This is a genomic window from Micromonospora sp. NPDC023644, assembly GCF_040640115.1.
Taxonomy (GTDB): Bacteria; Actinomycetota; Actinomycetes; order Mycobacteriales; family Micromonosporaceae; genus Micromonospora.
Map to the genome: position 1 here is coordinate 1 of NZ_JBFABA010000015.1, position 57,671 is coordinate 57,671.

The window sequence follows — 57,671 nt, forward strand, 5'->3', positions numbered from 1 at the left end:
GCGACGAGGGCGTGACCGTCCTCAACCAGACCCCCAGCGCGTTCCGCAGCCCCCCGCCCCGCGTCGCCGGCCCCCGCGCGGCACGCCGGCACGCGCCCCACACGCTGGCCGGCCTAGCACGCGGGCGCGCGGCGGAACAGGCCTCTGCCGCATAGTCGACAGCGGCGGGTTGACCCGCCACGCCCGCGCTTAGAGTTACCGCGCTGTCGCTCTCCGCTGCGGGACTGGGGATGGTATGCCTCGACGCTGGGTCACCGTGGCCGCCTGCCTGCTGGCGCTGGTCGCGCTCGCCTGCGAGGGCGGCGGGGAGCCGGGCTCCCGGCCGCCACGGGAGACGCCGTCGGCCGGCGCGCCCGGCGGCATCGCCGCCCTGGGCGACTCGATCACCGCCGGCTTCGGGTCCTGCCTGGTGCTCGTCTCCTGCCAGCGCAACTCCTGGTCCACCGGGGACGGGCTGCGCGTGGACAGCGTCTACCGGCGGCTGCTCGACCGGAACCCGGCGATCCGGGGCCGGGCGCACAACCACGCCAGCCCCGGGGCCCGCGCGGCCGCGCTGGAGGGGCAGGCCCAGCGGGCGGTACGCGACCGCGTCGACCACGTCACCGTGCTGATCGGCGCCAACGACGTGTGCCGGGGCGGCGTCGAGGCGATGACCCCGGTGAAGCAGTTCCGCGCCGAGGTCGACCGCGGCCTGCGGGTGCTGCGGCAGGGCCGGCCGAAGGCGCGGGTGCTGGTGGTGAGCGTCCCGAACCTGCACCGGCTCTGGGAGGTCGGGCACACCGACGCGCGGGCGGTACGGGCCTGGAAGCGGGGCGTCTGCCCGGCGCTGCTGGCCAACCCCACCTCGACGGATCCGCTCGACCGGGCCCGCCGGGCAACGGTCCGGGAGCGGATCGCCGACTACAACGCCCAGCTCGCCGCGGCCTGCCGGGCGTACGGCTCGCGCTGCCGGCACGACGGCGGGGCGGTGCACCGGGTGCGGTTCGACCTGACGCTGGTCAACCCGCTGGACTGGTTCCACCCCAACGCCGCGGGGCAGGACCGCCTCGCCGACGTGGCGTGGCGCGCCTCGGGCCTCGGGTCCTGACCCGCCGGCCGGCCGCACCGGCCCTCACGGACCGGGCGGCGGCGTCGGCAGGCCCGGGCCTAGGTCAGGGGCCGGCGAGGCTCGGGGACGGCGGGTCCGCCGTACTGGCGGTAGAGGGCGTGGGAGCGCCCGGCGAGATCCTTGGTGGCCGACGAGTTGGCCCAGGTGCCGAGGACGATCGCCGCGCCGGGCACCACCTTGGCGAAGACGCGCTTCGCCGCGCGCACCCCGGCCATCTGGGCCAGTCGCACGCCGAGGCGCAGCATCACCTTGCCGAGCGGGTTCTGCCCCCCGCCGCCGAAGAGGGCCCCGGCGCGCTCCCGGCCGGCGGCCACCCCGAGCGCGAGCCGGGCGCTCTCGGCGACCTTGTGCACCTTCTGCAGCACCAGCAGGTCGGTGGCCCGGTCGCCGTGCAGCGGGTCCACGCCGTACGCGGCGGCGACGTGCAGCACCATCCGGGCCTGGGTCCAGGCCAGCACGCCGACGTCGATCACGGCACCGGGCAGCCCGGCGGCGCCCGAGACCGCCCCGGAGAGCCGGGCGTGGTTGACGAACTTGCGTACCGCCTGGTCCGCCAGGGCCTCGGCGGAGACCCCGGGCTGCTCGGCCCGGGCCCGCGCGGCCCACTGCGCCGCCTCCGGCCCCAGCCGGCGTACGGCCTCCAGGGCGAGGTGCTCCGGGGCGTACTGCGGGTCCTCCCGCATCCGGTCCCAGAGCTTCAGCGGCGGCGCCTCGGTGGCCTCCTGCGTCGGTGCCGGGGCCAAGGCCGGCGGCTGCGGTCCTCCGGCGACGTGCCGGTCGTCGGCGGGCGCGGAATCGGTCACTGGGTCTCCCGGGGGTCGGAGAGGTCGTCGGTGACGGGTCAGCGGCGGTTCTGGAGCTTGGCCGCGAGGCCCTTCAGCTTCTGCTGGGTGCCGGGCTTGGCCAGCTCGCGACGGCCACGGTCGACCATCTGCTGACCCTTGGGCGAGCGCAGGAAGGTGCTGATCCGCTGCATCAGTGACATGTCGTCCTCCAGTCGGTGGTGCCTGTTCCATGTGTACCTCGGAGCGACAACACCTGTACCCCGGATGCCCGAACCGCAACCGTCCACTGTGGTCGGTGGAAGCCTACTGCCCGGCCTCAAGGCACGCCGCGACGACCTTGGTGGCGCGCCACTCGTGCTTGGCGTAGTGCTCCGGGTACGCGGAGATCTGCACCGCCTGGGCGGCGTCGGTGAGCCGCATCTGCTGCCAGCCGGGCACCTGCGCCAGCGCGGAGAGGAACTGCCGGGTGGCGAACTCCGGGTCCATCAGCTCGCCGACCTCGCCCCAGCCGCTGCTGGAGCGCTGCTGGAACAGCCCGACCGAGTCGTGGTCCCACCCGATGCCCTGGTGCGGATACTTCCGGGACTCGGGGAGCACCCCGCTGGCCACGTTGTAGAGGTTGCTCTCCTGCATCGCGGTGGCGACCGCGATCACCAGCGCGCGCCGGGGCATCCCCATCTTGCGCCCGGTCCGCACGATCGCCTCGGCGTTCTCCATCTGGGCGTTGTCGAGCCCGGCGACCGGAGCGGGGTCGACCGGCTTGCGCGTGGTCTTCTTCGGCGCGGGGGTGGTGGTGTCGGGGTCGGCGGTGCGGGTGGGACTGGCGGGGGCGGAGGCGGGGACGCGCTCCAGGCTGCGGGAGGCCGGGTCTGCCTCGGCGCGCTCGGCGAGCGCGGAGGGGGCGGCGGAGGGGGCGGCGGCCGGGGCCGCGTCGGCGGACCCGTCCCGCGCGCCCTGGGCGACGGCGGTCAGCCCGAGGCAGCACAGCACGCCGGTGGCGAGGGCGATCCGGGCGCGGGCCGGCCCGCGCGTCAGCAGGTGGGCGTACGCCCCGGCGGCGCGGAGGGCGGCTGACCGAACGGACGAGGGGGTATCGTCGGAACGGTCCACCGGGTCACCGGGGGCGATCTGGTCCTCGAGGGTGGGGTCGTCACGCATCAGCCGAGGCTAGGCAGGTCGGCACCCCGATCACCTGGGGTGATCTCGTGGCTTTCCTCACGATATGGGCCGGGTCCGGTGGACGACCCTGCCGCCCCGGGCAGCCCCGGGCACGGACCTCGCGGACCGGTCAGACCTCCGGGTCACCCCGGGCCGCCCCGGGACGGTCGGAACGCGGACAAACCCCCGACGGCCGGCCCATGATCCCCAAACTCCCCCGTTCGACCGATAGCCTGGTCGTCCTGACGGTCATCCTTCGTGGCCCGACGATGGGCTTGCGGGCATACGCCCGATTACCGGTCACGTGACGACCCGCGGCGGGGCGCGGCGAGGAATGCACGAGGATGGCGGGTACGTTCCCCGAACCGGGTGCCGTCCCGCACGGCGACCCGTACGCACGACCAGGGAGGTCCGCACCGGTGCTCGACCCACACGAGCTCTACGAGCTCACCGACGATCTGCCCGACCTCGGTCAGCCGGTCCTGATCCAGACCCTCACCGGCTTCGTCGACGCCGGCAGCGCCACCCGCCTGGCCAGGGAGCAGCTGCTCACCTCGCTGGACGCCCGCCCGATCGCCCGGTTCGACGTGGACCAGCTCTTCGACTACCGCTCGCGCCGCCCGGTGATGACCTTCGTCGAGGACCACTGGGAGGCGTACGACGCCCCGGCGCTGGAGCTGCACCTGCTCCGCGACGACGACGAGACCCCCTTCCTGCTGCTCACCGGCCCGGAGCCGGACCTGCAGTGGGAGCGCTTCGTGGCCGCGGTGGCGGGGATCTCCGCGCGGCTGGACGTCCGGCTCACCGTCGGGCTCAACTCGATCCCGATGGCCGTGCCGCACACCCGGCCCGCCGGGGTGACCGCCCACGCCACCCGCCGCGAGCTGATCGCCGGCTACGAGCCGTGGTTGCAGCGGGTGCAGGTGCCGGGCAGCGTCGGGCACCTGCTGGAGTACCGCCTCGGCGAGCAGGGCCGCGACGCCCTCGGTTTCGCCGCCCACGTGCCGCACTACGTGGCGCAGACGGAGTACCCGGCCGCCGCCGAGGTGCTGCTCGCCTCCGTGTCCCGCAGCACCGGGCTGCTGCTGCCCCGCGACGGGCTGCGCTCGGCGGCCGAGGTGGTCCGCGTGGAGATCGACCGGCAGGTCGCCCAGACCGACGACGCCGCCCAGCTGGTGCAGGCCCTGGAGGAGCAGTACGACGCGTTCGCGCGCGGCCGGGGCGAGAAGAACCTGCTGGCCGCCGAGGCCGGGCCGCTGCCCACCGCCGACGAGCTGGGCGCCGAACTGGAGCGGTTCCTGGCCGAGCAGACCCGCCCGGGCGACACCCCGGGCAACTGAGAGCGCCGGCTCGCCCGGCGCGGCCCGGATGGGGCAGGCTGGTCACATGCGTCTGGCGACCTGGAACGTGAACTCGGTGAAGGCCCGCCTGCCCCGGCTGCTGGGCTGGCTGGCCAACACCGGGCCGGACGTCGTCTGCCTTCAGGAGACGAAGTGCCCGGACGGCGCCTTCCCGGTGGCCGAGGTGGGCGAGCTGGGCTACACGGTGGCCAGCCACAGCGACGGCCGGTGGAACGGGGTGGCCATCCTGTCCCGGGTCGGCCTGGCCGACGTGGTGGTGGGCTTCCCCGGGGAACCGGGCTTCCCCGATCCGGAGGCCCGGGCCATCTCGGCGACCTGCGACGGGGTCCGGGTCTGGTCGGTGTACGTGCCGAACGGCCGCGCGCCCGACGACCCGCACTACGCGTACAAGCTGGCCTGGTTCGCGGCGTTGCGGGACGCGGTGGAGGCAGAGCTGACCGGCGGCCTGCCGCTGGCGGTCTGCGGTGACTTCAACGTGGCGCCCACCGACGCCGACGTCTGGGACCCGGCGGTGTTCACCCACTCCACACACGTCACCCCGCCGGAGCGGGCGGCCCTCGCGGCGCTGCGCGACCTCGGGCTCATCGACGTGGTGCCCACCCCGATGAAGGGCCCGCACCCGTTCACCTACTGGGACTACCGGGCGGGCATGTTCCACCAGAACAAGGGCATGCGGATCGACCTCGTGTACGCCTCGGCGCCGTTCGCCCGGGCGGTCCGCTCGGCGTACGTGGACCGGGAGGCGCGCAAGGGCAAGGGCCCCTCCGACCACGCGCCGATCGTCCTCGACGCCGACCTGGTTCCGGCGGTCGAGTCGTTCTGAGCCCCGGCGCCGTGGCTAGGGTGGAGTCATGGCAGTCGTGAAGATCAACGCGATCGACGTCCCTCCCGGCGCGGGCGAGGAGCTGGAGAAGCGGTTCGCCGCCCGGGCCGGGGCGGTGGAGAACTCCCCCGGCTTCCTCGGCTTCGAGCTGCTGCGCCCGGTGGCCGGGGAGAACCGCTACTTCGTCTACACCCGCTGGGAGACCGAGGAGGCCTACCAGGCCTGGGCCGCCGGCCCCTCCCGCGCCGCCCACGCCGGGACGGGCGAGCAACGCCCCCCGGTCGCCTCCGGCGCCACCCTCCTGGAGTTCGAGGTCGTCCAACAGGTCCCCTCCCGCCCCTGACCCCACCCCTCTCCCCCGCTCCCCACCCCTCCCCCCTCTCGATGCGTCGATCATGGGGTTGGCGGCGAAGTCGATCTCGCGCGCTGCCGCCAACCCCATGATCGACGGGGCCGGACGGGTGGGCCGGGCCGGGTGGGAGCCCGGGGTCAGGGGGTGCGGGTGGAGGAGAGCAGGGTGGCGAAGGCGATGATGTTGTCGGCGTAGCCCGTCCGGCCGCCGAGCCAGTCGCCGCCGCAGGTGATCAGGCGCAGGCCCGGGGGGCCCTCGTCGCCGTAGACCCGCTCCGCCGGCAGCCGGTCCTTGGGGAAGTGCTCCACGGAGTCGACCCGGAACACCACGACCGAGCCGTCCGCCCGGGCCACCTCGGCGGTGTCGCCCGGGCGCAGCTTGTGCAGGTCGTAGAAGACCGACGGGCCACGCTTGGTGTCCACGTGCCCGACGATGACCGACGGGCCCGGCTCGCCCGGGGTGGGGCCCCGGTCGTACCAGCCGGTCTCGTCGGCCCGCTCCAGCGGCGGCACGGCGATCGACCCGTCCCGGGCCTGGCCGACGGGGGCAACCGGGGCGGACACCTTGATCGCGGGAATCGACAGGCGCACCGGCCGGCTGGCCGCAAGCGCCCCCCGCTCGCTGCGGGCCGGCCGGTCCTGCCCGGAGCCGGCGGCCCAGTCGAACGGCCCGGCGGTGCGCCCCAGCCCCGCGCCGGTGGCGAAGACCCCGGCCAGCACCAGCACCACGGCCAGCGGTACGGACCAGGGGCGACGTCCGGGCGGCCGTAGGCCCCGGGCCGCCGCGGCGGCCGGCTTCGGGGCGGGCGTGGTGGCCATGACCGGCTCAGCGTCGGGCGGCGCCACGGACGGTACGCGGACGGCGCGCCGCCCGGACCGCGAGCACTATGCCGGTCACGGTCAGCGCGAGGCCACCCGGCAGCAGCAGCCCGCCGGTGAAGCCGTCGGCGCCCCCGCCGAACCCGGTCGCCGGGCCGCGACTGGGCTTCACGGCCTTGACGACCTGGAGCATGGTCGAGGCGGTCTCGCCGTCGCGGCACTCCAGCTTGATCCGGTAGTTGCCGGGCCGGGTGCGCTCCCGCACCATCGGGGCGGCGGTCAGCGTGCCGCCCTGCGGCTGCACCTGCACCCGGCCGAAGGCGTCCGAGACCACGGTGGCGGGGACGGAGTTGTCCCGGCAGCTGGCCCGGATGCCCACCAGGAAGCCGGGCTCGACCGTGCTCGGGCTGACCTCGACGAAGACGTTCGGCCCCGGCGGCCCCGGCTGGGGCGCGCCCGCCCGGGCCAGCGCAGCGACGCCGGACGGCAGGGACGACAGGGCGACACCGGACGACAGAGCGACGGTGGGCGGCGGGGCGGCGATGACAGGCGGCAGGGCGACGGTGGACGGCGGGGCGGCGGGGGCCGGCGCGGCCGCGAGCAGGGGACCGACGACCACGGTCGCGATCGCCAGCGCCACACCGCCGCGGTGCACTGACACGACGCCCCCTCCCGGCGCGTTGGGGCAGTGCCGGGCAACACCAGACGCCCGGTCTGCCGTACGGGATGGATCCTCTCATCCCCGGGCGAACATCACATCCGATTCGGCGCGATCGTCGCGTACCCTCGGGTCGTTGTGACCTTCACCGACTCCCCCGCCGCCGTCCCCGCGCCTGCCGCCCGGACAATCCGGACCTTCCATCCGCGCCGCGGCCGGATGAGCAGCCGCCAGACCGACGCCCTCGACCGGCTCTGGCCGGTCTACGGCCTGCACGTGCCGGAGCGGCCCGGCACGCCGGTCGACCTGGCCGGCCTCTTCGACCGCCGGGCCCCGCTGGTGCTGGAGATCGGTTCCGGGATGGGCGACACCACGGCCGCGATGGCCGCCGCCGACCCCGATCGGGACTATCTGGCGGTCGAGGTGCACACGCCCGGGATCGCCAACCTGCTGGACCTGGTGGACCGGCACGGCCTGCGCAACGTACGGGTGGCCCAGGGCGACGCCCTCGACCTCGTCGCGGGCCTGCCGGAGGCGACGCTGGACGCCGTGCACGTCTTCTTCCCCGATCCCTGGCCCAAGTCCCGGCACCACAAGCGGCGGATCATCCAGCCGGCCCACGTCGCGCTGCTGCGCTCCCGGCTGGCGCCCGGCGGCACCCTGCACTGCGCCACCGACTGGGCCGAGTACGCCGAGGCGATGCGCCAGACCCTGGCCGCCGACCCTGGGCTCGTCGACGCGCACGACGGCTTCGCCCCCCGCCCCGCCCACCGCCCGGTCACCAAGTTCGAGCGCCGGGCCCTGCGGGCGGGCCGCCCGATCTTCGACCTGATCCACCGCCGGTCGTGAAAGCGGGGGCCGCTCCGGCGCCGGAGCGGCCCTTTCCCGCCTCTCCCGCCCGGCCGGTTGGCGCTCGGGGGCATGATCCAGGCACCATGGACGCGCTATGACGCTCACCGCCGCGCTGCCGACAAGCGCCGACCCCGACACCCTCTTCGACGCGTTCGCCGGCTGGGCGAAGGAGCGCGGCCTCGACCTCTACCCCCACCAGGAGGAGGCGGTCATCGAGATCGTCTCCGGCGCCAACGTGATCATGAACACGCCGACCGGGTCCGGCAAGAGCCTGGTCGCGATCGCGGCGCACTTCGCCGCCCTGGCCGACGACCGGACCACCTTCTACACCGCCCCGATCAAGGCGCTGGTGTCGGAGAAGTTCTTCGCCCTCTGCGAGGTCTTCGGCGCCGACAACGTCGGCATGCTGACCGGCGACGCCAGCGTCAACGCCGACGCCCCGATCATCTGCTGCACCGCCGAGATCCTGGCCAACCTCGCGCTGCGCGAGGGCGACCGCGCCGACGTCGGCCAGGTGGTCATGGACGAGTTCCACTTCTACGCCGAGCCCGACCGGGGCTGGGCGTGGCAGGTGCCGCTGATCGAGCTGCCGCAGGCGCAGTTCGTCCTGATGTCCGCCACGCTGGGCGACACCACCCGCTTCGTCGACGACCTGGCCCGGCGCACCGGCCGGCCCACCGCCGTCGTCCGCTCCGCCGAGCGGCCGGTCCCGCTGATCTTCTCGTACGCGATGACGCCGCTGCACGAGACGCTCGAGGAGCTGCTGGAGACGAAGCAGGCACCCGTCTACGTCGTGCACTTCACCCAGGCCGCCGCCCTGGAACGCGCCCAGGCCCTGATGAGCGTCAACGTCTGCACCCGCGCCGAGAAGGACCTGATCGCCGCCGCGATCGGGAACTTCCGGTTCACCTCCGGGTTCGGCAAGACCCTCTCCCGGCTGGTCCGGCACGGCATCGGCGTGCACCACGCCGGGATGCTGCCCAAGTACCGCCGGCTGGTCGAGACGCTGGCCCAGGCCGGCCTGCTCAAGGTCATCTGCGGCACCGACACCCTCGGCGTCGGGATCAACGTGCCGATCCGCACCGTGCTGTTCACCGGCCTGTCGAAGTACGACGGGGTGCGCACCCGACTGCTCAAGGCCCGCGAGTTCCACCAGATCGCCGGCCGCGCCGGGCGGGCCGGGTTCGACACCGTCGGCCGGGTGGTCGTGCAGGCCCCCGAGCACGTCATCGACAACGAGAAGGCGCTCGCCAAGGCCGGCGACGACCCGAAGAAGCGGCGCAAGGTGGTGCGCAAGAAGCCGCCGGAGGGTTCGATCGGTTGGGGGAGGCCCACCTTCGACCGCCTGGTCGAGGCCGAGCCGGAGCCGCTCACCTCCAGCTTCCACGTCAGCCACTCGATGCTGCTCAACGTCATCGGGCGCCCCGGCGACGCGTTCGCCGCGATGCGGCACCTGCTCACCGACAACCACGAGGACCGCGCCGCCCAGCGCCGGCACATCCGCCGCGCCATCGCCATCTACCGGGCGCTGCGCGCGGGCGGCGTCGTCGAGCAGCTCGACGAGCCCGACGAGACCGGGCGGCGGGTCCGCCTCACCGTCGACCTCCAGCTCGACTTCGCCCTCAACCAGCCGCTCTCCCCGCTGGCGCTGGCCACGATCGAGCTGCTCGACGTCGAGTCCCCCTCGTACGCCCTCGACGTGCTCTCGGTGGTCGAGTCGATCCTGGACGACCCGCGCCAGGTGCTCTCGGCGCAGCAGTTCAAGGCCCGCGGCGAGGCGGTCGCCGCGATGAAGGCCGAGGGCATCGAGTACGAGGCCCGCCTGGAACTCCTCGACGGCGTGACCCACCCGAAGCCCCTCGCGGAGCTGCTGGACTCGGCGTACGAGATGTACCGGCAGGGGCACCCGTGGGTGGCCGACCACCAGCTCTCCCCCAAGTCCGTCGTCCGCGACATGTACGAGCGGGCGATGACCTTCACCGAGTACGTGCAGTTCTACGGGCTGACCCGCTCCGAGGGGCTCGTCCTGCGCTACCTCGCGGACGCGTACAAGACGCTGCGCCAGACGGTGCCCGAGGACGCGAAGACCGAGGAGCTGGTCGACCTCATCGAGTGGCTCGGCGAGCTGGTTCGGCAGGTGGACTCCAGCCTCATCGACGAGTGGGAGCGGCTGCGCAACCCCACCGACGCCGCCGAGGCAGCCGAGGCCCTGGACGACCGCGTACCGGCGGTCACCCGCAACGCCCGGGCCTTCCGGGTGCTGGTGCGCAACGCCCTGTTCCGCCGGGTCGAGCTGGCCGCCCTGCGCCGCTGGTACGACCTCGGCGAGCTGGACGCCGCGTCGGGCTGGGACGCGGACGCCTGGGCCGACGCCCTGGAGCCGTACTTCGAGGCGTACGGGGAGATCGGGGTGGGCCCCGACGCGCGCGGGCCGGCGCTGCTCATGATCGAGCAGGGCCGGGAACGGTGGACGGTCCGGCAGATCCTCGACGACCCCGAGGACGACCACGACTGGGGGATCAGCGCCGAGATCGACCTCGCGGCCTCCGACGAGGCGGGCGCGGCGGTCGTCCGGATCACCTCGGTCGGCCAGCTCTAAGCACCATGGCCGTGGCGGGGCCGGCTCCGGCCGGCCCCGCCGTGGCGTTCCGGGTGCCTGCCGGAAGGTATCGCGTTGCCGGGGCGGACCGCCCGGGACTAGGTTGATCCCGTGCCCGCCTCGGACAGGGTGCGCCGCCCGTAGCGGCGGCGCGAAACCCCAGACTCCCGAACGCTCTGCGTTTCCGCTCCGCCGCATCAGCGACCCTTCGCCGGTGTGGCCGTCCGAGCTGCCCGGCTCCGCATGCGACATCCGGAGCCCTTCGTGCACAGTCCCGCATTCACCTGTCCCGTTCCCTGTGACGCCCCCTGCCCTCGCCTTCTCCCGACCGTTGCCGGCCCGGGTCGGTGGTCGCGGTGAACGCACGCCTCACCCTGACCGCGGTGCTGTTGTCGTCGCTGTCGTTTCCGCTGACGATCACCGGGGCGTCCGTCGCGCTGCCCGGCATCCAGCACGACCTCGACACGTCGCTCACGACCGCGCAGTGGGTCGTCAACGGCTACAACCTCTGCTTCGCCGCGTTCCTGGCCTTCGGCGGCTCGCTCGCGGACCTGCTCGGCAAGCGCCGCCTCTTCGCCGCCGGGGTCGCGGTGTTCTTCGCCGGCAGCGTGGCGTGCGTGCTCGCCCGGGACGCCACGGTGCTGAACCTCGCCCGCCTCCTCGCCGGCACCGGGGCGGCAGCGGCGACGGCGACCGGTCAGTCGATCCTCGCCGCGACCTTCGCCGGGCCGGCCCGGGCCCGGGTGTTCGGCGCGCTCGGCGCGGTCCTCGGCGTCGGCCTCGCGTTCGGGCCCACCGTCTCCGGCCTGCTCGTGGACGCGCTCGGGTGGCGGGCCGTCTTCGCGGTCCCCGCCGCGCTGGCGGGAGTCGTGCTGCTGTCGTGCCCCTTCCTGCCCGCCCTGCCCGGTGCCGGCAGGAGGATCGACTGGGCCGGCGGCACGCTGTTCACCGCCGCGCTCGCGCTCCTCATCTGGGTCTTCGTCGAGACACCCGCCCTGGGCGCCTCGCACCCGTCGGTTATCGCCGCGCTCCTGGCCCTCACGGTCTGCGGGATCGGGTTCGTACGGGTCGAGAGGCGCGGCACCGACCCGATGTTCGACCTCGACCTCCTGCGCAACCGGCGCTTCGTCGGGTACTCGCTGGTCGCCGCGGCCATGATGGGACTGCTCGTCCCCCTCCTGGTCTACCTGCCCTCCTACCTCATCGACGTCGCCGGCCTCGACGCCGGGCGGGCCGGGCTCTGGATGCTCATGCTCACCCTGCCCTCGGTCGTCCTGCCCCCGGTCGGGGCGGCGGTCGCGCGTCGCTCGCCCCGCCTGCTCTCGGTCGGGGCGATCGCCCTCAGCACGGTGGGCGTGTTCGCCCTCACCACCGTCGGACCCGACAGCACGCCCCGGTCCCTCCTGTTGCCGCTGCTGCTGATCGGGACCGGTGTCGGCGCCACCACAGGCGTGATCGACGGACTCGCCATCTCCAGCGCACCCGTCGGACAGGCCGGCGCCGTGGCCGGGCTGTTCAACACCGGCCGGCTGGTCACCGAGACCATCGCGCTCGCGGTTGTCGGCTCCACCCTCGCCGTCCTCAGCGGCGGGCACCTCGCCGGCGACGGCTTCACCACCGCGCTGCACGTCGTCGCGGCGGCACTCGCGTGCTTCGGCGGCCTCTGCGCCGTCGCCGTGGCTCTCCTCCTGCGACGACGCGATGCCGGGCGCCCGGAGGTGTGACACCGCTGACGCTGGGCGTCCCGGCGCCCGCCCCGGGCAGGGTCGCGCCGTCAGGAGGTGGTGAGGACGACGAGTTGCCGGGTCGCCCGGGTCATCGCGACGTAGCGGTCGACCGCGCCCTGGAGGCCTTCGCCGAATGCCTCCGGGTCGACGAGGACGACCAGGTCGAACTCGAGCCCCTTCGACAGCTCCGGGGTCAGCGACCGGACGCGGGACGTCGGCTCGAAGGTGGGGTCGCCGATGACGCAGGCGATCCCCTCGGCGTGCGCGGCGAGCCAGGTGTCGAGGATCGAGTCGAGGTCAGCGGCAGCTCCGCGTACGACGGGAACGCCGCTGCCGCGGATGGAGGTCGGCACGTTGGCGTCCGGGAGCGCGGCCCGGATGACCGGCTCGGCCTCGGCCATGATCTCTTCCGGCGTGCGGTAGTTGACGCTCAGGGAGGCCAGGTCGATCCGGTCGAGCCCGATCCGCTCGAGCCGTTCCCGCCACGACTCGGTGAACCCGTGCCTGGCCTGGGCGCGGTCCCCCACGATGGTGAAGCTCCGGGACGGGCAGCGGAGCAGCAACATCTGCCACTCCGCGTCGGTCAGTTCCTGGGCCTCGTCCACAACGATGTGCGCGAACGGGCCGGCGAGCAGGTCCGGGTCGACGCCGGGCAGTGCGGCCTCGTCGACCAGGGCGTCCCGCAGGTCCTGCTGGTGCAGCATCGTCAGCAGCCCCTCACCGTCGTCGTAGGCGTCGGCCTGGATCAGTTCGTCGACGACCGTGGCCAGGCGCGCGCGTTCGGTGGCGACGAAGGCGTCATGCCGGCGCCGGCGTCCGGACGCCTCCGGGTCGCCGAGCCGCTGCCGAGCCGCGTCCAGCAGCGGCAGGTCGGACACCGTCCAGGCCCGGGCGTCGTCGCGCCGCAGCTTCCGGACCTCGTCGGGGGCGAGCCAGGGAGCGCACCTGCGCAGGTAGGCGGGCACCGACCACAGGTCCGCGACGAGGGTGGGCGCGTCGAGCAGCGGCCAGGCGCGGTTGAAGGCCGTGCGCAGCTCCGTGTTGCGCAGCAGCGACCTGCGGACCAGGTCGTCCGGCTCGTCGCCGTCGTACTTCTCCGTCAGGATCGTCAGCAGCTCCTCCCAGACCTCGTCACGCGCCTCGTTGTGCGGGGTGCCGGGCCCCGGCGCCTCGAACGCCTCGGCCCAGTCGTCGGCGCTCAGCCAGATCTCGGACTCGTCGGTCGTGACCGTCATGCCCTTGACCGGCGGCTCCTCGTAGAACCTGACGGCCGCCTCGATCGCCCGCACCAGGTCCGCGGACGACTTCAGAAGGGCCACGTCCGGGTCGGTCTCGACGGTCGCCGCGGCGCCCTCCGGCACGAGGTCCCGCAGGGTGCAGGTCTGCACCTCCTCCTCGCCGAGGCTGGGCAGGACGTCGGAGACGTAGCTCAGGTAGGGCTGGTGCGGACCGACGAACAGCACGCCGCCCCGGCGGTGACCGAGGCGGGGGTCGGCGTAGAGGAGGTAGGCGGTGCGGTGCAGGGCGACGACGGTCTTTCCCGTACCCGGACCGCCGTCGACGACGAGAGCGCCGCGGGAGCCCGCGCGGATGATGGCGTCCTGGTCGGCCTGGATGGTGCCGAGCACGTCCCGCATCCGGGTCGACCGGCTGCCGCCCAGGCTGGCGATGAAGACGGACTGGTCGTCGAGCGAGGCGGCGTGCCCGGTGAACCCGTCCGGGGTGAACACCTCGTCCCAGTAGTCGGTGATCCGGCCGCGGGTCCAGCGGTACCTGCGGCGGCTCGCCAGACCCATCGGGTTGGCGTGGGTCGCGCCGAAGAAGGGCTCGGCCGCGGGCGAGCGCCAGTCGAGCAGCAGCCGACGACCCGCGCCGTCCGTGAGGCCACGGCGTCCGACGTACACGGGCTCGGGATCGTCCGCGCCGACCATGTGTCCGAGGCACAGGTCCACACCGAAGCGACGCAGGGTGCGCAGGCGGGCGGTCAGCCGGCGGATCTCCGTGTCCCGGTCCACCGCCTGCCGGCCCTTGCCGCCGGGCGCCCTGCGCTCGGCATCGAGGCGGTCGGACAGCTCGGCGGCCAACCGTTCGAGGCTCTCCGCGATGGCCGCGAAGTGCTGCTCGTCGCCGGCGATCAGCGACGGGTCGGCCTTGGCGGAGAGGCGCTCGGGAAGGTCGAACGCGCTGGCGGTCGGTGGGTTCACGTCATCGGCTCCGATCTTTGTTCTGGGTCCTGGCCCGGCGCTGCCGCGTGCGTACGCGGGCACGCCGACACCGGGCAGTCGCCGCGCGTACTCCTCGCGCACCCCGCGCCATTGCGCCGAGCGGCCTCGGCCGCAGCGCGAGTTCCACCAGCGGGACGTCGTCCCCGCGCGATCCACGACGACGACGGGCGCATTTCGTGAGGTCCATTTCCGCGGGTCCTGGCCTCGGCCGGTGATTCTGCGGCACGACCCGGGTCTTGCCGCAAGCCCCCCGGTGCGCTATATGTTGAGAAGGGAAAGGAGAGGGTTCTCCTTTCCCTTTGTCGTTTTGCGGTGGCCGGAAATTCCTTCGCGGAACGCGCCACTCACGGCGGCACCGCCGGCCACCAGGAGTTCCGCGGCCTCCGGGACGCGACCGGGAAACGAAACACCCCACCCTTTTCGGCAAGGCCGGCGCGAACGTCGGCGAGAGCGCCGCCATTCTCATGGCGGTTCGCCGCCGCGCCGCACGGGCGTGGGGCGGAATTCGCCAATGCGCCGGCGCGACACCGCGCACGCCGGCGACGGCGCCCCGAGACGGCCCGGACGCCTGAACGAGGTCCCGCCCCTCCGCCACGCGGAAGCGTCCCCCGTCCGTCCGCCACGCGGAAGCGTCCTCCGCCCCGTCCGGGCGTCCCCGTCGCCCTGCCGCGGGGACGCCCGGACGGATGCCGCAGCCCCGGCCCGACCCCTCGCGCAGCCGGGCACGAACGCCCCCGAGAAACCCTGGGAGATGTCACACCCGTCGATTAGAATGTGTGTACTAATCGAGGTCCTGACCTGGGAGGACGCCCGTGACCACGCCCGCCTCCGCCCCACCCACCCCCTACGCCACCCTGCTCGGCTTCACCCGCTACGTCGACCGCACCGGCCCGACGAAGGCCACCTTCGTCGGGGGCCTGCGCAAGCAGCGGGCCAGCCGCTCCGGCTTCAACCCGCACGGCCAGTTCGTCAAGGCGCTCAAGGCCGACATCGCCTTCCACACCGGCGGCACCCACCTCGACCAGGTGGTCGACGTGGTCAAGCCCCGCTGGCGACCGCTCTACCAGGCCCTCGTCCCCGGCGCGACGGCCTGGCTGCACTCCCTCGGCGAGCCGAGGGAGGTCGACCTCGCCCAGACCCGCGACGCGCTCGCGATGCTCGGCGACCTGCCCGTCAAGGTCAACCCCCAGTTCGGCGTACGCCACGCCGACGGCCGCGTCGAGGCCGTCCGACTGCACTTCGACGAGGCGCCGCCCAGCGAGGAGGCGACCCTCGCCGCCCTGCACCTGATGGCCCGGCACATGGACGCGGTGCTCCCGCACGCCGAGCCGGTCCTGGTCGACGTCCGTCGGGGCGAGGCCCACCGCATGCCCGCCGACGCCCGCCCCGAACAGATCGAACGCTGGCTGGCCGGCGAGGCGGCCGCCTTCCGGGCCATCTGGGCCACCGCCGCCTGATCCCTGCCCACCACCCGACCCGCCCGCCCGGTCCGGCCCGACATCGGCCGGGCCGGGCGGGCCCCGCGTCACCCGGAAACGTCCCACGTCCGCCTCCGCCGCGCGGCGGATCACGCGTCGACGGACACGCCCGACAGCCCACATCTCGGGCGGCGGATCGACATGACAACCGACATCGTGAATCATCTATCTTCATGACCACCGGGTCCACGGACGCCCGACCGCCCGCCGAGATCGCCGCGCACGACGAGGATCCCTCCACCGGGGCCCCCGGCCGGCGGGAGCGGTGGCGGTGGCTGCGACACGAATGGACGCTGGCGGTGCTCGGCGGGCTGCTGCTGGCGGTGGCGCTGACCTGGCCGACGATGCGGCATCCGGCGAGCACCATCCCCGGCGACATCGGCGACCCCACGTTGCAGGCGTGGCAGATGGCCTGGGCCGGGCACGCCGTGCTCAGCAACCCGGCCGGTCTCTGGCACTCGAACACCTTCTTCCCCGAGACCTACACGTACGCCTACAGCGACACCCTGCTCGGCTACGCCCCGTTCGGGATGCTCGGCTCGGGCTTCGAGGCCGCCCTGGTCCGGTACAACGTGATGTACGTGCTGGTGCACGCGTTGGCCTTCGTCGGGGCGTACGCGCTGGCCCGGCAGCTCGGGGCGGGCCGGCTGGGCGGAGCGGTCGCCGGGGTCGCGTGGGCGTACGCGCCCTGGCGGTTGGCGCACGCCGGCCACCTGAACATCCTCTCCAGCGGCGGGATCGCGTTGTGCCTGGCGATGCTGGCTCGCGGTCACGGCTGGTCGTTGCGGCACGGGTACCGGCCGGAGCACCGGCGACCCGGGTGGGCCCTGGCGGGGTGGCTCGTCGCCGCCTGGCAGATCAGCCTGGGCTTCGGCATCGGGCTGCCACTGGTGTACTTCCTGCTGGCCGCGGTGCTGGTCGGGGCCGGCGGCTACGGCTGGTCGTGGTGGCGGCGCGGGCGACGACCCGCGTTCGGCCGGCGGCTGCTGGTCGCCGACCTGGCCGGTGGGGCCGTCTTCGGGGCGGTGACGCTGCTGCTGGGGCTGGTCTACCTGCGGGTCGTCGACCTCAATCCGCAGGCCGAACGGTCGCTGGCCTGGACGGAGATGTTCTCGCCGCCGCTGATCGGCTTCGTCACCGCCCCGGCGGACTCGTGGTGGTGGGGCGAGCGGCACGCGGCGGCCCGGGAACAGCTCTCCTGGCCGCCGGAGATGGCGCTGCTGCCCGGGATGGTCCTGCTCGCGTTGGCCGCGGCGGGGTTGTTCGTCTCGGTGTTCCCGGCCCGACACCGGGTCGCGTTGGGGCTCGGTGTGCTCGGCACGGTGCTGCTGGGCCTGGGCGTCACCCTCGGCGGCGACGGCGATCCGGGCTACCTGACGCTGTCCAAGCACCTGCCGGGCTGGGACGCGCTGCGCACGCCGGGCCGGATGATGCACTGGACGAGCCTGCTGCTGGCCGTGCTGGCGGCGGGCGCGGTGACGGTGTTCGCCACGGCGGTGCGGCGGTGGTCGTCCCGGGGCTGGGCCAGGTTCCTGGCGCCGGTGGTCCTGCTGGTGCCCCTGGCCCTGGTCGGGCTGGAGGGGGTCAACCGGACGGCGCATCCGGTGGTGCCGACGCCACCGGCCGCGATGCGTACGGCGGGGGAACCGATGCTGGTGCTGCCCGCCGGCGGCGCGGTCGATCTGATCTTCATGTTGTGGACGACGGACGGGTTCCCCCGGGTGACGAACGGGCTGGCCGGGTTCGAGCCGGTCACCCAGGCGCAGACCCGGGCCGCGACGGCCGCCTTCCCCGACCCGGGCAGCGTGGCGTACCTGCGGGGCATCGGGGTGCGGTCCGTGGTCGCCCTGCCGGGCTGGACCGCCGGCACGCCCTGGGAGGGCATCGCGAACCGACCGTTCGACGGGCTGGGCATCACCCGGGAGGAGATCGATGGTGTGCTGGTCTACCGCCTGTGAAGGCGCGGGGCGGCGCGGCGCGGGCTGGGCACCCACGGGCACCGGCTGGACCCGGTGACGAGGATGCGTCTGTCGGTGGTGGTGCCCTGCTTCAACGAGGAGGCCTCGGTGGAGCGGTTGCACACGGCGGTGACCGCCGCGGTCGCGGAGCTGTCCGACGTCGACGTCGAGGTGGTCTACGTCGACGACGGCAGCTCCGACGGCACCCTCGTGGCGCTGCGCCGACTCGCCGCCGCCGATCCCACCGTGCGCTACACGTCGCTGAGCCGGAACTTCGGCAAGGAGGCGGCGATGCTGGCCGGGCTGGAGCGGGCCACCGGGGACGCGGTCGTCATCATGGACGCCGACCTCCAGCATCCACCGCGCCTGCTGCCCGACATGGTGGCGCTGTACCGGCAGGGCTTCGACCAGGTGATCGCCCGCCGGGATCGGCGCGGGGACCGGTTCGTCCGGATGCTGGCCTCGCGGTCCTTCTACCGGGTGGTCAACTGGTGGATCGACGTGCGGCTGCTGGACGGGGCGGGTGACTTCCGGCTGCTGTCCCGGCTCGCGGTGGACGCGGTGCTGGCGATGCCGGAGTACAACCGCTTCTCGAAGGGGCTGTTCTCCTGGATCGGGTTCCGCACGGTGGTGGTCGCGCACGGCAACCAGACCCGGCAGACGGGCCGGAGCAGGTGGACGTTCGGCAAGCTGTTCAACTACGCGTTCGACGGGCTGCTGTCGTTCAACAACCGGCCGCTGCGGCTGGCGATCTACGCCGGCCTGTTCCTCACCCTGATCGCGGTGGTCTACATGGCCTGGGTGGTCGCGGACGCCGTCGACAAGGGGATCGACGTTCCCGGCTACACCACCATCATCGTCAGCGTGATCGGCCTCGGCGGCATCCAGATGACGATCCTGGGCGTGATCGGGGAGTACATCGGCCGGATCTACTACGAGACCAAGCGCCGGCCGCACTACCTGGTCCAGGAGACCGAGGACCTGGTGACGGAGAGCGGGGAGGCGCCCCGGGTGCCGGACCAGCCGGCGGTGCGGCCGGCCGAGCGGGTCCGGCAGGGCGGGCCGGCCCGCGAGGACCTCCCCCGCTACCGCTCGCTCCGGCGCGCCGCCGGCGAGTCCGTGGCGGGTGACGCGCGGCAGCCGTAGCGGCTGCCGCGCGCGACCGGGGTCAGGCGGTGAGGTACTTCTCCAGGTCGTCGAGGATCTTGTTGGCGGCGCCGACGCCGATGCCGGTCATCCAGATCTCGTCGGAGACGACGTGCGCCTTGCCCGCCTTGACCGCCGACAGCCCCTTCCAGAGCGTCCCGCCGGTGACCTTGGCCTGCTCGGCGGCGGCCTTCTCGCCGTACGCGGTCACGAAGACGACGTCACCGTCGACCTCGCCGATCCGCTCCGGGCTGACCCGGTCCATCCGCCGGTCCTCCTTGCCGGTGAGCTGCTGCCGCTCGGGGCGGCCCAGCCCGGTGTCGCCGACGACGATGCCGGAGAACGAGTCCGGCCCGTACACCCGGATCTCGGTCGGCATGAAGCGGACGATGGAGACCTTGCGGTCGGCCGCGTCGCCGAGCTTGCCGCCGAACTCCCTGGCCCGCGTCTCGTACGTGGCCAGCAGGTCCTTGGCCTGCTGCTCCTTGCCGAGCGCCTTGCCGTCGAAGAGGAAGTTCTCCTTCCAGGTGATGCCGACCTTCTCGGTGAAGACGGTCGGCGCGATGGCGGCCAGCTCGTCGTAGAACTTCTCCTGGCGGAACTTGCTGCCCAGGATCAGGTCCGGCTTGAGGGCGTTGATGGCCTCCAGGTCGGGCTCGGTGAGCACCCCGACCTCCTTGATCCCGGCCAGCTTCTCCTCGCCGAAGTAGGTCGGCCAGCTCTTCGCCTCGCCGGCGGTGGCGGCGCCGACGGGCGTGACGCCCAGGGACAGGGCCGTGTCGATCTTGTCGGTGTCGAGCACGACGACCCGCTTGGGTTCCGCCGGCACCTTGGTGGTGCCCATGGCGTGGGTGATCTCCCGGGTCTCCCCGGTGGTGGTGCCGGCGACCGGGTCGCTCTCACCACAGGCGGTGAGACCGACGCCGAGGGCCAACGCCGCGGTGAGGGCGGCGGCGAGACGACGCATCAGATTCCTTTCGAAGGGTACGAGCCGGTCAGCGGCGTCGCCGCGTCCCCGGCGGAGGGGCGAGCCAGGGAGGGACTGGTGAGCGCGGGCACCACCAGGGGCGCCCCGGTCACCGGGCAGGGCACGACCACGCAGTCGAGGCCGAAGACGTCCCGGACCAGGTCGGCGGTGAGGATCTCCCGGGGCGGCCCGGCGGCCACCACGGCGCCGGAGCGCATCGCGATCAGGTGGTCGGCGTACCGGGCCGCCTGGTTGAGGTCGTGCAGCACGGCGACGACCGTGCGACCCCGCTCGACGCGCAGCCGGTGCAGCAGGTCCAGCACCTCCACCTGGTGGGCGAGGTCGAGGAAGGTGGTGGGCTCGTCCAGCAGCAACGCCTCGGTGTCCTGGGCGAGCGTCATGGCGATCCAGACGCGCTGGCGCTGCCCGCCGGAGAGGGTGTCCACCGGCCGGTCGGCCAGCCCGGTGACGTCGGCGAGCGCCATGGCCCGGTCGACGGCGACGCCGTCGGACTCCGACCACTGCCGCCACCACCGCTGGTACGGCTGCCGGCCCCGGCCGACCAGGTCGGCGACGGTCACGCCCTCCGGCACCAGCGGGCTCTGCGGCAGCACGCCGAGCCGGCGGGCGACCTCGCGGGTCGGCAGGTCCCGGATGGCGGTGCCGTCCAGCAGCACGGCGCCGCGCCGGGGCGTGAGCAGGCGGGCCATGGTGCGCAGCAGGGTGGACTTGCCGCAGGCGTTGGGCCCGACGATCACCGTGAACGCGTCGCCGGGCAGCTCCAGGTCGAGCCCGTCGAGCACGGTCCGCTCGTCGTAGCCGGCGACCAGGTCGCGGGTGGAGAGCATCACGCCTCCTTGCCAGGGTGGGACATCACGAGGACCGCCGCCGGCCGCGGAGCAGCAGGAAGATCAGGTACGGGCCGCCGATGGCGGCGGTCAGCACGCCGGCGGGCAGCTGGGTGGGGGCGAACAGCCGCCGGCCGCCCAGGTCGGCCAGCACCAGCAGCAGCGCCCCGAGCAGCGCGGCGCAGACCAGCGGCGGGCGCTCGGCGCGGACCAGCCGGCGGGCCAGCTGCGGGGCGACCAGGGCGACGAAGTCCACCGCGCCGACCTGGGCGGTGACCATCGCGGCGGCCAGCACCCCGGTGCCGGCGAGGCCGACCCGGCGGGCCACCGGGCGCAGGCCGATCCCCCGGGCCGTGTCGTCGTCCAGGGCGGTGCTGTTCAGCGCCCAGCCGGCCCAGGCCAGCACCGGCAGGAGCGCGGCCAGGGTGAGGGCGATCCAGAGGCTCTCGGTCCAGCCCTTGCCGGCCAGCGTGCCGATCAGCCAGATCTGCGCGCGCAACCCGTCGATCGGGTCGGCGGTGAGCATGACCACCTCGGTCAGGGCCCGCAGTGCGAAGGCGACCGCCACGCCAGCGAGCACGAACCGCTGGGCGGCCAGCCCGTGCCGGGCGCCGAGGACGAACAGCAGCACGGCGGCGACCAGCCCGCCGACCAGCGCCGCCGGCGCCACGAGGACGGCGGCGACGCCGCCGGTCAGGGCCACCGTCGCGGCGAGACCGGCGCCCTGGGTGATGCCGACGACGTCGGGGCTGGCGAGCGGGTTGCGGGCCACGCTCTGGATCAGCGTGCCGGCCACCCCAAAGGCCGCGCCGGCCACCGCGGCCAGCACCAGCCGGGGCAGCCGCAGGTCCAGGACCACCAGGTCGTACGGGGTGCCGGCGCCGGAGAGGGCGCGCAGCACGTCGGCCGGGGCGACGTACGGGGTGCCCAGGGAGAGGCTGAGCACCCCCGCCGCCAGCAGCAGCACGACCAGCGCGGCGGCGACCAGCGCCGAGCGGCGCCGGACCTGCACGGCGACCGGGCCGACCCGCACCAGCGAACGCCCGGGCAGCGCGGTGACGCCGGCGCGGGGACGACCCGCCGGCCGGTCGGTGGTCGGGGCGGCGGCGGTCACGCCGTCACCACCTTCGCGCGGCGGACCAGGAAGGCCAGCAGCGGGGCGCCGATCAGCGCGGTGACGATGCCCGCGGGCACCTCCCCGGGCGGCGCGACGAGCCGGCCAGCGACGTCGGCGCCGAGCAGCAGCGCGGGCCCCAGCAGCGCCGAGACCGCGAGGGTCCAGCGGTGGTCGGCGCCGACCAGGGCGCGGGCCAGGTGCGGCACCGCGAGCCCGACGAACGCGATCGGCCCGGCCGCGGCGACGGCCGCCCCGGTGAGCAGCACCGCGGCGACGCCGCCGCCGAGACGGACCAGCCCGATCCGGTGCCCCAGGCCCCGTGCCACGTCGTCGCCGAGGGCGAGCGCGTCCAGGCCCCGGGCGACCAGCGCGGCCAGCACCAGCCCGGCGAGCACGAACGGCAGCACCTGGGCGGCTACCGCGAGGTCCCGGCCGGTCAGCCCGCCGACCACCCAGAAGCGGTACTCCTCGAAGGTGCGGGCGTCCATGCTGAGCAGCGCGTACACCACGGAGGCGAGACTGGCGTCGAGGGCCGCGCCGACCAGCGCGAGGGTGACCGGGCTGGCGCCCTCGCGGGCCCTGGCCGCGACGGCGAAGACCAGCACGCCGGCGCCGAGCGCGCCGGCGATGCCGAACCAGACGTACCCGGCGAGGGTGCCCACGCCGAAGACGGAGATGGCCAGCACCACACCGAACGACGCGCCGGCGCTGATGCCGAGGATCCGCGGTTCGGCCAGCGGGTTGCGGGTGAGGGCCTGGAAGAGGACCCCGGCGACGGCGAGCGCCAGCCCGACGGCGAGGCCCAGCGCGGTGCGCGGCATCCGCAGCTCCCGCACGATGGTGGCGGCCTCGCCGCCGTCCGGCGCGACCAGCGCGCGCCACACCTCGTCGACGGCCAGCGCCCGGCTGCCGAGCGCGAAGCTCGCCAGCACGGCCAGCAGCAGCACCAGCGCGGCGGCGACGGTGACCGCGAGCCGCCGGCCGCCACGCGCCCGGGGCCGGGCGCCGGCCGGCGTCGGTCGGGTGGCGAGGGTGGTCACGAGGCTCCTGCACGTTCGGGCTTAGGGTCGCCTTACCGTAGCCGAACGCCCTGGCCGGGCCTAACTCGCGGTCGTCGATCCGGGCGGCGCTGACCAGGGCGGACAGCGCCGGATCCGGGCGGCGCGGGGCCCCGGCCGGCCTAGGGTGTGGGGCATGCGATTCGACCAGCACACCGTGGTGCTCCTGGTCCGGCCGGCGGACGCGCCGGAACTGCCGCTGGACGCGGCCGACCGGTTGCAGGACGCCCACCTGGCCCACCAGGCGGGGCTGGTGGAGCAGGGGCTCGTCCTGGCCGCGGGCCCGTTCGTCGACGCCGACGACGAGCGGGTGCGCGGGTTCGTCGTGCTCTCCGTCTCCCCGCAGGAGGCCCGCGAGCTGTACCGGAACGACCCGGCCGTGCGGGCCGGGCGGCTGGGCGTGCGGGTGATGAGCTGGATGGTGCCGGAGGGCAACGTGCGCTTCGAGAACGTGCCGATGCCCCGGTCGATCCTGGAGGCCGCCGCCGGCGACTGACGGCCCGGGGCGTCAGTCGGCCGGTCGGGGCGTGGGCAGCGGGCCGGTCGGCCCGTCGAGCTGCTGGTCGGCCCAGACGTAGGTCTCCGGCAGCAGCTCGGCGACGTGCACCACGCGCAGCGCGTCCATCGGCCCGACGATGACCCGGACCGTGGGGAAGTAGTCGCGCAGCACCTGCCGGCAGCGCCCGCAGGGCGGGATCACCCCGCGCCCCCGGTCGCCCACGGCGACGATCGTCTCCAGCTCGGTGACGCCCTGGGTGGCGGCGGCGCCCACCGCGACCACCTCGGCGCAGGGGCCGCCGGTGAAGTGGTAGACGTTGACCCCGGTGAACACCCGGCCGTCGGTGGTCCGCGCGGCGGCGGCGACCGTGTGGTTCTCGCTGCGGCAGCGCAGCTTGGCGACCGCCGTGGCGGCCTGCACCAGGGCCCGGTCGGTGTCGCGCATCGTCATCCCATCCCCCGTGGCCAAGGTCGGTCGGCGCCCCACTCTAGACCGGTCGCCCGGCCCCGCGCTGGCCCGTCGCGCGACGGCCGACGGGGTCGAGCGGGTCGGTGCGGCGGAGGCCCGGCGGTAACCCGGGGGCGGTCCGGCCGTCGGCTGCCTATCCTTGGCGACGACATGCAGAATCCAGCCGCACCCGCCGCGACCGACCCCGTCCGCGAGCTGCACCGCCGCCTCCGTCCCCTCATGTTCCGCGACCAGCGCCGCCTGCAACGGCGGCTGGACGGGGTACGCAGGCTGCGCGATCCGCAGCGCCGGGAGTCGGCGCTCGGCGAGATCGCCGCCGACGTGGCGCGGGCCGAGGCGGTGCTCGAGAACCGGCGCGCCGCCGTGCCGGTGGTCACCTATCCGGCCCAGCTGCCGGTGAGCGAACGCAAGGACGACATCGCCGCCGCGATCCGCGACCACCAGGTGGTGATCGTGGCCGGCGAGACCGGCTCCGGGAAGACCACCCAGCTGCCGAAGATTTGCCTGGAGCTGGGGCGCGGGATCACCGGCCTGATCGGGCACACCCAGCCGCGCCGGCTGGCCGCGCGTACGGTGGCGGACCGGATCGCCGAGGAGCTCGGCACCGAGCTGGGCGACGTGGTGGGCTACAAGGTGCGCTTCAGCGACCAGGTGAGCGACCGCAGCCTGGTCAAGCTGATGACCGACGGCATCCTGCTCGCCGAGCTGCAGACCGACCGGATGCTGCGCCAGTACGACACGCTGATCATCGACGAGGCGCACGAGCGCAGCCTCAACATCGACTTCATCCTCGGCTACCTGCGCCAGCTCCTCCCCCGCCGCCCCGACCTCAAGGTGATCATCACCTCGGCGACCATCGAGACCGAGCGCTTCGCCCGGCACTTCGCGGGGCCACCCACCGCCGAGGAGCCCGACGGCGTCCCGGCGCCCGTGGTCGAGGTCTCCGGTCGCACGTACCCGGTCGAGGTGCGCTACCGGCCCCTGGTCGAGGTGGCCGAGGGCGAGGACGACGGGGAGGACGAGGAGAACGTCCGGGACCAGGTCCAGGCCATCGGCGACGCCGTCGAGGAGCTGGCCGCCGAGGGGCCCGGCGACGTGCTGGTCTTCCTCAGCGGCGAGCGGGAGATCCGCGACACCGCGGACGCGCTGGCCAAGCTGGTGGAGAAGAAGCCGGCGCTGCGCGGCACCGAGATCCTGCCGCTGTACGCCCGGCTCTCCACCGCCGAGCAGCACCGGGTCTTCGCCCCGCACGCCGGGCGCCGGGTGGTGCTCGCGACCAACGTCGCGGAGACCTCGCTCACCGTGCCCGGCATCAAGTACGTGGTGGACCCGGGCACGGCCCGCATCTCCCGCTACAGCAGCCGGCTCAAGGTGCAGCGGCTGCCGATCGAGCCGGTCTCGCAGGCGTCGGCCAACCAGCGCAAGGGGCGCTGCGGGCGCACCTCGGACGGCATCTGCATCCGCCTCTACGACGAGCAGGACTTCCTGTCCCGCCCGGAGTTCACCGACCCGGAGATCCTGCGCACCAACCTCGCCTCGGTCATCCTCCAGATGACCTCCATCGGGCTCGGCGACATCGCCGCTTTCCCGTTCATCGACCCGCCGGACCGGCGCAACGTCGCCGACGGCGTCAACCTGCTGCACGAGCTCGGCGCGCTGGACCCGGCCGAGGCCGACCCGGCGAAGCGGCTCACCCCGCTGGGCCGGCGGCTGGCGCAGCTCCCCGTCGACCCGCGGCTGGCCCGGATGGTCGTCGAGGGCGAGCGCAACGGCTGCGCCACCGAGGTGATGGTGATCGCCGCCGCGCTGTCGATCCAGGACCCCCGGGAACGGCCCGCCGAGAAGCAGGCCCAGGCCGACCAGGCGCACGCCCGGTTCACCGACCGCGAGTCGGACTTCGTGTCGCTGCTGAACCTGTGGCGGCACCTGCGCGAGCAGCAGCGCGAGCTCTCCTCCAGCGCGTTCCGCCGGATGTGCAAGGCCGAATACCTCAACTACCTGCGGGTACGCGAGTGGCAGGACATCGTCAGCCAGTTGCGCCAGGTGTTGCGTACCCCCGAAGAAGGGCGACCGGCGCGCGACGGCGACGGCGGCGGCCGGCGCCGGGGCGGCGCGGACCTGCCGGAGGAGATCGACACCCCGAAGGTGCACCAGTCGCTGCTGGCCGGCCTGCTGTCCCACGTCGGGCTCAAGGACGCGCAGAAGCACGAGTACCTGGGCGCACGGGGCGCGAAGTTCGCGCTCTTCCCGGGCTCGGCGCTGTTCAAGAAGCCCCCGCGCTGGGTGATGGCGGCCGAGCTGGTGGAGACCTCCCGCCTCTGGGGCCGGGTGGCCGGCCGGGTCGAGCCCGAGTGGGTCGAGCCGCTGGCCCAGCACCTGGTCAAGCGCAGCTACAGCGAGCCGCACTGGGAGAAGAAGCAGGCGGCCGTGATGGCCTACGAGAAGGTGACCCTCTACGGCGTCCCGCTGGTCACCTCCCGGAAGGTCAACTTCGGCCGGATCGACCCGGCGCTGTCCCGGGAGCTGTTCATCCGGCACGCCCTCGTCGAGGGCGACTGGCAGACCCACCACCGGTTCTGGGCCGACAACCAGCGGCTGCTGGCCGAGATCGAGGAGCTGGAGCACCGGGCCCGCCGCCGGGACATCCTCGTCGACGACCAGACCGTCTTCGACTTCTACGACGCGCGCGTCCCCGCCGACGTGGTCTCCGGCCGGCACTTCGACGCCTGGTGGAAGAAGACCCGCCGGGAGCAGCCCGACCTGCTCACCTTCACCCGGGAGCTGCTGGTCAACGCCGGCCGGGTCGGGGTGGACGAGGCCGACTACCCCGACGAGTGGTCCGCCGACGGGGTGACCCTGCCGCTGACCTACCGGTTCGAGCCGGGCACCCCGACCGACGGCGTGACCGTCGACATCCCGCTGCCCCTGCTCAACCAGGTGCCGGCGGAGAGCTTCGACTGGCAGGTGCCCGGGCTGCGCGAGGAGCTCGTCGTCGCGCTCATCCGCTCGCTGCCCAAGGCGGTGCGCCGCAACTTCGTCCCGGTGCCGGACTACGCCCGCGCGGCGCTGGCCGCGATGCCCGCCGGCGAGGAGCCGCTGCTGGACGCGCTGACCCGGCAGCTGCGCCGGATGACCGGCGTCACCGTGCCCCGCGACGCGTGGGAGCCGGAGAAGCTGCCGCCGCACCTGCGGGTCCGCTTCCGGGTGCTCGACGAGGAGAACAAGCCGGTCGCCGAGGGCAAGGACCTGCCGGCCCTGCAACGCCAGCTCAAGGCGGAGGTACGCCAGGTCGTGGCCGCTGCCGCCCCGGACGTCGCCCGGACGGGCCTCCGCACGTGGAGCATCGACGATCTTCCTCGCACCATCGAGCAGGTCCGCGCCGGCTACGCCGTGACCGCGTACCCGGCCCTGGTCGACGAGGGCGACACGGTCGGGGTGAAGGTCTTCGACTCGCCGGCCGAGCAGGAGGCCGCCCACTGGGCGGGCACGCGGCGGCTGCTGCGCCTGACCGTGCCGTCGCCGGCGAAGTTCCTCCAGGGGCGGCTGAGCAACGAGGCGAAGCTGGCGCTGAGCCGCAACCCGCACGGCGGCGTGCAGGAGCTGATCTCCGACGCGGCCGGGGCGGCGATCGACAAGCTGATCGGCGACGCGGGCGGGCCGGCCTGGGACACCGAGGGCTTCGCCGCCCTGCGGGAGAAGGTCCGGGCCGACCTGGTCGACACCGTGGTCGAGATCATGGACCGCGTCCGCCGGGTGCTCGCCGCCGCGTACGCGGTGGAGCAGCGGCTCGGCGCCACGAGGAACCTGGCGGTGGTGGCCGCGCTGGCCGACATCCGGGCCCAGCTCAACGGCCTCGTGCACAAGGGGTTCGTCACCGAGACCGGGTACGCGCGCCTGCCCGACCTGCTGCGCTACCTCACCGCGATCGAGCGGCGGCTGGACCGGCTGCCGGGCAACCCGCAGCGCGACAAGCAGCAGCAGGACCGGGTCGCGGTGGTGCAGAAGGAGTACCAGGAGATGCTCGCCGCGCTGCCGCCGAGCCGCCGGCAGTCGACGGCCGTCCGGCAGATCCGCTGGATGATCGAGGAGCTGCGGGTGAACGTCTTCGCCCAGGCGCTGGGCACCCCGTACCCGGTGTCGGAGCAGCGCATCTACCGGGCGATGGACGAGGCCGAGGGCAGGTAGGGCGCCCCGCCCGCCCCGGCCGGGCGCCGCTGCGGGTCGGGGCGCCGCCGCGGATCAGGGCGCCGCCGCGGATCAGGGCGCCGCCGCGGATCAGGGCGCCGCCGCGGATCAGGGCGCCGCCGCGGACCCGCGCAGCACCCGGAGCAGCACCGGCGGGGAGAGCAGCCGCGTCGGCGGGTCGACGAGGTTCACCACCCGCAGGAACGCCGCGCCCAGCGCCGGGTCCCGGGTCGCCGCCGCGTGCAGCCGGCCCACGTACGCGTTGACCAGGCGCACCCGCGGCGAGCGTCGACCGGGCACCTCGGGGAAGCGCAGGTCGGTGCCGACCGCGATGGACCACGGCCCGTCGATCAGCCGGGCCGCGCCCCGGAAGAAGCGTCGGGCGAGCCGGTCGGACGACCGCCGGAGCAGTCGGCGCAGCAGCAGCGCCTCCAGCGCGGCCACCGTCATGCCCTGCCCGTAGACCGGGTTGAAGCTGCACACGGCGTCGGCCACCACCAGGTAGCCGGCCGGGAAGCGACGCAGCCGCTCGTAGCGCCGCCGCACGCTGGCCGGGAACTTCATCGTCGCCGGAGGGCTCTCGGGCCGCGCCGTACGCAGCAGGTCGGCGATCTGCGGGGCGGCGAGGGTCTCGGCGAAGGCGGCCATCCCCTCGTCGTCGGCCGGCGGCTCCTCGCCCAGCATGCCGCTGAGCGCCACCGCGAACCGGCCCTGCTCCTGCACGGCGACGATGCCGCCCCGGGGCTGGCCGGGCACGGCGTTGGTGAGCGCCCCGAGCAGTCCCTCCAGGTGGTGCGGCTCCCGCCGGTAGGTGCGGGTGAGGTAGGTGACGCCGACCTTGACCCGCTCCTCCGGCGCAGGCCGGTAGCCCAGCTCGGCCAGCCACACGGGGCTGCGGGTGCCCCGGCCGCCGGCGTCGACGACGAGGTCGGCCGCGACGGTGGTCGGCTCCCCGTCGCGGGGGCGCAGCCGCACGCCGGTGACCCGCCCGCGGTCGGCGGTGGTGGTGAGGCCCTCCGCCTCGCAGCCCGACACGATCCGCACCCCGGGCAGGGCGGCCACCCGCTCCCGGACGACCTGTTCCAGCAGCGGCCGGCTGACCCCGAGGGCGACCAGCGGGGAGGGCGCGCGCCGCATCCGGTGGCCGTTGTTGTACCAGTGGACCTGCTCGTGCAGGTCGACCGTGGGCACGCCGCGCGCGGTCAGCTCCGCCGAGATCCCGGGCAGCAGTTCCTCGAACGCCTGCCGGCCCCGGGTCAGCAGGACGTGCAACTGCCGCCCCTGCGGTACGCCCCGGCGGCTGTCCGCCCGCTCGGGCAGCAGGTCCCGGTCCACGACCGTGACCTGCTCGTACGCCTCGGTGAGTGCGCGGGCGGTCAGCAGGCCGCCCATGCTGGCGCCGATCACCACGGCGCTGCCTGCTGCCATGTGGGCAGCGTAGGCGCGCCGGCGGAGGCTGGTCGTCTTCCGTCGTGCGCACCTGGCGCGGGGCGGGGTGGGACCGCGCGGGCCCGCCGGCGGCCTCAGAGCGGCTCGACGCCCGGCGGCAGGTCCCCGTCTCCGGTGGCGTCGCGGACGTACTCCAGCAGTATCCGGCGCAGCTCCCGGCCGGCGTGGGTGGGCACGACGTCGCGGCGCCGGGCGACCGCGATGGTCCGTCGGACGCCGGGCGGGGCCAGCCGGGTGACGCGTACGCCCGGCCGGCGGGCCACCACGATGCCGGGGACCAGCGCGACGCCCAGCCCGGCCTCGACGAAGCTCAGCACCGCGTCCATCTCGCCGCCGTCGACGGCGATGGTCGGCTCGAAGCCGGCCTCCCGGCAGGCCTGGATGGTGGCGTCGCGCAGGTCGTAGCCCTCCCGGAACATCACCATCGGCTGGTCGCGCAGGTCGGTGACGCGCAGCTGGCCGGTCTCCGGGGCCACCGACAGCTCCTCGACCGAGGCGACCACGAGGCTCTCCCGCAGGATGGGGTCGGCGCGCAGCCCGGGGTCGGTGCCCTGGGCCGGCATGATGATCAGGGCCAGGTCGAGGTCGCCGCGGAGCAGGCCGCGGACCAGGTCCTGCGAGCCGCTCTCCTCCACCCTCAGGTCGATCGTGGGATGGGCGTCGCGGAACCGGCGCAGCACCGGCGGGGCGAGCGAGGTGGCGAGGCTGGGGGTGGCGCCGAGCCGGACCCGGCCGCGCCGCAGGCCGACCAGTTCCTGCACCTCGCGGGTCGCGGTGTCGACGTCGGCCAGGATCCGCTTGGCCAGCGGCAGCAGCACCTCACCGGCCGCCGTGAGGGCGATGTTGCCCCTTACCCGCTCGAACAACGGGGCGCCGAGGCCGTCCTCGAGGGCGTGAATTTGCTTACTCAAGGACGGCTGGGTGATGCCGACGATGTCGGCGGCTTGGGTGAAATGTCGTACTTCCGCCACAGCCACGAAGTACTTCAGCTGATGGAGCTGCATCTACATAGCCTATAGCTATCAAGACTGCGAGGTCGATGCATTGGACGACTGAATCAAGTGCTCCTAGCGTCGATCGCGTGGTAGTCACGAGAACTCGGTCGCCCATCCGCTCCAGCGTCGGCCTCAAGGCCGTCATGGCGGTGACGGGCATCATCCTGGTGTCATTCCTGATCGCGCACATGCTCGGCAACCTGAAGATCTTCACGGGGGCGACCTCGTTCGACCACTACGCGCACTGGCTGCGCGAGATCGGCGCCCCGCTGCTGCCGGGCGTGTGGTTCCTGTGGATCATGCGGATCGGCCTGGTGGTGGCGGCAGTCGGGCACATCTGGGCCGCGACCGCCCTCGCCGTGCGCGCCCGCGCCGCCCGCCCGGTGCAGTACGCGCACCGCAAGAAGGTGCAGGGCAGCTACGCGGCCCGCACGATGCGCTGGGGTGGCGTGATCATCCTGCTCTTCGTGATCTACCACCTGCTGGACCTCACCACCGGCACGCTGAACCCCGTCGGCGACCCCGGCCGGCCGTACGCCAACGTGGTGGCCGACTTCGCCCCGGAGCGCTGGTACGTGACGCTCTTCTACACCCTGGCGATCGTCACCCTCGGCTTCCACCTGCGGCACGGCCTGTACAGCGCGCTGCGCAGCCTCGGCCAGCAGAGCCCGCGCGGCGAGCGGCGGGCCCGGGCCGTGGCCCTCGGCTTCTCCGTCGCGCTCTGCGTCGGCTACCTGGTGGTCCCGTTCGCCGTACTCACCGGATTGGTGTCCTGACATGGATCTCTACACCGAGGGCGACCCGATCGCCGACACCAAGGCTCCCGACGGCCCGATCGAGACCCGCTGGGAACGCCGCCGCTTCGAGGCCAAGCTGGTCAACCCGGCCAACCGCCGCAAGATGACCGTGATCGTGGTCGGCACCGGCCTGGCCGGCGGCTCGGCCGCCGCCACGCTGGGCGAGCAGGGTTACCGGGTCAAGAGCTACTGCTACCAGGACAGCCCGCGCCGGGCGCACTCCATCGCCGCGCAGGGCGGCATCAACGCCGCCAAGAACTACCGCAACGACGGTGACTCGGTGCACCGGCTCTTCTACGACACCGTCAAGGGCGGCGACTTCCGCTCGCGGGAGTCGAACGTGCACCGGCTGGCCGAGGTCTCGGTCAACATCATCGACCAGTGCGTCGCGCAGGGCGTCCCGTTCGCCCGCGAGTACGGCGGCCTGCTGGACACCCGCTCCTTCGGCGGCGCGCAGGTGCAGCGCACCTTCTACGCCCGGGGCCAGACGGGCCAGCAGCTGCTGCTCGGCGCGTACCAGGCGCTGGAGCGGCAGATCGGCCTCGGCAACGTGGAGATGAACGCCCGGCACGAGATGCTGGAGCTCATCGTCGTCGACGGCAAGGCCCGCGGCATCGTGGTCCGGGACATGGTCACCGGCGAGATCACCACCGAGTTCGCGGACGCGGTCGTGCTCGCCTCCGGCGGCTACGGCAACGTCTTCTACCTCTCCACCAACGCCAAGGGCTGCAACGTCACCGCCACCTGGCGGGCCCACCGCAAGGGCGCGTACTTCGCCAACCCCTGCTACACGCAGATCCACCCGACCTGCATCCCGGTCTCCGGCGACCACCAGTCGAAGCTGACCCTGATGAGCGAGTCGCTGCGCAACGACGGCCGGGTCTGGGTGCCCAAGGCCAAGGGTGACACCCGCAGCCCCAAGGACATCGGCGAGGACGAGCGGGACTACTACCTGGAGCGGATCTACCCCTCCTTCGGCAACCTGGTCCCCCGCGACATCGCCTCCCGCGCCGCGAAGAACGTCTGCGACGAGGGCCGCGGCGTCGGCCCGGGCGGCCTCGGCGTCTACCTGGACTTCTCCGACGCGATCGACCGGCTCGGCCGCAAGGCCATCGAGGCCAAGTACGGCAACCTCTTCGAGATGTACGAGCGGATCACCGGCGAGGACCCGTACGAGGTGCCGATGCGGATCTACCCCGCCGTGCACTACACGATGGGCGGCCTCTGGGTCGACTACGACCTCCAGTCGTCCATCCCGGGTCTCTTCGTGATCGGCGAGGCGAACTTCTCCGACCACGGCGCGAACCGGCTCGGCGCCTCGGCGCTGATGCAGGGCCTGGCCGACGGCTACTTCGTGCTGCCGAACACCATCGCCCACTACCTGGCGTCCGGCCCGTTCGAGAAGGTCGACGCCACGCACCCGGCGGCCGTGCAGGCCCGCGCGGACGTCGAGGACCGGATCCAGCGGCTGCTGGCCGTCAACGGCGACCGGACCGTGGACTCGTTCCACCGCGAGCTGGGCCAGATCATGTGGGAGCACTGCGGCATGGAGCGCAGCGAGGCCGGGCTGCGCAAGGCGATCGACGAGATCCGCGCCCTGCGCGAGCAGTTCTGGCAGCGCGTCCGGGTGCCGGGCAACGGCGAGGGGCTCAACCAGTCGCTGGAGAAGGCCGGCCGGGTGGCCGACTTCTTCGAGCTGGCGGAGCTGATGTGCATCGACGCCCTGCACCGCGAGGAGTCCTGCGGCGGTCACTTCCGGGCCGAGCACCAGACGCCCGACGGTGAGGCGGAGCGCGACGACAACCGCTTCGCGTACGTGGCGGCCTGGGAGTTCACCGCCACCGGCGAGCCCGCGGTGCTGCACAAGGAAGACCTGAACTTCGAATACGTCCACCCCACGCAGCGGAGCTACAAGTGAACCTGACCCTGCGCATCTGGCGCCAGTCCGGCCCCGAGGACAAGGGTCGGATGGTGACCTACAAGGTCGACGACGTCTCCCCGGACATGTCCTTCCTGGAGATGCTCGACGTACTCAACGAGCGGCTGATCCTCGCCGGCGAGGAGCCGGTGGCGTTCGACCACGACTGCCGCGAGGGCATCTGCGGCATGTGCGGCCTGATGATCAACGGCGACGCGCACGGGCCGCAGCGCGGCACCACCGCCTGCCAGCTGCACATGCGGCAGTTCTCCGACGGCGACACGATCGACATCGAGCCGTGGCGGGCCCGCGCCTTCCCGGTCATCAAGGACCTGGTGGTCAACCGGGGCGCCTTCGACAAGATCATCGCGGCCGGCGGCTACATCACCGCGCCGACCGGCAGCGCCCCCGAGGCGCACTCGACCCCGGTCGCCAAGGCCAACGCGGACGCCGCCTTCGAGGCGGCGGAGTGCATCGGCTGCGGTGCCTGCGTGGCGGCCTGCCCGAACGGCTCCGCCATGCTCTTCACCGCCGCGAAGGTCACCCAGCTCTCGCTGCTGCCGCAGGGCCAGCCGGAGCGCTACACCCGGGTGATCGGCATGGTCGACGCGCACGACGAGGCCGGCTTCGGCGGCTGCACCAACGCCGGTGAGTGCACCGTGGTCTGCCCCAAGGGCATCCCGCTGAACACCATCGGCCGGCTCAACCGCGACTTCCTGATGGCCACCTCGAAGCGGGGCGACAACACCCCCGGTTCCTGACGACCGGACCGGACGGGCGGGCCGCCACACCCCTGCGGGTGCGGCGGCCCGCCCGCTTCCGGTACGGGACCCGTCGGCCGGCCTGCCGGTTCCACCGCCGCCGGCGGGGCCGGGTCGGGACCCCTCGACGGTCCCTGCCGGTTCCACCGCCGCGGGCGTGGCAGGTCGGGACCCCTCGACGGTCCCTGTCGAGCTGCCCCGTCCATGGGACCGCCGCCCATCCACCCAACCGTCCACCCGCCCGCCCCGCAACGCGACCACCCACCCGCGCGACGACCGCCAGCACGCCGGGCAGCTCGGTGACATGACCACCCACCCGGCCGGCCATGCGACCGCCAGCACGCCGGGCAGCTCGGTGACATGACCACCCACCCGGCCGGCCATGCGACCGGCAGCACGCCGGGCAGCTCGGCGACGGACGCACCGCCGGCCCCACCGCACCGCCGGCCCACCCCCCACCGCACGGGCTGCCCCACCGCACGGGGCAGCTCGACAGCGTCCACGCGATAACCCGGCCCACCCGGGCAGAACCGAAACCACAGACCCCGCGGGCCGGACGAATCGGGGAACGGCCGGGCCGGACGGAGGGGGAACGGCCGGGCCGGACGGAGGGGGAACGGCCGGGCCGGACGGAGGGGAGACGGCCGGGACCGGTCGTCCGGTGGCGGCCGGTTCAAGTCGGCACGGGCGGGTAGCACTCCTGGGAGCCGGCAGGAGGGACGACGGGACATGAAGGCGCTGACCTGGCAGGGCAAGCGGGACGTACGGGTCGAGGAGGTGCCCGATCCGCGGATCGAGGAGCCGACGGACGCCGTCGTCCGGATCACCTCGACCGCGATCTGCGGCTCCGACCTGCACCTGTACGAGGTGCTCGGGCCGTACCTGAAGCCCGGCGACGTCCTCGGCCACGAGCCCATGGGCATCGTCGAGGAGGTGGGCCCGGGGGTGACCCGGCTCAAGCCGGGCGACCGGGTGGTGGTGCCGTTCAACATCTCCTGCGGCTCCTGCTGGATGTGCGACCGGCAGCTGTACGCGCAGTGCGAGACCACCCAGGTCACCGCCCAGGGCAAGGGCGCCGCGCTGTTCGGCTACACCTCGCTCTACGGCTCGGTGCCCGGTGGGCAAGCGGAGTACCTGCGGGTGCCGCACGCCCAGTTCGGCCCGATCAAGGTTCCCGACGGCGGGCCCGACGAGCGTTGGCTCTACCTGTCCGACATCCTGCCGACCGCCTGGCAGGCGGTGAAGTACGCCGACACCCCGCGCGGCGGCACCCTCGCCGTCTTCGGGCTCGGGCCGGTCGGCCAGTTCTGCGCCCGCATCGGCCGGCACCTCGGCGCGGACCGGGTCATCGGGCTCGACCTGGTGCCGGAGCGGTTGGCGATGGCCCGCCGGCACGGCATCGAGGTGCTCGACGTCAGCGAGCTGGACGACGTGCCCGGCGCGCTGATCGACCTCGTCGACGGGCGCGGCCCCGACGCGGTCATCGACGCGGTGGGCATGGAGGCCCACGGCGCGCCCCTCGGCAAGCTCGCCCAGACCGCCGCCGGGCTGCTGCCCGACAAGCTCGCCCAGACCATGACCGACAAGGTGGGTGTCGACCGGCTGGTCGTGCTCAAGGCCGCGCTCAAGGCCGTCCGCCGGGGCGGCACCGTCTCCGTCTCCGGCGTCTACGGCGGCGAGGTCGACCCGATGCCCCTGATGGAGATGTTCGACCGGGGCGTCCAGCTGCGGATGGGGCAGTGCCACGTGCGCCGCTGGACGGACGAGATCATCCCGCTGCTCTCCGGCGACGACGACCCGCTGGGCGTGGCGGACCTGCGTACCCACCGGGTGCCGCTGTCGGAGGCGCCGCAGGCGTACGAGATGTTCCAGAAGAAGGAGGACGGCTGCGTCAAGGTCGTGCTCGCGCCGTGACCCGGACGGTGGTCGTGACCGGCGCGACCAGCGGGATCGGCCGGGCGGCGGCCCGGGCCTTCGCGGAACGCGGAGACCGCCTGGTGCTCGCCGCCCGCTCCCCCGTCGACCTCGCCGCGGTGTGCGACGAGTGCCGGGCCGCGGGCGCGCAGGTGCTCCAGGTGCCGACCGACGTCACCGCCGACGGCGCGCTGGCGGCGCTCGCCGACGCGACCCTCGACCGGTTCGGCAGCCTCGACGTCTGGGTGCACACGGCGGCCGTGATGGCGTACGGCCGGTTCGAGGAGACCCCGGAGCGGGTCTTCGAGCAGGTGGTACGCACCGACCTGCTCGCCGCCGCCGCGGTGGCCCGGGTGGCGCTGCGCCGCTTCCGGGCGGACGGCGGGGGAACGCTGATCCTCACCGGGTCGGTGCTGGGGCACATCACGGCGCCGTACATGAGCGGCTACGTGGCGAGCAAGTGGGGGTTGCAGGGGCTGACCCGCACGTTGCAGCAGGAGGCCCGGGAGACGCCGGGCGTGCACGTCTGCATCGTCAACCCGGGCAGTGTGGACACCCCGGTCTACCAGCGGGCCGCGAACTACCTCGGCCTGATCGGCCGGCCCCCGCCGCCGGTCACCACGCCGGAGCGGGTGGCGCGGGCCATCGTGGACTGCGCCGACAAGCCCCGCCGGGAGGTGTCGGTGGGCCGGGTCAACACGGTCATGCGGGTCGGCTTCACCGTGTTCCCCGGCGTCTACGACGCCCTCGTCGGGCCGTTGATGCGGCTGCTCGGGCTGACCGACCGGCCGGTCGCGCCGCACGACGGCGTGGTGTTCGCGCCGGATCCGACCGCCGCCGCGTCGGTGCGCGGCGGCTGGCTGCCCGACCTCGGGCGGGTGGCGCGGGCCGTCGGGGAGTTACCCGGCCCGGTCGCCGCGGCCCTCCGGCGCCGGCTGCGGTGAGCCCTTCGCGGGACCACCGGCGTCGATCGTTTCGCCTAGGGTGGTGGGCCGGCCCACCACGACGGGAGAGACGATTGACTATCCGGCTGAACCGCAGGACCGCGCTGGGACTGGGCACGGTGGCGACGGCGGGAACGGTGCTCGGCGCCGCCGCGCCGGCCGCCGCGGCCCCCGAGGTCGCCGAGCCGGCTCCGGCGACGCCCCAGCAGGCGGCCCGCCGGGTGGCCGAGAGCTACGCCCTCCAGACCGCGCGCGCCGGCGGGAACTGGCAGGCGTACGTCAGCGTCGCCGACCCGGCCGGCGCGCCGGTGGTGGCGGTGTCGGACGAGGCGGACCGGCGGATCGAGGCGTACAGCGTCAACAAGGTCGCGGTGGCCGTGGCGGTGCTCGACAAGGTCGACCGGGGGCTGCTGACGCTCGACCAGCGGGTCGAGGTGACCGCGGCGATCGTGGTGCCCGGCGGGGACGGGATGTTCAGCCTCGACGGGGCCTACCCGAGCTTCGTGACGCTCGGGCACGTGCTGGCCAACCTGCTGACCGTCTCCGACGACACGGCGGTGCGGCTGTGCGGCCTGGTCTGCCCGGCCGCCGAGCTCAACGAGATCCTGCGCGGCAAGGGCTTCCCCAACACGCAGGTGCAGCCGGTGGCCAATCCCAACCGGTTCTTCCTCGGCACCAGCACCCCGCGGGAGACCCACGACCTGCTGCGCGCGCTGGTGGGCGGCACGCTGCTCTCGCCGGCCGGCACGGCGTTCGTGCTGCGGCTGCTGCGCGCCCCCGTCGCGTACACCGACGGGGTCCGGCGGGTCATGTCCTCGGCCGAGCGGGCCCGGGTCGCCACGAAGGCGGGCTGGTACGCCGACGCCCGGCACGAGGCGGGGGTGATCTTCGACACGGCCGGCGCGCCCGTGCTGACGTACGCCCTCTTCGCCGACGGGCAGGCCGAGGCGGACGACTACGGCGCGACCCACCCCGCCGTCGAGGCCCGGGCCCGGATGGGTCGACGCTTCCTCGCCGCGGTCGACCGCCTCACCGGCACCGGCCTGACCCACCGGCCGACCGCGCAGCGGCCCAGCAACGGCGGCTGAGCCGCCCCTCGACGCGTGGGGCCCGCCGGCCCGGCAGGCCCCACCGACCTTCCGGCGCTCCCCTGGTGGCCGGGCTACCGTGGACGACGGGACACGGCGGAGGGACGACGATGGGCGCACCAGCGGAACGCGCGGGACTCGACGGGACGCTCGGGCGGCGGCTGCGCGGGGCGGCCGGGCTGGCCGCGCTGGCCGGGCTCGCGTGGGTGGCCCGGGACGTGCCGGCGGCGCTCGGCGGCCGGCTCACCGGCGCCCGCGCGGAGCGGGCCGCCCGCTCACCCCGGTTCCGCGACGGCACCTTCCACAACCCGGGCGGCACCCGTTCGATGGCCGGCGCCCCCGACCGCAGCCTGATCCGTGAGCTGATCTTCGGCAAGCAGAAGCGCCGGCCGAGCGCCGCCGTGCCGCTGCTGCGCCCGGGCACCACCCCGGCGACCGACGTCGGGCGTGAGCTGAACGTCGTCTGGTACGGCCACGCCTCCGCGCTGATCGAGATCGAGGGGCGCAAGGTGCTGCTCGACCCGGTGTGGAGCGACCGGTGCTCCCCGTCGACCCTGGTCGGCCCACGCCGCCTGCACGAGCCGCCGGTACGCCTCGACGAACTGCCCCCGGTGGACGCGATCCTGATCTCGCACGACCACTACGACCACCTCGACATGGCGACCGTGCAGGCGCTGCTGGGCAGCCAGTCGGCGCCGTTCCTGGTGCCGCTCGGGGTGGGCGCGCACCTGGACCGCTGGGGCGTACCGGCGGAGCGGATCGTCGAGCTGGACTGGTCGGAGAGCCACCGGGTGGCGGGGCTGGAGATCACGGCCACCGCCGCGCAGCACTTCTCCGGCCGGGGGCTGCGCCGCGACGGGACGCTCTGGAGCTCCTGGGTCGTCGCCGGCGCGCACCGGAAGGTCTTCTACACCGGCGACTCCGGCTACTTCGACGGCTACGCCGAGATCGGCGAGCGGCACGGGCCGTTCGACGTGACGCTGATGCAGATCGGGGCGTACGACCGGGCCTGGCCGAGCATCCACATGTTCCCCGAGGAGGCCGTCGCCGCCCACCTCGACCTGCGCGGCGGGCTGCTCGTGCCGGTGCACTGGGCGACGTTCAACCTGGCCCTGCACGACTGGTCCGAGCCGGTGGACCGGATCTGGGCCGAGGCGAAGGCCCGCGACGTCCGGCTGGCCGTGCCCCGCCCCGGGGAGCGGGTGGTGGTGGACGACCCGCCGGCCGTCGACGGCTGGTGGCAGGCGGTGGCCTGACCTGGGCGGACGTGCTGGCGGCGCCGCCCTCAGAGGACGAAGGCGTCGGTCCAGAGCGCCCCGGAGCGGCCCGACAGGGCGTCCAGCATGGCGACCGCCTGTCCGTCGGTGAGCTGGGCGACGAAGTCGACGATCGCCCGCCCGCGGGCCTTGCCGATCCGGTCCGGCGTACGCGGGTGCAGCTCCGCCTCGGCCAGCTCCACCAGGTCGTGCAGGCGGCGCGGCAGCCGGGACTCCTCCTCGGGGTCGAGCAGCCACTCCAGCAGCGCCTCCACCAGGGTGCCCAGCAGCCGGGCCTGCCCCCGCTGGTGCAGGGCCAGGTCGGGCCGGGCCAGCACGAACCGGTGGTGGACGAACTTGAGCACCTGCACCTCGTGCCACTGCGCCGGGGCGAGCAGCACGTGGCCGGACCGGACCGCCGGCTGCTCGACCACGGTGATCGCGTCGACGAAGCGGGTCGTCCAGCGCGCGGAGAACCGGGCCACGTACTGCTCCGCCTCGATCGAGCCGTCGAAGGGCATGGCCAGCAGCCCCTCCACCAGTTCCTCGCGGACGTGCTCGACGGCGGCGGCGAACGCCTCGTCGTCGGCGACCCAGGCGTCCTTGCGGTGCAGTTGCCGGCGCAGCCGCTCGATCGCCGAGCCGGGCCGGCGGGCGGCGGCGGCCAGGGCCGCGTCGGTGATGGCCCGGAAGTGCCCGCTCTCGCGCTGCCAGGCCATCAGCTCGGCGGCCACCGCGCCCTGCTGGAGCACCCCCACCCGATAGAAGTCCTCCACGTCGTGGATCGCGTACGCGACGTCGTCGGCCGTGTCCATCACCGACGCCTCGACGGTCTGCTGCCAGTCCGGGATCCGCCCCACGAAGGGCTCCCGGGCCTGCCGCAGGTCGTCCACCTCGGTCCGGTACGCCCCGAACTTCGACGAGCCGCTGTCCGGGTCGTCCGGCGGCGGGGTGGCGCCACGCGGCGGCGGGTCGAGCAGCCGGGGGTGCGGGTCGGGATGGTCCAGCCGCGTCCACGGGTACTTCAGCAGCGCCGCCCGCACCGCCGCCGTGAGGTCCAGGCCGGTGGTCGCCGCGCCGCGGATCTCGGTGCTGGTGACGATCCGGTACGACTGGGCGTTGCCCTCGAAGCCGTCGGTCAGCCCGAGCCGCTGGCGGGCCAGCCGGTCCAGCACCCGCTCCCCCAGGTGCCCGAACGGCGGGTGGCCGAGGTCGTGCGCGAGCGCGGCCGCCTCCACCACGTCCGGGTCGCAGCCGCCCAGCTTCTCCAGCAGGTCGCGGTGCCGCTCGTCGGCGGTGAGCCGCTCGGCGATGGCGCGGGCCACCTGCGCCACCTTGAGGCTGTGCGTCAGCCGGTTGTGCACGAGCAGGCCGGAGCCGCCGGGGCTGACCACCTGGGTCACGCCGTTGAGCCGGGCGAAGAACGGCGAGGCCACGATGCGGTCGCGGTCGGCCCGGAACGGGCTGGCGGCCAGGTCGCCGAGCGCCCGGGCGCTGCCGCCGAAGAGCCGCCGGGCGCGCGGGTCCACGGGAGGTTCCATGATCGCCACGCTAGCGCAGCGCGGGCCGCGGCGCCGACGGTCACCGCCGGCACGCCGGGCCGGGGGCGGCAGCGGCGCCACGGGGCGAGATGCCGGCACGCCGGGCCGGGGGCGGCGACGGCCGTCGGTCCGGGCCGGCACAATGCAGGGCGGAACCCACACCGAAGGCGGATCGAGATCGTGACCCTCTCTGTTCATCAGCGGATCGCCGAGGAGCTCGGCGTCGCCGAGCGTCAGGTACGGGCGGCCGTGGAGCTGCTCGACGGCGGCGCGACCGTGCCGTTCATCGCCCGCTACCGCAAGGAGGCCACCGGCCTGCTCGACGACACCCAGCTGCGCACCCTGGAGGAGCGGCTGCGCTACCTGCGCGAGCTGGACGAGCGGCGCGCGGCGGTGCTGGAGTCGATCCGCGGTCAGGGCAAGCTCGACGAGGCCCTGGAAGCGCAGATCATGGCAGCCGACTCGAAGTCCCGCCTGGAGGACATCTACCTGCCCTACAAGCCCAAGCGCCGGACCCGGGCGCAGATCGCCCGCGAGGCCGGGCTGGAGCCGCTGGCCGGGTCGCTGCTGGCCGACCCGTCGCAGGATCCCCGGGAGGCCGCCGCCGGCTACGTGGACGCGGAGAAGGGCGTGGCCGATCCCGCCGCCGCCCTGGAGGGCGCCCGGGCCATCCTCATCGAGCGCTTCGCCGAGGACGCCGACCTGATCGGCACGCTGCGCGAGCAGATGTGGTCGCGGGGCCGGCTGGTCTCCCGCGTACGCGACGGGCAGGAGTCGGCCGGCGCCAAGTTCGCCGACTACTTCGACTTCGCCGAGCCGTACCCGAAGCTGCCCTCGCACCGGATCCTGGCCATGTTCCGGGGTGAGAAGGAGGGCGTGCTCGACCTGACCATGGAGTCCGAGGAGGCCGGCGAGGCCGACGCGGTGCCGACCGGGCCGAGCCGCTACGAGGCGGCGATCGCCGGGCGGTTCGGCATCACCGACAAGGGCCGGCCGGCGGACCGCTGGCTGGCCGACACGGTGCGCTGGGCCTGGCGCACCCGGATCCTCATCCACCTCGGGGCGGACCTGCGGATGCGCCTGTGGCAGGCCGCCGAGGAGGAGGCGGTGCGGGTCTTCGCCACCAATCTGCGGGACCTGCTGCTCGCCGCGCCGGCCGGCACCCGCCCCACGATGGGCCTGGACCCGGGCCTGCGTACCGGGGTGAAGGTCGCCGTCGTGGACGCCACCGGCAAGGTGGTCGCCACCGACACGATCTACCCCCACGAGCCGCGCCGGCAGTGGGACGCCTCGATCGAGACCCTCGCCCGGCTGGCCGGGGCGCACGGCGTCGAGCTGGTCGCCATCGGCAACGGCACCGCCAGCCGGGAGACCGACAAGCTCGCCGGCGAGCTGATCAAGCGGTACCCGCAGCTCAACCTCACCAAGGTGGTGGTCTCCGAGGCCGGTGCGTCGGTCTACTCCGCCTCCGCGTACGCCTCCCAGGAGCTGCCCGGGCTGGACGTCTCGCTGCGCGGCGCGGTCTCCATCGCCCGCCGCCTGCAGGACCCGCTCGCCGAGCTGGTCAAGATCGACCCGCGCTCGATCGGGGTCGGCCAGTACCAGCACGACCTGTCGGAGGTGAAGCTCTCCCGTTCGCTGGACGCGGTGGTCGAAGACTGCGTCAACGCGGTCGGCGTCGACGTCAACACCGCCTCCGCGCCGCTGCTGACCCGGGTCTCGGGCATCGGCGCCGGGCTGGCGGAGAACATCGTGCTGCACCGCGACGCGAACGGCCCGTTCCGCACCCGGGCGGAGCTGAAGAAGGTCGCCCGGCTCGGGCCGAAGGCCTTCGAGCAGTGCGCCGGCTTCCTGCGCATCCCCGGCGGCGACGACCCGCTGGACTCCTCCAGCGTGCACCCCGAGGCGTACCCGGTGGTCCGCCGGATCCTGTCCACCACGGGGCAGGACCTGCGGTCGCTGATCGGCAAGAGCACGATCCTGCGGGGTTTGCGGGCCACCGACTTCGTCGACGACACCTTCGGCCTGCCCACCGTCACCGACATCCTCGCCGAGCTGGAGAAGCCGGGCCGCGACCCGCGGCCGGAGTTCCGCACCGCCACCTTCGTCGAGGGGGTGGAGAAGATCGGCGACCTGGTGCCCGGCATGGTGCTGGAGGGCGTGGTGACCAATGTGGCCGCGTTCGGCGCGTTCGTGGACGTCGGCGTGCACCAGGACGGGCTCGTGCACGTCTCGGCCATGTCCCGGACGTTCGTCAAGGACCCGCGCGAGGTGGTCAAGTCCGGCGACGTGGTGCGGGTCAAGGTGCTGGACGTCGACGTGCCCCGCAAGCGGATCTCGCTCACCCTCCGGTTGGAGGACGACGCGGAGGCGGGCGCCGGGCGCGGCGGCCCGGACGGCGGGCGCCGCGAACGCGGCGGGCAGGGCGCGCAGGGCGGACCGCGCGGCGACCGGGGCGACTCGCGGGGCGGCCAGGGCGCCCAGGGTGGTGGGCGCGGCGGCCAGGGCCCTCAGCCGGGGCAGGGCGGCGGCGGGCGCGGCGGCCGAGGTGCCCAAAGCGGCGGCGGGCGCGGCGGTCAGGGCGGTCAGCCCGGGCAGGGCGGCGGGCGCGGCGGGGCGCAGCGGCAGGGCCGTGGCGCAGCGGGGCCCGCGCCGGCCAACGACGCCATGGCGGACGCGCTGCGCCGGGCCGGACTGGCCTGACACGTCAGGGCCCGTGGCGACCCGGAGCGGGCTGTCCGGTGGCGGGCGGCGGGGCGTACCGTCGCGGTCGTGGACGAGGGCGACGGCCTGGAGTGGCGGGAGCGGCAGCGGCGGGCCGTGCGGGCGCACGCGGCGGCCGACGAGCGGCGGCGGGCGGCCGAGCACGCCGAGGCGGCGGAGCTCGTCGCCTGGTTCGTCGCCGAGGCGACCCGGCGCGGGCTGCCCACGGAACGGCTCACGGCCCGGGGCCCCGACGGGCGCGGGAGCTACCGGACGGGGCTGCGCGGCTGGTACGTCGACCGGGCCCGCACCCGGGCCGTCGACGTCGACGGGCGGTTCCACCTGCTGACCGTGGCCGGCGGTCCGCGCGCCCGGCTGTTCGGGGCGGAGCCGCAGCCCAGCCCGCCGCCGCTCGTGGTCGGCGCGGGCGGCCGGGACGGCGAGTCGATCCCGCTGCGCACCCTGCTGTCGCGCCGGCTGGACGCGGGCGACGAGGCGTCCCGAGCGGGATCAGCGGACGGCCGGACGCCCCGATCGGGGTCTGGGCGGGGTCCGGGCGACGAGGCGCCCTGAGCGGGGTCAGCGGGCGGCGCCGCCCGGCCGGCGCGCACGGCGCCGCCGGCCGAGGTGCCACCACCAGGACTGCTGCACCAGCAGCGTGGCGAGGCCGGCGAGCACGATCGCGCAGAGGTTGATCACCAACTGGAGCGCCGAGCCGGACGCCTCGTGCCAGACCCCGTAGGCGACGGCGACGGCCACGTTCGCGGCGGCCGGCACGGTGGTCACCGAGATCAGCACTCCGACCAGGCTGCCGGACTTCTTCGAGGTCAGGGAGAGCATGCCGGCCACCCCGGCGAGCAGGCCGACCACCCAGGACAGCGCGTCCGGCCGCCAGATGAAGTCGGTCAGCGGGCGTTCGGCCTCCAGCATCCCGCGCTCGACCAGCCCGGCGGCGTCCAGCCCCCACGTGCTGAGGACGGTGACCACCATGGCGGCGAGGAAGCCGACCACCAGGGCCTGCACCGACCGGCCGATGACCGGCAGGTTGCGGCGCAGCAGCGCCACGCAGAGCGCCGCCAGGGGGCCGAACTCGGGGCCGACGACCATCGCGCCGACGATGAGGATCGGCTGGTCGAGCAGGACGCCGACGCCGGCGAGCATGGTGGCGACGGTGATCAGCACGAGGTAGGTGGCGGAGAGCTCCGTCTGCTCGCCGGTCTTGGCGGCGATCTCGTCCCAGACCACCGCGTCCGCCCCGCTGCCCGGCGCCTTCCGGGCCGCCCGGCCGGCCGCCGAGGAGATGGCCAGCTCGACGTCGTCGGCCGAGATGGCGCCGCGCTCCTCCACACCGAGCTGCCGCAGCCCGGCCAGCACGTTGTCGGCGCTCTCCCGGACCACGTCGCAGAGGATGAGGTCGCCCGCCGGCTGGCGGGCGGCGCCGGGGAGCACCGCCAGGTGGGTCACCCCGGGATCGGCGGCCAGCAGGTCCGCCACGGCCGAGGACTGGTCCGGCGGCGCGATCACCCTCAGATGCAGCAACGGCTCTCCCCCGCGTCGTCGACCGTCGAGCACTCTACTGCCGGCGCGGGCGCGTCGAGGGGCACGTCTTTCGGCACCGGGCCGCGTCCTGACCGGCCGTTGCGCGGTTGACCTGTCGGGATCGGCGTCGAGTGTCGCGATTTCGCGCTCCCGGCACGTTCATCCCTGTTAGAACGTGTTTGTCGTATGACGCCTGACTCTGCCTGGAGGTCGAGACCTTGCCTGGTTCCGTGAACACGCCGGGAAACCTCACGCAGCGGCCCCGACCGGAGACCCTCAAGCGGGCGATCGACGTGCTGGCGGCCGTGCTGCTGCTCGTACTGGCCGCGCCACTGATCCTCGTCGTGGCGGTGCTGGTGGCGGCGGGACTCGGCCGGCCGGTGCTGTTCCGGCAGCCGCGCGCGGGACGGCACGGCGAGGTGTTCGAGCTGGTCAAGTTCCGCACCATGCTCCCGCCGGATCCGCGGCGGGGCCGGGTGTCCGACGGGGACCGGCTGACGCCCCTGGGGCGGTTCCTGCGTTCCACCAGCCTGGACGAGTTGCCGACGCTGTGGAACGTGCTGCGCGGCGACATGAGCCTGGTCGGCCCCCGCCCCCTGCTGACCGAGTACCTGCCGCGCTACTCCCCCGCCCAGGCCCGCCGGCACGAGGTCAGGCCGGGCGTCACCGGGCTGGCCCAGGTGCGTGGGCGCAACAGCCTGGGCTGGGAGGAGAAGCTGGAGCTGGACGTCTGGTACGTCGACCACCGCAGCCTGTGGCTGGACCTGTCGATCCTCGCCGCGACCGTCCGCACCGTGCTGCACCGCGAGGGGATCTCCGCGGCGGGCTCGGCCACCGCGCCCGAGTTCCTCGGCACGCCCTCGCTCGTCCCGCCCGCCCCGGCACCGGAGGCTCCCCTGGCCGTGCCCGCCGGAGGTGGCCGATGAGCGGGACCATCCACCTGTCCCCGCCCGACGTCGGGCCGCTGGAGGAGTCGTACGTCGTCGCGGCCCTGCGGTCCGGTTGGGTCGCGCCCGTCGGGCCGGACCTCGACGCGTTCGAGCGCGAGGTCGCCACGCGAGTGGGCACCCGCGGGGCCGTCGCGGTGAGTTCCGGTACGGCCGCGCTGCACCTGGCCCTGCTCGGGGTGGGAGTCGGGCCGAGGGACGCCGTCATCGTGCCGACGCTGACGTTCGTGGCGACCGCGAACGCGGTCCGCTACGCGGGCGCCCGGCCGGTCTTCGTCGACTGCGACCCGCATTCCGGGAACCTCGACGTGGCCCTCGTGGACGAGCTGATCCGGACGCTCACCCTGCGGGGGCACCGCGTCGGCGCGGTCGTCCCCGTCGACCTCTTCGGCAGCTGCGCCGACCACACGGCGCTGGCCCCGGTCTGCGCGGCGGCGGGCGTGCCGGTCGTCGAGGACGCCGCGGAGGCCCTCGGCGCGACCCACCACGGCCGGCCGGCCGGCTCCTTCGGGCAGGTGGGCATCCTCTCCTTCAACGGCAACAAGATCATCACCACCTCGGGCGGCGGGATGCTCGTCTCCGACGACGCGGCCCTGCTCGCCCGGGCCCGGTTCCTGTCGACCCAGGCCCGCGAGCCAACGCCGCACTACGAGCACCGCGAGACGGGCTACAACTACCGGCTGAGCAACCTGCTCGCCGCGCTGGGCCGTGCCCAGCTCGTCCGGCTGGACGGGATGATCGCCCGGCGCCGGCACCTGCGCGACCAGTACGCGAAGCTCTTCGCCCCGGTCCCGGGCGTGCGGCTGCTCGGCGTGGAGGACCCCGGCTCCAACTGCTGGCTGACCACCATCGCGGTCGACCCGGAGCGGTCCGGCTGGCGGGCCGCCGACCTGGCCGCCCACCTGGCCGCGCGGGACATCGAGACCCGCCCGGTCTGGAAGCCGATGCACCTGCAACCGGCGTACGCCGACGCCGAGCGCCTCGTCACCGGGGTGGCCGAGCGGCTCTTCGCCGACGGGCTGGCCCTGCCCAGCGGCAGCGCCCTGAACGAGCGGCAGGTCGGCCTCGTCCTCACCGCCGTCGACGAGTTCCTCGCGGCCCGGACCGGAGCGTCGACGGCGTGACGGTCCCCCTGGTGGTCGTCGGCTGCGGCGGGCACGGCCGGGAGGTCCTCACGATCGCCCGGGCGATGGACGCCGCCGCCGGACGGCCGCGCTGGCGGCTGCTCGGGTTCGTCGACGACCGCCCCTCCGAGGAGAACCTGAAGCGGGTGCAGCGGCTCGACGTGCCCTATCTCGGCGGCGTCGCCTGGCTGCGTGACGCGCCCCCGGACGCGCACCACGTCATCGGCATCGGCGACCCGCGCGTGCGGCGGGCGGTCGCCGCCCGGGTCGACGCGTACGGCACGCCGGCGGCGAGCCTCGTGCATCCGGCGGCGACGATCGGGCCGGACGCGGTGCACGGCCCGGGCTTCGTCGCCTTCGCCGGGGCCCGCGTCACCACCAACGTCACGCTCGGCCGGCACGTGCACCTCAACCAGAACGCCACGGTCGGGCACGACTGCACCCTCGCCGACTTCGTGTCGGTCAACCCCCTGGCCGCCGTCTCCGGCGACTGCCAACTGGCGGAGGGGGTGCTGGTCGGAACGACGGCGGCCGTGTTGCAGGGCCTGCGGGTGGGCCGGGACAGCACCGTCGGGGCGGGCGCCTGTGTCGTCCGCGACGTGCCGGACGGCGTCGTCGTCAAGGGCGTGCCGGCCCGTTGACCCGACCCACCCTCGGCGCCACTGACGAAAATCGGTCATCAAACCTGAAAGGCTCCAAAGAGCACGTCCTGGCATGTATCAACTAAAGGAGCCCAAAGCTCCTTCCGCCCTGCGGCGGAAGCGGCCGGAGACGGACAGGAGCACAGATGCCGCCGGAAACAGAGATCACCCGAGGCGGGCAGGGGACGCACCGGGCCAGGGCCCGCCGCCGCACCATCGGATTCCTCGCCACCGACAGCACCGCCTGGGTCGGCGGCTTCGTCGCCGCGGTCTGGTTCCGCTACGAACTCGACCTGGCGCCCGGCCAGCTCGCGCGCGCCGCCGCCTGCGGCGTCCTCGCCGCCGTCGTGCACGTGGCCGTCGCGGCGGTGCGCCGGATCTACTCCGGCCGCCACCCACTGGGCAGCCTCCAGGAGGTGCAGGGGGTCGCCGGGACGGCGGCCACGACGGCCGCGATCATGCTGGTCGGGCTGCTGCCGGCCGGCGTACGACCGGTGCCGGCGAGCACGCCGCTGGTCGGTGGCGCCCTGGCGCTGCTGTTCATGCTGACCGCCCGGTTCACCTACCGGCACCGTCGCGACCTCGCCATGCGGCCGGACGCCCGCTCGTCCAACCCCGTGCTGCTGTTCGGGCTCGGCGACGCCGGGCAGGGGCTGCTCCGGGCCATGCTCGGCGATCCGCGCGGGCGCTACCGGCCCGTGGGCGCCCTCGACGACGACCCCGACAAGCGGGACCTGCGCATCGGCGGGGTACGCGTGCTCGGCGGCCGGCAGGACGTGGCGGCGGCCGTACGGCACACCGGCGCGACGACCGTGATCTTCTCCGTCGCCAACGCCGACGCCGCGCTGATCCGGCAGATCCGCGAGGCCACCCTGCAGACCGGGGCGGCGTTCAAGGTGCTGCCTCCGGTCCGGGACCTCGTCGACCACCGGATCACCGTCCGCGACGTCCGCGACGTGCAGATCGGCGACCTGCTCGGCCGCCGGCAGGTGGTCGCCGACATGGCGCTGAGCACCAACGGGCTCAGCGGCCGGCGGGTCCTGGTCACCGGCGCCGGCGGCTCCATCGGCTCGGAGCTGTGCCGGCAGGTGATGAAGGCGGACCCGGGCGAGCTGATGATGCTCGACCGCGACGAGTCGGCCCTGCACGGCCTGCAGATGTCGCTGGCCGGCCGGGCCCTGCTGGACGGCCCCGAGCTGATCCTCGCCGACCTCCGCGACGACGAGAGAATCCGGCGGATCGTCCGGGAGCGCCGGCCGGACGTCATCTTCCACGCTGCCGCGCTCAAGCACCTCACGCTGCTCCAGCGGCACCCCGGCGAGGCGGTGCAGACGAACGTCTGGGGCACCCTCTCCGTGCTCGACGCGTGCCGCGACGTGGCCCGCTTCGTCAACATCTCCACCGACAAGGCGGCCGACCCGATCAGCGTCCTCGGCTACTCGAAGCGGATCACCGAGCGGCTGACCGCGCACGCCGCCTCCCGGTTCCCCGGCACGTTCCTCAGCGTCCGCTTCGGCAACGTGCTGAGCAGCCGCGGTTCGGTGGTGACCGCGTTCCAGCGGCAGATCGAGCTGGGCCACCCGCTCACCGTCACCCACCCGGAGGTGACCCGCTACCTGATGACGGTGCAGGAGGCGGTGCACCTGGTGTTGCAGGCCGCCGAGATCGGCCGCGACGGGGAGGCGCTGGTGCTGGACATGGGTGAGCCTGTCCGCATCGCCGACCTGGCCCGGCAGATGGCCGAGCAGGCGGAGAGCAGCGTGCCGATCGTCTACACGGGACTGCGCCCCGGCGAGAAGCTGCACGAGGACCTCTTCGGCGCCGGCGAGACCGACACCCGGCCGCTGCACCCGCTGGTGTCGCACGTGGCGGTGCCCGCCCTCGACCCGATGGAGGTCAGCGGCCTCGACCCGTACGACGATCCGGAGAAGGTCGTCGCGCAGCTCGCCCTGCTCTGCGACCACCCGGTCGGGCCGGCCCTCCGCAGCTCGGTGCAGGTGCCCTTGTCCCGCTGACCCCGGGACCCGCACGCGGTGAGGGCCGGCGACCGGAGCTTCCGGTCGCCGGCCCTCGTGGAGCGATTCAGCGGCGGATGCCCGCCCAGTCGTGGTGCCGGCGGACGGTGGAGAGGATGAAGTCGACCACCCGGCGGGAGGTGTCCGGGACCCGGTAGTCGACGGGGCACGGCACGCCCTGGGCGGCGACCTGGGCCACGGTGACCTCGACCGCCTCGACCACGCCCTGCGGGTCGAGCCCGGTCATGATGATCCCGCCCGCGTCCAGCGCCTCGGGTCGCTCGATCGACTCGCGCAGCGTCACGGCGGGGAAGCCGAGGATGGCGGCCTCCTCGCTGATGGTGCCGCTGTCGGAGAGCGTGCAGAAGGCCCTGGTCTGCAGGTGCACGTAGTCGAAGAGGCCGAACGGCTCGTGGAACGCGATGCCGTCGAGGGCCGCCGCGTCCGGCGCCAACGCCTCCAGCCGCTTGCGCGTACGCGGGTGCGTGGAGACCAGCACCGGGTGCCCCCACCGGTCGCGGACGGCCCGGAGGCAGTCGAGCAGGCGCTTCAGGCGGGCCGGCTGGTCCACGTTCTCCTCGCGGTGCGCGCTGACCACGAAGTACCGGCCGGGCGCGAGGTCGAGCTGGCGCAGGACGCCCGACGCGGCGATGTCGGTCCGGTAGTGCTCCAGCACCTCCCGCATGGGCGAGCCGGTGTGCAGGATCCGGCGCGGGTGCAGCCCCTCGGCCAGCAGGTTGCGCCGGGCGTGCTCGGTGTAGACCAGGTTGAAGTCGGCGACGTGGTCGACCAGCCGCCGGTTGGTCTCCTCCGGGACGTTGAGGTCGAAGCAGCGGTTGCCGGCCTCCATGTGGTAGACCGGCACCCGCATCCGCCGGGCCATCAGCGCGGCGATGCAGCTGTTGGTGTCGCCGAGCACGAGCAGCGCGTCGGGCCGCGCCTCGTCGATCGCCGCCTCCATGCCGACCAGCACGCCGCCCAGCACCCGGCCGAGCGACGAGGTGTCCACCCGGAGGAACCGGTCCGGCTCGCGCAGCCGCAACTCCTTGAAGAAGACGTCGGAGAGCGTGCTGTCCCAGTTCTGTCCGGTGTGCACCAGCAGGTGCTCCACCGTGTCGTCGAGCCGGGCGATCACCCGGGACAGTCGGATGATCTCGGGTCGGGTGCCGACCACCGTCATGATCCGGGTCATGCCCGTCCTCCCTCTGCTGCCAGCTTGGTCATGATGTCCTCGAACTGGTCCACGCCCACCCGCAGCGACATGCGCTCCTGGTAGACCCGCCGGGCCCGCCGGCCCAGTTCCGCCCGCACGTCCGCGGACTCGGCCGCCGCGACGGAGAACCGCGCGGCGAGCGCGCGCCAGTCCCCCGGCGGGGAGACCAGGCCGACCCCGGCCGAGCGGACCAGGGCCGCGGCGTCGCCGCCCACGGACGCGATCACCGGGGCGCCGCAGGCCAGGGCGGCCTGCAGCTTCGACGGGATGCTGCCGCGCAGCGCGGGCAGGTCGCGCAGGCAGACCAGCTGCCAGTCGGCGGCCGCGTACAGCGCGGCCATCCGTTCGGCGGGCCGCCGGCCGACGAACCGCACGTTGTCGGCGCCGAGGTCCGCGGCGAGCCGGCGCGCGGCCTCCTCGCCGGCGCCCGAGCCCACCAGCACCAGGTCGATCCGGTCACGCACGGCGGCCGCCGCCCGGATCGCGGTCTCGATCCCCTGCAACAGGCCGATGTTGCCGGCGAACATCACGGTGCAGCGCCCGCGGTGGCCGAGCGCCGCGCGGGCCTCGTCGGTGGCGGGCACCGGCCGGAACAGCGCGTCGTCGGTCCAGTTCCACACCACCCGGACCCGGTCCGGGTCCGCGCCGCGGGCCACGACCAGGTCGGCCATCGCCGGCGAGATCACCACGACGGCGCCGGCCAGGCGGTACGTCGCCCGCATCAGCGCGGCGACGCTCCCCTCCAGCGCCCGGCCCGCCCGACCGGCCGGCGCCATGCCCGAGCCGAGCACCGACTCCGGCCACAGGTCCTGGACGTGCAGCACGATCGGCGTACGCCGGGCCAGGCGGGCCAGTGCCGCCGCGGCGATCGAGGTGGGCGGCGGGTGGTAGACGTAGGTGACGTCGACGCCCGCCAACCAGCGGACGCCGCCCAGCGCGCTGCTGGCCCCGAAGGACAGGTGGCTCAGCGCGCGTCGGGCGGCGGACGTGTCGTGGCTGGGGTAGGCGGGCACCCGCCGGACGGCGACCGGCCCGTCGGTCTCGGTGTGCCGCCAGCGCTGCCGCCAGCCGGGGAAGGTCCGGCCGTGCGGGTAGCTCGGAAAGGTGGTGAGCACCCGCACCTCGTGGCCCCGCTCGGCCAGTTGCCGCGCCAGGTTGCCGGGGATGAACACCCCTTCGGGCGGGTACCACTGGCTGACCAGGCCGATCCTCACGCGGCGACCACCGCGCGCTCCGACCGGGCCGGCTCGACCGGTTCGGGCCAGGTGTCCGGCCGGCCCGGGTCGAACAGCTCGTTCGTCCAGAACATGGTGACCAGCTCGTCGTCGCCGGTGTTGACGAGGTTGTGCACCCACATGGTGGGCATGTCGACCAGCACCGGCTGGTCGCCGGAGACTGCGAACCGCACCACCTCGGTGTCGCCGACCCGGCGCAGGCTGATCTCCGCCGAACCGCGCAGCACCACGAAGCGCTCCACCTTGGCCAGGTGGAAGTGCTCGCCCCGGGTGATGCCGGGACGGGTCGTGGAGCAGAAGGTCTGGCCGCCGCCCCCGTGCGTCTTGACCGTCTCGACCAGCTCGCCCCGCTCGTCCGCCCGGCGCGGCAGCGCCAGCGGGTAGTGCGCCGGGAAGCAGTGCGAGCGGTAGGTGTTGAACAGCCGCACGTCGTGCCGGTCCGCCAGGGCCGGCAGCTCACCCGTGCGGTAGGTGGCGGCGACGTCGGCGAGCCGGTCGGCGAGGGCCCGTACGCCGGTCCGCAGCGCCGGCATGGCCGGGTCCCACGAGCCCCCGGCCGGTACGCCGACGAGCCGGGCCGCCGCGTCGGTGACGTGCACCAGGCTCAGCTCGCGGTCGCCGTGCACCTCCGGCTGCCCGCCCTCGGCGAGCAGCCGGCAGAACGTCGCGACCGCGGAGTTGTAGAACGGCCGGCCGTGCTCCCCGTACAGGTTCGGCAGCAGGACGTCGTCGACGGGCAGGCCCGTGTCGGCCAGGACGCCGGCGGCGGCGGCCTTCGCGTCGCCGTAGGGCGTGCCGTTGCCGGCCTGCACCGAGTTGGCGAAGACCACCGCGCCGGGCGGGGCCGGGCAATGCTTGAGGCCCTGCGCGAGCTGGGCGGCGAGCTGCACGTTGCCGGCGGCCACGTCGGCCGGCTCGCCCCGGTTGACCCCGGCCAGGTGCAGCACCCGGTCGACGCCGTCGAGCTTCGCCGCGACCCGCTCGGGGTCGGCCAGGTCGGCCCGGGTGACGAGGACCGGCTCCGGCCAGCCGAGGACGCGCAGCAGCACCCGCACGTGCCAGCCGAGGAAGCCGCCGGCGCCGGTGACCGCCAGCCTCAGCACGCCAGCACCGGGTCCCGCAGGGCCAGCTCCGCGCGGACCTCCGGCAGCGTCTTCAGCAGCTCGACGATCTCCGGTACGCCCAGCCGCGGCGCGTTGGCGGAGTTGAAGTCCTCCGGCGGCCCCTGGTCCAGCTCGCCCTCGGAGACGTAGAGCGCGTAGTTGAGGTCGCGGGCGTCCAGCGGCACCCGGAGGAAGTCGCCGAAGTCGTCCGCCTGGGCGAGTTCCTCCCGGCTGGCCAGCGTCTCGTCCTGCTTCTCGCCGTGCCGTACGCCGATCATGTCGAGCTTGGCGGGCACGTCGAAGAGCTCGCAGACCGCCTCGGCCAGGTCGCCGATGGTGCAGGCGGCGGCCTTGCGGATGAAGATGTCGCCGGGCCGGGCGTGCTGGAAGGCGTGCTCGACCAGCTCCACCGAGTCGGCCAGCGACATCAGGAAGCGGGTCATCTGCGGGTTCGTCACCGTGGGCGCCCGGCCCGCCTTGACCTGCTCGATGAAGAGCGGGATCACCGAGCCGCGGGAGTACATGACGTTGCCGTACCGGACGCAGGAGACCGTGGTCGCGCTGTTCGGGTTGTTCCGGGCGTGCGCCTGGGCGACCTTCTCCATCATGGCCTTGCTCATCCCCATCGCGTTGACGGGGTGGACGGCCTTGTCGGTGCTCAGCACGACCACGGAGCCGACGCCGTTGCGCTCCGCCGCCTCGACGACGTTGGCGCTGCCCAGGATGTTGGTCCGCACCGCCTCCAGCGGGAAGAACTCGCACGAGGGCACCTGCTTGAGGGCCGCCGCGTGGAAGACGTAGTCGATGCCCCGGCTGGCGCGCAGCACCGAGTCGTAGTCGCGCACGTCCCCGACGTGGTAGCGGACCCGGTCGTCGCCGAGCAGCCGGCGCATGTCGTCCTGCTTGGCCTCGTCGCGGCTGAGCACCCGAACCTCGCCGACGCCACGGTCGAGGAGCCGGCGCACCATCGTCTTGCCGAAGGAACCCGTGCCGCCGGTGATGAGTACCCGGCGGCCGGTGGTCGAATACGTCACTGGTTGCTCCCCGTCTCGGTTCTGGGATCGCGACGGCCGCGCGCCGCAGGTCACGGGGCGGCGGTCACACCTCGCGCAACGAGCCGGGCCAGGGGCGGGAAACGGTTAAACGGGACGAACGGGCAGCGCACGCACGACCAGCCCGCGTGGCGTCGCGCCCGCTCACGAGTTGGCGGAAACCCCAATAAGGGGCGTTTTTTACTTGCTATAACTTCACGGTGCAATTTCCATCAAAGCCGGCAGCTGATGGCGAGTACGCCCTCGACGGCAGCGTCCGCCCAGACGAGCGCGCCCCGGGCCGCGCGGCCGGCGTCTGGGCTCCCCTCAAGCTCGCCACCGGATACCTGCTGGGAACCTTCGCCCTGTTCCTCACCATCGGACGGGCGGCGGAGAGTCCCAACCTGGTGCGTTTGACACTCTTCGTCCTCGCCGCTGTCGCCGCGCTCTGCCTCGGCTACACCGCCTACGTACGGCAGCAGGGCGGCAAGAGGGCGGCGCCCCTTCGCGGCCTCGCGGCTCGACGGGTTCCCCGTCCCCTGGTGGCCGTCTGCGCCACCTACGTCCTGCTGTTGGGGATCGCTCAGCTCGGCTTGATCGGCGTATCCGGCCCGACGGAGTTGCTGCACGCCGTGACCCACCCCGGCGAACGGTACTTCCACCAGTTGCAGCAGGAGGGACAGTTCTCCCGACCGGTGCAGGTGCTGACCCTGCTCGCGGTGCTCTATCCCCTGCTCATCCCCCTCGCGGTCTGGTTCTGGGCCAGCCTCGGCAGGCCGCTCCAGCTGTACGTGCTCGCGAGCGTCGCCACGTACGCCCTGTACTACATGGCGATCGGAATCCTCAAGGGCTTGGGCGACCTGCTGATCTGGTGGGGAGCCAGCTACCTCCTGGTGCTCGCCCGCCGCACACTGGGACCAGGCCGGTCGCGGCCTGCCGGCCGGACGAGCCGATGGCGACACATGGCGGCCTGCGCAGCCATGCTGTTGGCCTTCGTCGGGTACATGTCGTTCAACCAGATCGACCGGGCCAGGAGTTCCGGACAGGGAGTGGTCGTCGCGGGCAACCCGGTGGTGGCTCGGCTGGTGGGCGACGACCTCGCCGCAGGACTGGCGGTGACCCTCTCCTATCCGACCCACGGTTACCTTGGGCTGAGCCACAACCTGAGCGTGCCCTTCGAATGGACGCGGGGCATGGGCGCGGCACCGGCGCTCGGCAGCTACCTCGAGCAGTACACCGAGCTGGACCCCAGGTACAGCGAGCGGTACACCGCGCGCACGGAGGCCGCAACGGGGTGGCCGGACGGCATGTACTGGTCGACGATCTTCCCGTGGCTCGCCTCGGACCTGACCTATCCGGGGTCCATCGCCTTCATGGCCCTCGTCGGATGGTTCCTGGCGAAGTTCTGGTGGGAGGCGGTCCGGCAACGACGCGTCCTGTCCATGGCGCTGTTCTGCCAGCTGGCGCTGCTGGTCGCCTTCGTGCCCGCCAACAACCAGCTCGGCCAGACCCGGCCGGCACTGATCGCCTTCGTCTCCCTGTGCGCGCTGTCCGTGGTGGACCGGGTCCGGCAACGGATCGCGCTCGCCGCATCGCAGGGACAGACGGGTGGCGTTGGCCCGCCGGTCGCCGCCCGACCGCGTGAGGCGCCACCACACCGTCTGGTCCCTGTCGGCAGGTGACTCCGGCGCGTTCTCGTGCACGGCGGGGAGCAGGCATCGAGCCATCTTCCGGAAATGACCACATTGCCACCATCGCCCTGATAGAACTGGTGCGCCAGCGTCCGGTCCACCGGATGCGCGACCCGCGAGTCACCGGACGGCAGTGGAGCCGCCCTCATCAGGGCAGAGGAGAGCCGTGTGGCCAGTCCCCTCGGAGCCACGACAGCGGCGGTGGCCCGCAGCACACGGTTGTCTGACCCGCTCGGTCCTACGCCCGTGCGCGCACCTGGCAGAGGAACCGACCTGCCGGGGATCACGCTGCTGTGCGTGGCCGCGTTCATGGCAGCATGGTCGCAGGATCACCCCCATCTCTGCGCCGCGCTGATAGTCGGCACGATCGTGTTCAGCGGGCGTGTCCCACGGCTGCGCGCCGCCGACGGCATGGCCCTGTTGGTCGCCCTGTGGGCCGGCGCCACCACCATCTGGAGTACGGACAGCGGCGCGTCCGCCCGCGCAACGCTCAATTACGCCTCCGCGGCGCTTCTCTTCATCGCGGCCCGGCATGTGGTCGTCCGCATGTCGTCGGTGTTCCTGGTCGCCGCCTGCTATCTGGCCGGCTGCCTCGTCCGCGCGTGGGGCGTCGTCAGACAGGCGATCACCGGCGATCTGCCGCAGCGCACCGATGCCCTGGACCTGACCGTCCGCTTCGGGGTGGAGGGAATCAACTTCAACTTCACCGCGTACACCCTGGTGACCGGTGCGCTGATGGCGTCGCTGCTACTCACCATCGGTGGCCAGCGTCGCCTCACCAGGCTCCTGATGCTCGCCCCGCTGCCGGTGCTGGCCTGGGGGGTGCTGCTCAACGGCACGAAAGGTGCCCTCGTCGCGCTTGTCCTCGTGCCCGTCTACCTGGCCGTGAGCAGGGTGCTGCCCGGGGCCGCACTGGCCGTCGCGGCCGTCGCTGTCCCGGCTCTTCTCGTGCTCGTACCCCTCGGGCTGGGCCAGGATTTGCTGCTCGGGTTCGACACCAGTTTCGGGCAGCGGACCACAGGTGACCTGTCCGGTCGGCTGCTCATCTGGCCCGATGCTGCCGCGACCTGGTCGGACTCCCTGTTGCTCGGCGTCGGCGCGGGAGCGTACCCGCTCATCAGTCCCTTCGGAGTGGGCGCTCACAACCTGCTGTTGACGGTCGGCAACGACCTGGGCCTGCTGGGCCTGCTCGGATACGTGGCGGTGTTCGCGCTCGCACTCGGGGCGTATGCGAGGCGCTTCCCGGCCGCCCGTCGACGGGCCGGCCTCTACGTCGTGACGCTCTTTCCGATCTGGCTGACCGGGCACTGGGAGGTCGCTCTGGGTGCCTGGCTCACCCTGGGGCTGCTGACCGTACTGCCGACCGGGCACAGTGCGACGTCGACGGGGGTCGGCCGGCATCGCCGGCACCGGGGAAGTCAGGTGTGGTGGCCGGCCGTCGCCCCGGTGGCTGGCCGGACAACCGCCTGACCGTCCTCGCGCCCGCCCGAGACCTGGCGCCACAGTGCCACGTACCGGTCGAATACGGCGGGCAGCGCGTATTCGGCGACTGCCTTCCTCCTGGCCCGTTCACCGA

General features: G+C 73.9%; 47 protein-coding genes (1 of these 47 running past the window's edge). 27 read left to right on the forward strand and 20 right to left on the reverse strand.

Annotation, left to right across the window (positions count from 1 at the left end; all coding sequences use genetic code 11):
• Nucleotides 1–235 precede the first annotated feature (235 nt).
• Entirely contained in the window at nt 236–1,087 is an 852-nt protein-coding gene (locus AB0G08_RS14260) for a GDSL-type esterase/lipase family protein (protein WP_358087219.1), read from the forward strand.
• A gap of 59 nt (nt 1,088–1,146) precedes the next feature.
• Here AB0G08_RS14260 and AB0G08_RS14265 read toward each other — a convergent pair whose 3' ends face one another.
• From AB0G08_RS14265 to AB0G08_RS14275, 3 genes are all read right to left on the reverse strand, one after another.
• Nucleotides 1,147–1,851: an EcsC family protein gene (locus AB0G08_RS14265; RefSeq protein WP_358087398.1), complete on the reverse strand. Its 705-nt coding sequence runs from the start codon at nt 1,849–1,851 to the stop codon at nt 1,147–1,149.
• 98 nt (nt 1,852–1,949) lie between these two features.
• Nucleotides 1,950–2,093, reverse strand: a complete 144-nt coding sequence (locus tag AB0G08_RS14270) for a hypothetical protein (protein WP_358087221.1) — start codon at nt 2,091–2,093, stop codon at nt 1,950–1,952.
• A 103-nt stretch (nt 2,094–2,196) separates the two neighbouring features.
• Complete coding sequence (locus AB0G08_RS14275) at nt 2,197–3,051, reverse strand: peptidase M23 (protein WP_358087222.1); 855 nt, start codon at nt 3,049–3,051, stop codon at nt 2,197–2,199.
• Nucleotides 3,052–3,470: 419 nt separating this feature from the next.
• Between AB0G08_RS14275 and AB0G08_RS14280 the strand changes: the two genes are divergently transcribed.
• Genes AB0G08_RS14280 through AB0G08_RS14290 form a run of 3 tightly spaced genes read left to right on the forward strand, consistent with a single transcriptional unit; the run spans nt 3,471 to nt 5,578 of the window.
• Nucleotides 3,471–4,391 (forward strand): PAC2 family protein, encoded by a 921-nt coding sequence (locus tag AB0G08_RS14280; RefSeq protein WP_358087224.1) that lies wholly within the window; start codon nt 3,471–3,473, stop codon nt 4,389–4,391.
• A gap of 46 nt (nt 4,392–4,437) precedes the next feature.
• Entirely contained in the window at nt 4,438–5,235 is a 798-nt protein-coding gene (locus AB0G08_RS14285) for an exodeoxyribonuclease III (protein WP_358087226.1), read from the forward strand.
• 28 nt (nt 5,236–5,263) lie between these two features.
• A complete protein-coding gene (locus AB0G08_RS14290; protein WP_357877058.1) occupies nt 5,264–5,578 on the forward strand; it encodes an antibiotic biosynthesis monooxygenase in 315 nt (104 codons plus the stop codon).
• 146 nt (nt 5,579–5,724) lie between these two features.
• Here the strand turns inward: AB0G08_RS14290 and AB0G08_RS14295 are convergent, their stop codons facing one another.
• Nucleotides 5,725–6,405 carry a class F sortase gene (locus tag AB0G08_RS14295; protein ID WP_358087228.1) on the reverse strand — a complete coding sequence of 227 codons (681 nt, stop codon included), beginning with the start codon at nt 6,403–6,405 and terminating at the stop codon, nt 5,725–5,727.
• Nucleotides 6,406–6,412: 7 nt separating this feature from the next.
• Nucleotides 6,413–7,060: a hypothetical protein gene (locus AB0G08_RS14300; RefSeq protein WP_358087400.1), complete on the reverse strand. Its 648-nt coding sequence runs from the start codon at nt 7,058–7,060 to the stop codon at nt 6,413–6,415.
• Between the two features lie 222 nt (nt 7,061–7,282).
• Between AB0G08_RS14300 and trmB the strand changes: the two genes are divergently transcribed.
• The 3 genes from trmB (at nt 7,283) to AB0G08_RS14315 (ending at nt 12,238) form a co-directional block, all read left to right on the forward strand.
• Entirely contained in the window at nt 7,283–7,912 is a 630-nt protein-coding gene (trmB, locus tag AB0G08_RS14305; RefSeq protein ID WP_358087230.1) for a tRNA (guanosine(46)-N7)-methyltransferase TrmB, read from the forward strand.
• A gap of 97 nt (nt 7,913–8,009) precedes the next feature.
• Nucleotides 8,010–10,514 carry a DUF3516 domain-containing protein gene (locus AB0G08_RS14310; protein ID WP_358087232.1) on the forward strand — a complete coding sequence of 835 codons (2,505 nt, stop codon included), beginning with the start codon at nt 8,010–8,012 and terminating at the stop codon, nt 10,512–10,514.
• A gap of 356 nt (nt 10,515–10,870) precedes the next feature.
• Nucleotides 10,871–12,238, forward strand: a complete 1,368-nt coding sequence (locus AB0G08_RS14315) for an MFS transporter (RefSeq protein ID WP_358087233.1) — start codon at nt 10,871–10,873, stop codon at nt 12,236–12,238.
• A 50-nt stretch (nt 12,239–12,288) separates the two neighbouring features.
• On the opposite strand, the gene helR is transcribed toward AB0G08_RS14315, so the two are convergent.
• A complete protein-coding gene (helR, locus tag AB0G08_RS14320) occupies nt 12,289–14,445 on the reverse strand; it encodes an RNA polymerase recycling motor ATPase HelR (protein ID WP_358087234.1) in 2,157 nt (718 codons plus the stop codon).
• A gap of 833 nt (nt 14,446–15,278) precedes the next feature.
• Here helR and AB0G08_RS14325 point away from each other — a divergent pair.
• The 3 genes from AB0G08_RS14325 (at nt 15,279) to AB0G08_RS14335 (ending at nt 19,048) form a co-directional block, all read left to right on the forward strand.
• Nucleotides 15,279–15,923 carry a hypothetical protein gene (locus AB0G08_RS14325; RefSeq protein WP_358087236.1) on the forward strand — a complete coding sequence of 215 codons (645 nt, stop codon included), beginning with the start codon at nt 15,279–15,281 and terminating at the stop codon, nt 15,921–15,923.
• Nucleotides 15,924–16,117: 194 nt separating this feature from the next.
• Complete coding sequence (locus tag AB0G08_RS14330; protein ID WP_358087237.1) at nt 16,118–17,902, forward strand: hypothetical protein; 1,785 nt, start codon at nt 16,118–16,120, stop codon at nt 17,900–17,902.
• A gap of 54 nt (nt 17,903–17,956) precedes the next feature.
• Nucleotides 17,957–19,048, forward strand: a complete 1,092-nt coding sequence (locus AB0G08_RS14335; protein ID WP_358087239.1) for a glycosyltransferase family 2 protein — start codon at nt 17,957–17,959, stop codon at nt 19,046–19,048.
• A gap of 22 nt (nt 19,049–19,070) precedes the next feature.
• On the opposite strand, the gene AB0G08_RS14340 is transcribed toward AB0G08_RS14335, so the two are convergent.
• Genes AB0G08_RS14340 through AB0G08_RS14355 form a run of 4 tightly spaced genes read right to left on the reverse strand, consistent with a single transcriptional unit; the run spans nt 19,071 to nt 23,020 of the window.
• Nucleotides 19,071–20,015 carry an iron-siderophore ABC transporter substrate-binding protein gene (locus tag AB0G08_RS14340; RefSeq protein ID WP_358087240.1) on the reverse strand — a complete coding sequence of 315 codons (945 nt, stop codon included), beginning with the start codon at nt 20,013–20,015 and terminating at the stop codon, nt 19,071–19,073.
• Nucleotides 20,015–20,863 (reverse strand): ABC transporter ATP-binding protein, encoded by an 849-nt coding sequence (locus AB0G08_RS14345; RefSeq protein WP_358087242.1) that lies wholly within the window; start codon nt 20,861–20,863, stop codon nt 20,015–20,017. Before AB0G08_RS14345 ends, AB0G08_RS14340 begins: the two co-directional genes overlap by 1 nt.
• A 25-nt stretch (nt 20,864–20,888) precedes the next feature.
• Nucleotides 20,889–21,977, reverse strand: coding sequence for an iron ABC transporter permease (locus AB0G08_RS14350; RefSeq protein ID WP_358087243.1), 1,089 nt, complete (start codon nt 21,975–21,977; stop codon nt 20,889–20,891).
• Nucleotides 21,974–23,020 (reverse strand): iron ABC transporter permease, encoded by a 1,047-nt coding sequence (locus AB0G08_RS14355; RefSeq protein ID WP_358087245.1) that lies wholly within the window; start codon nt 23,018–23,020, stop codon nt 21,974–21,976. The genes AB0G08_RS14350 and AB0G08_RS14355 overlap by 4 nt, the downstream gene beginning before the upstream one ends.
• Nucleotides 23,021–23,174: 154 nt before the next feature.
• Here AB0G08_RS14355 and AB0G08_RS14360 point away from each other — a divergent pair, with 154 nt between their 5' ends.
• Nucleotides 23,175–23,534: a YciI family protein gene (locus AB0G08_RS14360; protein ID WP_358087246.1), complete on the forward strand. Its 360-nt coding sequence runs from the start codon at nt 23,175–23,177 to the stop codon at nt 23,532–23,534.
• A gap of 12 nt (nt 23,535–23,546) precedes the next feature.
• On the opposite strand, the gene AB0G08_RS14365 is transcribed toward AB0G08_RS14360, so the two are convergent.
• Nucleotides 23,547–23,987 (reverse strand): cytidine deaminase, encoded by a 441-nt coding sequence (locus tag AB0G08_RS14365; RefSeq protein ID WP_358087248.1) that lies wholly within the window; start codon nt 23,985–23,987, stop codon nt 23,547–23,549.
• A gap of 168 nt (nt 23,988–24,155) precedes the next feature.
• Here AB0G08_RS14365 and hrpA point away from each other — a divergent pair, with 168 nt between their 5' ends.
• Nucleotides 24,156–28,190: an ATP-dependent RNA helicase HrpA gene (gene hrpA / locus AB0G08_RS14370; protein WP_358087250.1), complete on the forward strand. Its 4,035-nt coding sequence runs from the start codon at nt 24,156–24,158 to the stop codon at nt 28,188–28,190.
• Between the two features lie 108 nt (nt 28,191–28,298).
• On the opposite strand, the gene AB0G08_RS14375 is transcribed toward hrpA, so the two are convergent.
• Together AB0G08_RS14375 and AB0G08_RS14380 are read right to left on the reverse strand one after the other, a co-directional pair.
• Nucleotides 28,299–29,618 (reverse strand): FAD-dependent monooxygenase, encoded by a 1,320-nt coding sequence (locus tag AB0G08_RS14375; protein ID WP_358087252.1) that lies wholly within the window; start codon nt 29,616–29,618, stop codon nt 28,299–28,301.
• Between the two features lie 95 nt (nt 29,619–29,713).
• Entirely contained in the window at nt 29,714–30,643 is a 930-nt protein-coding gene (locus tag AB0G08_RS14380) for a LysR family transcriptional regulator (RefSeq protein WP_358087254.1), read from the reverse strand.
• Nucleotides 30,644–30,678: 35 nt separating this feature from the next.
• On the opposite strand from AB0G08_RS14380, the gene AB0G08_RS14385 reads away from it, so the two are divergent.
• The 7 genes from AB0G08_RS14385 (at nt 30,679) to AB0G08_RS14415 (ending at nt 39,312) form a co-directional block, all read left to right on the forward strand.
• Entirely contained in the window at nt 30,679–31,410 is a 732-nt protein-coding gene (locus AB0G08_RS14385; protein WP_358087256.1) for a succinate dehydrogenase cytochrome b subunit, read from the forward strand.
• 1 nt (nt 31,411) lies between these two features.
• On the forward strand, nt 31,412–33,349 hold the full coding sequence (locus AB0G08_RS14390) for a fumarate reductase/succinate dehydrogenase flavoprotein subunit (protein ID WP_358087258.1): 1,938 nt from the start codon (nt 31,412–31,414) through the stop codon (nt 33,347–33,349).
• Nucleotides 33,346–34,110 (forward strand): succinate dehydrogenase/fumarate reductase iron-sulfur subunit, encoded by a 765-nt coding sequence (locus AB0G08_RS14395; protein WP_121395570.1) that lies wholly within the window; start codon nt 33,346–33,348, stop codon nt 34,108–34,110. The genes AB0G08_RS14390 and AB0G08_RS14395 overlap by 4 nt, the downstream gene beginning before the upstream one ends.
• Before the next feature lie 729 nt (nt 34,111–34,839).
• On the forward strand, nt 34,840–36,024 hold the full coding sequence (locus tag AB0G08_RS14400) for a zinc-dependent alcohol dehydrogenase (protein WP_358087260.1): 1,185 nt from the start codon (nt 34,840–34,842) through the stop codon (nt 36,022–36,024).
• On the forward strand, nt 36,021–36,968 hold the full coding sequence (locus AB0G08_RS14405; protein ID WP_358087262.1) for an SDR family NAD(P)-dependent oxidoreductase: 948 nt from the start codon (nt 36,021–36,023) through the stop codon (nt 36,966–36,968). Before AB0G08_RS14400 ends, AB0G08_RS14405 begins: the two co-directional genes overlap by 4 nt.
• 74 nt (nt 36,969–37,042) lie before the next feature.
• Entirely contained in the window at nt 37,043–38,056 is a 1,014-nt protein-coding gene (locus AB0G08_RS14410) for a serine hydrolase (protein ID WP_358087264.1), read from the forward strand.
• Nucleotides 38,057–38,166: 110 nt separating this feature from the next.
• On the forward strand, nt 38,167–39,312 hold the full coding sequence (locus AB0G08_RS14415; RefSeq protein WP_358087266.1) for an MBL fold metallo-hydrolase: 1,146 nt from the start codon (nt 38,167–38,169) through the stop codon (nt 39,310–39,312).
• A 29-nt stretch (nt 39,313–39,341) separates the two neighbouring features.
• On the opposite strand, the gene dgt is transcribed toward AB0G08_RS14415, so the two are convergent.
• The gene (gene dgt, locus AB0G08_RS14420; RefSeq protein WP_358087268.1) at nt 39,342–40,853 is read right to left on the reverse strand and encodes a dGTP triphosphohydrolase; all 1,512 of its coding nucleotides are present in this window, start codon (nt 40,851–40,853) and stop codon (nt 39,342–39,344) included.
• Between the two features lie 180 nt (nt 40,854–41,033).
• Here dgt and AB0G08_RS14425 point away from each other — a divergent pair, with 180 nt between their 5' ends.
• Both AB0G08_RS14425 and AB0G08_RS14430 read left to right on the forward strand, forming a co-directional pair.
• On the forward strand, nt 41,034–43,556 hold the full coding sequence (locus AB0G08_RS14425) for a Tex family protein (RefSeq protein WP_358087269.1): 2,523 nt from the start codon (nt 41,034–41,036) through the stop codon (nt 43,554–43,556).
• A gap of 69 nt (nt 43,557–43,625) precedes the next feature.
• Nucleotides 43,626–44,129 carry a hypothetical protein gene (locus tag AB0G08_RS14430; RefSeq protein WP_358087271.1) on the forward strand — a complete coding sequence of 168 codons (504 nt, stop codon included), beginning with the start codon at nt 43,626–43,628 and terminating at the stop codon, nt 44,127–44,129.
• 6 nt (nt 44,130–44,135) lie between these two features.
• Here AB0G08_RS14430 and AB0G08_RS14435 read toward each other — a convergent pair whose 3' ends face one another.
• Nucleotides 44,136–45,095: a DUF389 domain-containing protein gene (locus tag AB0G08_RS14435; protein WP_358087272.1), complete on the reverse strand. Its 960-nt coding sequence runs from the start codon at nt 45,093–45,095 to the stop codon at nt 44,136–44,138.
• 230 nt (nt 45,096–45,325) lie between these two features.
• Here AB0G08_RS14435 and AB0G08_RS14440 point away from each other — a divergent pair, with 230 nt between their 5' ends.
• From AB0G08_RS14440 to AB0G08_RS14455, 4 genes are all read left to right on the forward strand, one after another.
• Nucleotides 45,326–46,021 (forward strand): sugar transferase, encoded by a 696-nt coding sequence (locus AB0G08_RS14440; RefSeq protein ID WP_358087274.1) that lies wholly within the window; start codon nt 45,326–45,328, stop codon nt 46,019–46,021.
• On the forward strand, nt 46,018–47,166 hold the full coding sequence (locus tag AB0G08_RS14445) for an aminotransferase class I/II-fold pyridoxal phosphate-dependent enzyme (RefSeq protein ID WP_358087276.1): 1,149 nt from the start codon (nt 46,018–46,020) through the stop codon (nt 47,164–47,166). The genes AB0G08_RS14440 and AB0G08_RS14445 overlap by 4 nt, the downstream gene beginning before the upstream one ends.
• On the forward strand, nt 47,163–47,807 hold the full coding sequence (locus AB0G08_RS14450) for an acetyltransferase (protein ID WP_358087278.1): 645 nt from the start codon (nt 47,163–47,165) through the stop codon (nt 47,805–47,807). Before AB0G08_RS14445 ends, AB0G08_RS14450 begins: the two co-directional genes overlap by 4 nt.
• A 146-nt stretch (nt 47,808–47,953) precedes the next feature.
• A complete protein-coding gene (locus AB0G08_RS14455) occupies nt 47,954–49,822 on the forward strand; it encodes a polysaccharide biosynthesis protein (RefSeq protein ID WP_358087280.1) in 1,869 nt (622 codons plus the stop codon).
• 67 nt (nt 49,823–49,889) lie between these two features.
• Here AB0G08_RS14455 and wecB read toward each other — a convergent pair whose 3' ends face one another.
• The 4 genes from wecB to AB0G08_RS14475 are packed head-to-tail and all read right to left on the reverse strand — an operon-like array spanning nt 49,890 to nt 54,407.
• Nucleotides 49,890–51,014: a UDP-N-acetylglucosamine 2-epimerase (non-hydrolyzing) gene (gene wecB / locus AB0G08_RS14460; protein ID WP_358087282.1), complete on the reverse strand. Its 1,125-nt coding sequence runs from the start codon at nt 51,012–51,014 to the stop codon at nt 49,890–49,892.
• Nucleotides 51,011–52,249: a glycosyltransferase family 4 protein gene (locus AB0G08_RS14465; RefSeq protein WP_358087284.1), complete on the reverse strand. Its 1,239-nt coding sequence runs from the start codon at nt 52,247–52,249 to the stop codon at nt 51,011–51,013. The genes wecB and AB0G08_RS14465 overlap by 4 nt, the downstream gene beginning before the upstream one ends.
• Nucleotides 52,246–53,373, reverse strand: a complete 1,128-nt coding sequence (locus AB0G08_RS14470; protein ID WP_358087286.1) for an NAD-dependent epimerase/dehydratase family protein — start codon at nt 53,371–53,373, stop codon at nt 52,246–52,248. The genes AB0G08_RS14465 and AB0G08_RS14470 overlap by 4 nt, the downstream gene beginning before the upstream one ends.
• Nucleotides 53,367–54,407: a polysaccharide biosynthesis protein gene (locus tag AB0G08_RS14475; RefSeq protein WP_358087288.1), complete on the reverse strand. Its 1,041-nt coding sequence runs from the start codon at nt 54,405–54,407 to the stop codon at nt 53,367–53,369. Before AB0G08_RS14475 ends, AB0G08_RS14470 begins: the two co-directional genes overlap by 7 nt.
• A gap of 218 nt (nt 54,408–54,625) precedes the next feature.
• Between AB0G08_RS14475 and AB0G08_RS14480 the strand changes: the two genes are divergently transcribed.
• Nucleotides 54,626–56,086 carry a hypothetical protein gene (locus AB0G08_RS14480; RefSeq protein ID WP_358087290.1) on the forward strand — a complete coding sequence of 487 codons (1,461 nt, stop codon included), beginning with the start codon at nt 54,626–54,628 and terminating at the stop codon, nt 56,084–56,086.
• A 306-nt stretch (nt 56,087–56,392) separates the two neighbouring features.
• Nucleotides 56,393–57,565 (forward strand): O-antigen ligase family protein, encoded by a 1,173-nt coding sequence (locus AB0G08_RS14485; RefSeq protein WP_358087292.1) that lies wholly within the window; start codon nt 56,393–56,395, stop codon nt 57,563–57,565.
• Here AB0G08_RS14485 and AB0G08_RS14490 read toward each other — a convergent pair.
• Nucleotides 57,514–57,671, reverse strand: the final stretch of a protein-coding gene (locus tag AB0G08_RS14490) for a glycosyltransferase family 4 protein (RefSeq protein WP_358087294.1). Its footprint extends 976 nt past the window's final position; only the last 158 of its 1,134 coding nucleotides appear in the window; its start codon lies beyond the right edge, outside the window; the stop codon is at nt 57,514–57,516. The genes AB0G08_RS14485 and AB0G08_RS14490 overlap by 52 nt on opposite strands.

Bases quoted from the DNA above. Each gene is read 5' to 3' on its own strand.
- AB0G08_RS14260 (WP_358087219.1), top strand. From the start codon at position 236: ATGCCTCGACGCTGGGTCACCGTGGCCGCCTGCCTGCTGGCGCTGGTC.
- AB0G08_RS14270 (WP_358087221.1), bottom strand. From the start codon at position 2,093: ATGTCACTGATGCAGCGGATCAGCACCTTCCTGCGCTCGCCCAAGGGT.
- AB0G08_RS14275 (WP_358087222.1), bottom strand. From the start codon at position 3,051: ATGCGTGACGACCCCACCCTCGAGGACCAGATCGCCCCCGGTGACCCG.
- AB0G08_RS14285 (WP_358087226.1), top strand. From the start codon at position 4,438: ATGCGTCTGGCGACCTGGAACGTGAACTCGGTGAAGGCCCGCCTGCCC.
- AB0G08_RS14290 (WP_357877058.1), top strand. From the start codon at position 5,264: ATGGCAGTCGTGAAGATCAACGCGATCGACGTCCCTCCCGGCGCGGGC.
- AB0G08_RS14295 (WP_358087228.1), bottom strand. From the start codon at position 6,405: ATGGCCACCACGCCCGCCCCGAAGCCGGCCGCCGCGGCGGCCCGGGGC.
- trmB (WP_358087230.1), top strand. From the start codon at position 7,283: ATGAGCAGCCGCCAGACCGACGCCCTCGACCGGCTCTGGCCGGTCTAC.
- AB0G08_RS14310 (WP_358087232.1), top strand. From the start codon at position 8,010: ATGACGCTCACCGCCGCGCTGCCGACAAGCGCCGACCCCGACACCCTC.
- AB0G08_RS14330 (WP_358087237.1), top strand. From the start codon at position 16,118: ATGACCACCGGGTCCACGGACGCCCGACCGCCCGCCGAGATCGCCGCG.
- AB0G08_RS14340 (WP_358087240.1), bottom strand. From the start codon at position 20,015: ATGCGTCGTCTCGCCGCCGCCCTCACCGCGGCGTTGGCCCTCGGCGTC.
- AB0G08_RS14345 (WP_358087242.1), bottom strand. From the start codon at position 20,863: ATGCTCTCCACCCGCGACCTGGTCGCCGGCTACGACGAGCGGACCGTG.
- AB0G08_RS14360 (WP_358087246.1), top strand. From the start codon at position 23,175: ATGCGATTCGACCAGCACACCGTGGTGCTCCTGGTCCGGCCGGCGGAC.
- AB0G08_RS14365 (WP_358087248.1), bottom strand. From the start codon at position 23,987: ATGACGATGCGCGACACCGACCGGGCCCTGGTGCAGGCCGCCACGGCG.
- hrpA (WP_358087250.1), top strand. From the start codon at position 24,156: ATGCAGAATCCAGCCGCACCCGCCGCGACCGACCCCGTCCGCGAGCTG.
- AB0G08_RS14375 (WP_358087252.1), bottom strand. From the start codon at position 29,618: ATGGCAGCAGGCAGCGCCGTGGTGATCGGCGCCAGCATGGGCGGCCTG.
- AB0G08_RS14380 (WP_358087254.1), bottom strand. From the start codon at position 30,643: ATGCAGCTCCATCAGCTGAAGTACTTCGTGGCTGTGGCGGAAGTACGA.
- AB0G08_RS14385 (WP_358087256.1), top strand. From the start codon at position 30,679: ATGCATTGGACGACTGAATCAAGTGCTCCTAGCGTCGATCGCGTGGTA.
- AB0G08_RS14390 (WP_358087258.1), top strand. From the start codon at position 31,412: ATGGATCTCTACACCGAGGGCGACCCGATCGCCGACACCAAGGCTCCC.
- AB0G08_RS14400 (WP_358087260.1), top strand. From the start codon at position 34,840: ATGAAGGCGCTGACCTGGCAGGGCAAGCGGGACGTACGGGTCGAGGAG.
- AB0G08_RS14415 (WP_358087266.1), top strand. From the start codon at position 38,167: ATGGGCGCACCAGCGGAACGCGCGGGACTCGACGGGACGCTCGGGCGG.
- dgt (WP_358087268.1), bottom strand. From the start codon at position 40,853: ATGGAACCTCCCGTGGACCCGCGCGCCCGGCGGCTCTTCGGCGGCAGC.
- AB0G08_RS14445 (WP_358087276.1), top strand. From the start codon at position 46,018: ATGAGCGGGACCATCCACCTGTCCCCGCCCGACGTCGGGCCGCTGGAG.
- AB0G08_RS14455 (WP_358087280.1), top strand. From the start codon at position 47,954: ATGCCGCCGGAAACAGAGATCACCCGAGGCGGGCAGGGGACGCACCGG.
- wecB (WP_358087282.1), bottom strand. From the start codon at position 51,014: ATGACCCGGATCATGACGGTGGTCGGCACCCGACCCGAGATCATCCGA.